This is a genomic window from Streptomyces sp. NPDC007896 (assembly GCF_042959425.1).
Taxonomy (GTDB): Bacteria; Actinomycetota; Actinomycetes; order Streptomycetales; family Streptomycetaceae; genus Streptomyces.
This window is the reverse complement of sequence record NZ_JBIBKX010000001.1, coordinates 55,442-97,912: the sequence shown is the minus strand read 5'-3', so window position 1 is coordinate 97,912 and position 42,471 is coordinate 55,442. Positions and strand designations below refer to the sequence as shown.

Below are 42,471 nucleotides of genomic sequence, written 5' to 3'. Positions count from 1 at the left end.
CGCGCGGGGGGGGGGGCGGGGGGCCCGGGGGGCGGGGGGGGGGGCGGCGGCCGGGGGGGGGGGGCCCCCCCCCCCCCCCCGGGGGGGGGGGGGGGGCTGCGCCCCGGCGCCCCATCGGCCTGACGGCCTCGTCCTCACGCGCCGGACGAGCTGGGGGCTTTCAGGGGCGCGGGGAACTGCGCGCCAAGCCCCCACCCGCCCGCAGCCGACACGCCCGCCCGTGGGGTACGGCTAGGACCATGCCTCCGTCGCCGCGCGGCGTGCCGCTTCCAGGTCGACCGTGAGGTCGGACTCGGCCATCGCCGCCCCCAGCGCCGCGAGGCAGGAGTGCACGACCCCCGGCGTCGCGTCGGGACCATAGTGGTTCACCCGGATCATCTCCTTCGCCAGCGCACCCCCGCCCGCGACCAACGGCAACACCGGATCCGCGGCCAACGCCTTCGCGACCAACGCCCCCGCATCGACCCCGGACGGCGCCCGCAACGTCGTGGCGACCGGCGCCGCGTCCCTCGCCTCGTACACATACGGCTCCAGCCCGCCCCCCAGAGCGACCGCCCCCGCCCGCGTGGCCGCCGCCGCCAGGGCATGGCGGCGCATCACCGCGTCGAGCCCCTCCGCCTCGATCCGCTCGGCACACGCCTCCAGCGCCAGCATCTCCAGCTGCGCCGGCGCGTGCAGCAGCGCCTTGCGCCCGCCGTCGACCCACCGCTCCTTCCAGTCCAGGAGGGAGAGGTAGGACCGACGCGGCGCCCCGGGATTGGCGGCCATCCGCGCCCACGCCCGCTCGCTCACGGACACCGCCGACACCCCGGCAGGACCGCCCATCGCCTTCTGCGCCCCGATCACGCACAGGTCGACTCCCCACGCGTCCGGCAGCACCGGCTCCGCGCCGATCGAGGCGACGGCGTCCAGGTAGAACAGCGCGCCGTGAGCGCGCACCACCTCGCCGATCTCCGCGACGGGGTTCGTGTTGCCCGTCGCCGCCTCCGCGTGCACCAGCGAGACGAAGTCGATCGCCGGATGCTCGGCAAAGGCGTCACGCACCTGCGCGGCCGTCACCGCCGTGTGGAACGGCACCGCGAGATCGATCACCGTCGCCCCGCAGTCCCGCAGCCAGTCCCCGAAGGTCTGCCCGTAGGGCCCGGTGATCACGTTGAGCGCGGTGGTGCCGGGCCCGGCCGTGGCGCGAATGGCACCCTCCAGGGGCAGCAGCGCCTCGCCCTGCATGATCACGACGTCCTGCTCGGTGGAGAGCAGCCGCGCCACGCGGTCCTCGATCGCCGCGAAGTGTGCGGCGCTCAGCGGGGCGAGGTCCAGGAAGGGATGGGTCACGACGGTGCTCTCTTCGCTCACGGGTTCCAATGCGCAGCCCCGAGCGTATCCGGCGGCCTTGTCACGCCAAGGGGATCCTCGGTCGTACGGGCGGACACCCCCAGGTCATACGGTCGGGCGGCCCCGCGAGGCATGACTTCTGAGGCCGAACGGCGCAACAACCATCGGATTGGTTTGAGAGAGTCAAACCTTTCCTTATAATCGGAATCCTCAGTTCCCTCACAGGAGGTTCCCGTGAACTCGGTCCTTGGACGCCGGACGCGCATTCTGGCCGCCACCACCGCCACGGCCGGGCTGCTGCTCGTGGCCGGCTGTTCCTCGGGCGGCGGAGGGGGCCAGAGCAGTGCCAAGGGCGTTCCCCTGGTCAAGGCGGGCCAGGTCACGACCTGCACCCACCTCCCGTACCCGCCGTTCCAGTCGGAGATCAACGGCAAGGTGCAGGGCTTCGACGTCGCGCTGATCGACCTGGTCGCGGGGAACCTCGGCGTGAAGCAGGCCATCGTCGACACGCCCTTCGAGAACTTCAAGACGGGCGCGTTCCTCAACTCCGGCCAGTGCGACCTCGCCGCGGCCGGCATGACGATCACGCCGGAGCGCAAGAAGAACGTCGACTTCTCCGACCCGTACTTCGACGCCACCCAGGCCGTCCTGGTCGACAAGAAGAGCGGCGTCGACTCCCTCGCCGACGTGAAGGCCAAGGGCAAGAAGCTCGGCGCCCAGGCGCAGACGACGGGCGAGGACTACGTGCGCAAGCACGGCTACGACCCGGTCTCCTTCGAGTCCTCCGACGCGGTCCTCAACGGCCTGCGCACCGGCCAGGTCCAGGCCGTCATCATCGACTACCCGGTTGTCCAGGGCTGGCTGAAGGACAAGGCGAACGCCGACGCCTTCAAGGTGGTCGACAACCTCAACACCGGTGAGCAGTACGGCTTCACGGTCAAGAAGGGCAACACCAAGCTCCTCGCCGAGATCAACAAGGCGATCAAGCAGGCCAAGGCCGACGGCACGTACAAGAAGCTCTACGAGAAGTGGATCGGCCCGTACCCCGCGTCCGCGGCCACCGCCTCCCCGTCCGCCTCATGAGCGATGCCGACGCACGACTCCAACCCCGCAGGTCCGGCCTGACCCGGCGCCAGAAGCGCGCCCTGTCGCGCGGCGCGCAGTACGTCGTCTTCGTCGCCGCCGTGATCGCCTTCGCGGTCACGGCGGACTGGGGACGTCTGAAGAACCAGTTCGCGCAGTGGGACCTGGTCAAGCAGATGTTCCCGGACGTCATCACGCTGGCGCTGAAGAACACCGTGCTCTACACGATGTCCGGTTTCGTCGTCGGGCTCGTGCTCGGCCTGGTCATCGCCCTGATGCGACTGTCCTCGGTGGGCCCCTACCGCTGGGTCGCCGGCATCTACATCGAGATCTTCCGGGGCCTGCCCGCCCTGCTGATCTTCGTCTTCGTGGGCGTCGCCGTACCGCTCGCGTTCCCGGGCACGCAGATCCCCGGCGGCACCTACGGCAAGGTGGCGCTCGCGCTCGGTCTGGTCTCGGCCGCGTACATGGCCGAGACGATCCGCGCGGGCATCCAGGCGGTGCCCAAGGGACAGATGGAGGCGGCCCGTTCGCTGGGCTTCTCGCACGCCCGGGCCATGGTCTCGATCATCATCCCGCAGGCGTTCCGCATCGTGATCCCCCCGCTCACCAACGAGCTCGTCCTCCTCTTCAAGGACTCCTCGCTGGTGCTGTTCCTCGGGGTCACCCTGGAGGAGCGCGAACTCACCAAGTTCGGGCGCGACCTGGCGAGCCAGACCGCCAACTCCACACCGATCCTGGTCGCGGGCCTGTGCTACCTGCTCGTCACCGTGCCGCTCGGATTCGTCGTACGCCGCCTGGAGGCCAAGGCCGGGGAGGCCACCAAGTGACCAGCACCAGCAGTACCGGCAGTACCGGCACCGGCACTCCGGAGATCGACGTCCGGGACCTGCACAAGTCCTTCGGCGACAACGACGTCCTGCGCGGTATCGACCTGGAGATCGGACAGGGCGAGGTCGTCTGCGTCATCGGACCCTCCGGCTCCGGCAAGTCCACCCTGCTCCGCTGCGTGAACCTCCTGGAGGAACCCACCAAGGGGCAGGTCTTCGTCGGCGGTACCGAGGTCACGCACCCCGACGTCGACATCGACGCCGTACGCCGCCGGATCGGCATGGTCTTCCAGCAGTTCAACCTCTTCCCGCACCTGTCGGTGACCGAGAACCTCACGCTCCCGCAGCGCCGGGTGCTGAAGCGGGACAAGGAGGAGGCGGCCGAGGTCGCCGCCGAGAACCTGGCGCGGGTGGGCCTGTCCGAGAAGGCCGACGCCTACCCCTCCTCCCTCTCCGGCGGCCAGCAGCAGCGCGTCGCGATCGCCCGCGCGCTCGCCATGGGCCCCGAGGTGATGCTCTTCGACGAGCCGACCTCGGCGCTCGACCCGGAGCTCGTCGGCGACGTACTCGCCGTCATGCGCAGGCTCGCCCAGGAGGGCATGACGATGATGGTCGTCACCCACGAGATGAGCTTCGCGCGCGAGGTCGCCGACCGGGTCGTCTTCATGGACGGCGGCGTGATCGTCGAGGACGGCGTCCCCGCGCAGGTCATCGGCAACCCGAGCCACGAGCGCACCCGCCACTTCCTGTCCCGGCTGCTGGACCCGGCGATGGCGGACGTGGAGGAAGACGTCGAAAAGGGCCCGTAGGGTCTCGCCGTTCGGCACGAATTAAGGTGCGGTGCATGAGCGATCGCGCGGTGCTGCACGTGAAGGGGCGGGTGCTCGTCGGGCCCGACGACGTCCGGGACGAACTGTGGGTCGTCGGCGGGAGGATCTCCTACGAGCGTCCCGCCGGCGCCCGTGACATCCGTACCGTCGAGGGCTGGGCCCTGCCCGGTCTCGTCGACGCGCACTGCCATGTCGGCCTCGACGCGCACGGGCCCGTCCCCGACGACGTCTCCGAGAAGCAGGCGCTCACCGACCGCGAGGCCGGCACCCTCCTCATCCGGGACGCGGGCTCGCCCTCCGACACCCGCTGGATCGACGACCGCGCCGACCTCCCGAAGATCATCCGAGCGGGTCGGCACATCGCCCGCACCCGCCGCTACATCCGCAACTACGCGCACGAGATCGAGCCGGACGACCTGGTCGCGTACGTCGCCCAGGAGGCCCGGCGCGGCGACGGCTGGGTGAAACTGGTCGGCGACTGGATCGACCGCGAGACGGGCGACCTCAGCGCCTGCTGGCCGCGCGAGGCCGCTGCGGCGGCGATCGCCGAGGCACACCGCCTCGGCGCACGGGTGACCGCGCACTGCTTCGCGGAGGACTCGCTCAGGGACCTGGTCGAGGCGGGCATCGACTGCGTCGAGCACGCGACCGGTCTGACCGAGGAGACGATCCCCCTCTTCGCCGCCCGCGGGGTCGCGATCGTCCCCACGCTCGTCAACATCGCCACCTTCCCGCAGCTCGCCGCCGGGGGAGAGACGAAGTTCCCGCGCTGGTCGGCGCACATGCGGGCACTGCACGAACGCCGCTACGACACCGTGCGCGCCGCCTACGACGCCGGAGTCCCGGTCTACGTCGGCACCGACGCGGGTGGTTCGCTGGCCCACGGTCTGGTGGCCGGCGAGGTCGCCGAACTCGTCACCGCGGGCATCCCGCCGGTCGAGGCGCTGTCCGCGACGGCCTGGGGTGCCCGGCGGTGGCTCGGGCGGCCGGGACTGGACGAGGGCGCGCCCGCCGACCTCGTGGTGTACGAGGGAGATCCACGCGCGGACGTACGGGTGCTGGCGGCTCCGCGCCGGGTGGTGCTGAACGGGCGGGTCGTGGGCTAGGGCCTGTCCGGCGGAGCAGGTCGTGGGAAACGGGCGGTGCCTCATCGACGCCGGTGGGCGTGTCAAGCCCCGCGTCTGCGGCATGATCCGCCGGACAGGCCCTAGCTACGGAGAGGCAGTCGAGCGTCCGGGCGTCCGGTTGACGGAGCGTTACGCGTCCGCCGGTCGACTCGTTACGCACCACCGTGCGCGCTCCGGAGCGTCGACCGGCGTGTTCGGGGCGGGGCAGTTGAGTGGGTGACGGTGGGGAACATCCGTGCCCAGCTGTGCCGTGAGATTCGAACGAACTCCCGGAAACCCCACGTTGGAGTGAAGTCACGTCAGGTTGCTGACTGCTCACTCTCGGTGCGTAATTCTTGCCGGGTCCCAAGCTGTTCTCTCCTGGGGGTCCCACCCTTGAACGCCAACACCAACTTCCGCATGCCCGTACGCCGTTTCACCGCCGGCGCGGCGGCCACCGTCCTCGCCGCCGGTCCGGTGGTGCTGGCCGGTGCGGGTTCCGCGCACGCGAGCGCCGACCACGGTCGCGCGAGCGCCGTCGTGCTGCGCACCGGGCTCGACGTGTCCCTGCTCAACAAGACCGTGAACGTCCCGCTCGCGGTCTCCCTCAACGAGGTGCGGGCGCCGCGGAGCGCCGAGCGGACCGCGCTGACGGCGAGGCTGGACGGGGTCGACGGTGGACAGCCGTTCAGTGTGCTGCGGGCGGATGTCGCCTCCGCGAAGGCGACGGTGTCCGCGTCGGGGGCCGAGGCGTCCACGAACCTCACCCATGCGCGGATCCATGTCCCCGGGCTGCCGTTGCTGTCCCTCGTCGAGGTCGGGCAGGTGACCTCGAAGGCGACCTGCGAGACGGGTCGCAAGCCCGTGGCGTCCGCCACGCTTCTGGGCGGGGTGACCGTTCTCGGCAAGAAGGTGACACTGACGGTGGGCGGTCCGACGGAGGTGAAGGTGCCGGGGGTCGGTGAGGTCCGGCTCGACTTCTCCAGGACGCGGACCACGACCCGTACGGCGGCCGCGTCCGCGCTCGAACTCAAGATCTCCGTCAACCCGTTGAAGCTGAACGTCGCGGATGTGGAAGGCACCCTGACCCTGGGGTCCGTCACCTGCGAGACCCCGGCCGCGCCCGCTGCCTCCGTGTCTGCCCCCGCCTCCGCCCCCGACATCAAGCCCCAGGGGGCACCGGCGGAGTCGGGCCTCGCGGAGACCGGCGGCACGTCGACGACTCCGTTCGTGGTGGGTGGGGCGGTCGTGCTCCTGGCGGCGGGCGGGGCGGCCGTCGCCCTGGGGCGCCGCCACCGCTCCTGACCCCGACCTGTTCTCGCCCCCGCCGCCCCTACCCGTCCCATCCTCAACCTGGGGGCTCCGCCCCCAGACTCCCGGGCGGATTCTTCGGCTGCGGGTGGGTGGGGGCTGGTCGCGCAGTTCCCCGCGCCCCTAAAAGCTTTCAGCCCGTCCGGCGTTTGAGGACGAGGCCGTTCAGGCCGATCGGGGGTTTGGGGGCGGAGCCCCCAAGCAGGGATGGGACGGGTAGGGGCGGCGGGGGCGAGAAAGGCCATTGCCGCACCTGCCCCTCACCGCCCAGCCACCACCACCGCCCGGTCCAACGCCTGGAGGAACCCATTGACGGTGGCCCGGTCACGTACGGCCAGGCGGAGCCAGTCGTCCCCCAGCCCCGGAAACGTGTCCCCACGTCGCACCGCGAACCCGAGCCCCCGCAGCTGACGCCGCACCACCGTCGCCCGAGGCAGCCGAATCAGCACGAACGGCCCCTCGGCGGGTTCGACGACCCGCAACCCGTCGGGCTCGAACTCCCTGAGCCCCGCGACGAGATGGGCCCGGTCGGAGCCGACCCGCCGAGCCGCGTGGGCGGCCTCCGCGAGCGCCCGGGGCGACACGCACACCTCGGCCGCCGCGAGGGCGGGCGTGGAGACGGGCCAGAGCGGCTGCGCACGGGACAGCTCACGGATCGTGTCGGGCGCGGCCAGGACGTACCCGATCCGCAACCCCGCCAGCCCCCACGTCTTCGTGAGACTGCGCAGCACGACAAGCCCGGGAATGTCCGTCCGCCCGGCCAGCGCCTCCCGCTCACCCGGCACCGCGTCCATGAACGCCTCATCGACCACCAACGTCCGCCCGGGCCGCACGAGCGCCGCGATCGCGACTGCCGGGTGCAGCACGGACGTCGGATTGGTCGGGTTGCCGATCACGACGAGGTCCGCGTCCTCGGGTACGGCCGCGGGATCCAGCCGGAAGCCGTCCGACTCACGCAACAGCACCCGGTCGACCGTGTGGCCGGCATCCCGCAGCGCCGCCTCCGGTTCGGTGAACTGCGGGTGGATCACCACCGGCTGACGGACCTTCAGCGCGCGGGCCAGCAGCACGAACGCCTCCGCCGCCCCCGCCGTCAGCAGCACCCGCTCCACGGGCACCCCGTGCCGCGCCGCCACCGCGGCCCGCGCGGCCCGCCCGTCCGGGTAGGCCGCGAGCCCGTTCAGCGACGCGGCGACGTGCTCGCGCAACCACGCCGGAGGCGTGTCCGCACGGACGTTCACGGCGAGATCGGTGAGTGCCGAGCCGTCGTCCCGCACCTCGGCGTCCCCGTGGTGCCGCAGATCGTGCGCGTCGCCCCCGTGCACCCCCTCAGTGCGCATGCGCGTGCCCGCCGTGGTGGTGCCCGTGGTGGTGTCCGTCGTGGTGGTGCCCGTCGTCGTCCGGGTGGAAGTGTGGCTGCTGGGGGAGGCCCACCTTGTCCTCGAAGCCGGGCAGCGCGATGCGGTAGACACAGGAGTCGCAGTTCATCCGCAGGTCTCCCTTGACGGCCTCCCGGTACCGCTCCATGACCAGGTCGAGCAGCTCCGGCTCGGGGCCGATGACCTCGGCCGACCGCACCTCGACGTCCGGGTGCGCGGCCGCCCAGCCCTCGGTCTGCTGCCGCACCCGGTCGGGGAGGATGCCGGTGAACAGGAAGTACGGCAGCACCACAACCCTCCGCGCGCCCAGCTTCACACAGCGGTCCAGGCCCGACGGGACGTCCGGCGCCGCCAGCGACACGAACGCCGTCTCGACGCCCGCGTACCCGCGCCCCTCCCACAGCAGCCGCGCCGCCTTGTGCACCTCCGCGTTGGCGTCCGGGTCGGTGGAGCCGCGCCCGACGAGCAGCACGGTGACGTCGGACCGGTCCTGCGGCGTACGGGCCGCGGAGCCGAGCGCCTCGTCCAGTCGGCGTTCGAGCACCGCCAGCAGCGACGGGTGCGGGCCCAGCGGGCGCCCGTACGTGTACGAGATCCCGGGGTGCCGCTCCTTCTCGCGGGCCAGCGCCGCCGGGATGTCCCCCTTGGCGTGCCCGGCGGACACCAGCATCAGCGGCACGGCGGCGAACCGGCGTACCCCCTGCTCGACCAGTTCGGTCACGGCGTCACCCAGCGGCGGCGGCGACAGTTCGATGAACCCTCCGGCGACGGGCAGTTCGGGGTGGCGGCGCCCCAACTGCCGTACGAAGTCGCGGAAGGCCTCGGCTCCGGCCTCGTCCCGGGTGCCGTGTCCGGCGATGAGCAGGGCGGGGGGCGGGGTGGTCACGAAAACTCCTTGGTTGCGGGGTGGTACAACAGGGCGTTGAGCGCGGCGGCGGCGACCGCCGAGCCGCCCTTCTCGGACACGTTGCTGACGGCGGGCAGTCCGCTCTCGCGCAGCGCGGCCTTGGACTCGGCAGCGCCGACGAAGCCAACGGGCAGCCCGATGACGAGCGCCGGGTCGGCGTCGAGGGTCAGCAGCTCCTCCAGCGCGGTCGGCGCACAGCCGATCACCCAGAGCGCGCCGGGCCCGACGTCCTCGTAGGCGAGCCGGATCGCGTGGGCCGAACGGGTCAGCCCCGGGCCGGACTTGGCGTCCCTGAGGCGGCAGACGGTGTCGCGGCGCGTGATGCCCGCCGCGACCATCTCCACGTCCACCACGACCGGCGCCCCGGCGTGCAGCGCCGCGTGCGCCTTCGCCAGGGCGCCCTCGTCGGTGACGAGGTCGTCCGCGTAGTCGAGGTCGGCCGCGGAGTGGATGACCCGCTCCACGACCGCCCGCGTCAGCGGCGGGAAGTGCGAGGTGTCCAGGCGGGCACGCAGCCGCCGGAAGGACTCCTGCTCGATGGGGTGCACGATCCGGTTCTCCGGGAACACCTGGCTCACTCGGCTCACTTGGGCTCCTCCTGCCAGCGGTAGCCGCGCGGTGTCACCATGCGCCCGGCGATCTCACGCGTCGCCGTGTTGCCCACGGTCACGACGGTCATCATGTCGACGATCGCCGGATCCAGGGACCCCAGCGACGTCACCCGGCTCGACTCGTCCGGCCGGGAGGCGTTGCGGACGACCCCGACCGGCGTAGTCGGTTCCCGGTGCTCGGCGAGGATCGCGAGCGCCTTCGGGAGCTGCCAGTCGCGGCCCCGGCTGCGTGGGTTGTAGAACGTCACCACGATGTCCGCCTCGGCCGCCGCCCGCACCCGGCGCTCGATGACCTCCCACGGTGTGTGCAGGTCGGAGAGGCTGATCGACACATGGTCGTGGCCCAGCGGCGCGCCCAGGATCGCCCCGGCCGCGAGCGCGGCGGTCACGCCCGGCACCCCGACCACGTCGATGTCGTCGGACGCCTCGGCCAGCGCCGGTGACGCCATCGCGTACACGCCCGCGTCACCGCTGCCGATCAGCGCGACGGCCTGCCCGCGCCGCGCCTCGGCCACCGCCGTGCGCGCCCGCTCCTCCTCGGCGCCGAGCCCGGACTCCAGGATCCGGGTGCCGGGGCGCAGCAGATCGCGGATCTGGTCGACGTACTGGTCGAGCCCGACGAGCACGGACGCCCGCCGCAGCTCCTCCCTCGCCCGCGGGGTGAGCAGGTCACGGGCGCCGGGCCCGAGCCCGACCACCGCGAGCCGCCCGCGTGCCACGCGGCGCACGACGGCACAGGTGGCCATCGCGGGCTGCCCGTCCGCACGCGTCGACTTCCGCTTGGGTACGAGGAGTTCACCACCGCGTACGAGGGCGGCGGCCTCCGCCACGGACGGGGTGCCGACGGCGGTGAGCGGCGCGTCCGAGGGGTTCGGCACGTCCACCGTCGCCAACTCCTCGGCGGTGTACGTCACCACGGGCACCCCGAGCCGTTCGGCGGCCTCGACGATGCCGGGCTCCTCGGCCTTGGCGTCGACGGTGGCCAGCTCCGCGACGGACCTCGGGGACAGCCCGGCGTCCCGGAGTACGTCCTCGACGAGACCGAGGACCTCCGCCACCGGGGCGCCCTTGGACGCGCCGACCCCCACCACCAGGGAGGGCGGCCGCAGCAGCACTTCGCGCTCGCCGGGCGCCACGGCCCGGTCGGTGACACGAATGCCGTACGCGCCCTCCGCCGCGACCGGAAGGGGCGGCAGCGGCCACGCCAACTCGGCCCGCAGGGCGACGGGTTCGCCGTCCAGCAGCGCCCGGGTGACCGCGGCGACCTCCCCCTCCGCGGGGAAGCCGAGCGTGTCGAGACCCGGCACTCCGACCGCGTCCGTCGCGGTCGTCACCACCGGCTCGGCTCCGAGCAACTCGCCCACCTCGCGGGCGAGTTCATTGGCGCCGCCGCCGTGACCGCCGACGAGCGAAACGGCGAACCGGCCGCCCTCGTCCACGCACACGACCCCAGGGTCGGACGTCTTGTCGCCCAGCAGCGGCGCGATCAGCCGCACCACCGCGCCCGTGGCGAGGAAGCACACCAACTGGTCGCACTCCGCGAAGGCCCGCCTGACGGCGTCCCCGACGGACCCGTCGTACACCCGCGTACGGGTGGGCCAGGCCGCGGCCAGCCGGTCACGGGCCGCCGCGCCCGCCGCCGTGGCGGAAATCAGGCCGATCACTGGAGGACTCCTTCGGTACGCGCCGGAGGCCGGACGCCCCACAGCAGAAAAACGGGGTTGGTGGCCGCGAGCCGGGTGACGTTCCCGGGCAACGGCGCGAGCCGGGAGGACTGCAGCAGTACGCCGTCGCAGTCGAAACCGGCGGCGGTGAGCGCCTCCCGGGCCGCCGGCACCCGGTCGAGCGCGGCCATGGCGACGACGACGGCCCGCCGGGCCCGCCGTGCGCAGACGGTCACGATGGCGGGCAGCTCGCGCCCCCCGCCGCCGATGAACACGGCGTCCGGATCGTCCAGGTCGGACAGCACCGTCGGCGCGGCCCCGTGCACCACCCGGACGTCGACGCCGTGCGCCTCGGCGTTGGCGAGGATCCGGTCGCAGCCGTCCCGTGTCTTCTCGATCGCGGTGACGGCGGCCCCGAACCGCGCGCACTCGACGGCGACGGACCCGGAGCCCGCGCCGACGTCCCAGACCAGTTCGCCCAGGCGCGGCCCGAGCCGGGCCAGCGCCAGCGCCCGCACCTCGAACTTGCTGATCATCGAGTCTCGGTGGGCGAACTCGCGCTCGTCCAGGGCCCACCGGTCGGGTCCGGCCGGGGGACCGGCGACCGTCCGCACGGGGGCGAGGGCCCGCGACTCGTCGAGGCACAGGACGACACTCACCGCCGTACCCCAGTCGCGGCCCGCGGCCTCCGCCGGGGTGACCCGCTCGACACGCTCGTGTGCGGGGTCGCCGAGGGCGCTCGCCACGACGAGGACGCGCCCGGCGCAGTGGTGGGCGAGGGCGGCGCCCAGTTCGGCGGGCCCGGAGCCGGGCCCGGTCAGCACCGCCACCTTCGGGTGGGAGCGGCAGACCTGGACGGCCGTGCGCAGCGCGCGTCCGTGGGCGCTCACCACCACCGCGTCGTCCCAGGGCAGCCCGAGCCGCGCGAAAGCGGTCGCGACGGACGAGACACCGGGGCGCACGTCCAGCCGCTCGGCCCCGAACCGCTCGGCCAGCGCCCGCACGATCCCGAAGAACCCGGGGTCACCGGAGGCGAGCACGACGACGCGCCGCTCCTTTTCCAGGCAACCCTCGATCGCGTCGAGGGCGGGCGCGAGCGGCCCCAGGACGATCCGCTCCACCGCGTCGGGCAGCCGCGCCGTCGCAAGGTGCCGTCGGGCGCCCACGACGAGCCCGGCGTCGGCCAGCGCGTCCGAGGCGTCCGGGGAAAGCGGTGCCCCCGTCCCCGTACCGAAGACGGTGATCACGACGGACTGCCCTTGCGGGCCGCGCGCAGCTCCGCGCGCGCCTGCGGATCGGCCCTGCGGAAGCCGTGGAAGTGACCGGGGTGGTAGAGGTGCGAGCGGGTGCCGGTCGCGTCGAGGGCGGGGCCGACCAGGAAGAGGGTGTGCTTCCAGAGCTTGTGCTCCTTGACGGTCTCCTCCAGCGTCTCGATCGTGCACTTCACGACCAGTTCCTCCGGCCAGGTCGCCTGGTAGGCGACCACGACCGGCGTGGACGTCGGATAGCCGCCCTCCAGCAGTTCCCGTACGAGCTGTCCGCTGCGGGCGGCCGACAGGAACAGCGCCATGGTCGTGCCGTGCCGTGCGAACTCCCGCACCTCCTCGCCGGGCGGCATGGGCGTCTTGCCGCCGCCGAGCCGGGTGAGGATCACGGACTGCGCGACCTCGGGGATCGTCAGCTCGCGCTGGGCGAGCGCGGCCACGGCGGAGAAGGAGGAGACGCCGGGAATGATCTCGGTCTCGACGTCGAGGTCCGCACACCGGTCCAGCTGCTCCTGCGTACCGCCCCACAGGGCCGGGTCGCCGGAGTGGATGCGGGCCACCTTCAGCCCCTCGGCCGCCGCCCGCTCGTACACGGCCACGACGTCCTCCAGGGACATCGTCGCCGAGTCCAGGATCTCCGCCCCCTCGCGCGCGTGTTCGAGGACCTCGGCCTGCACCAGGCTGGCCGCCCAGATCACGACGTCGGCCTCGGCGATGGCGCGCGCGGCGCGGAACGTCAGCAGGTCGGCGGCGCCGGGCCCTGCCCCGACGATGGTCACCTTGCCGGTGGGGGCATCGGCCATGGGAATCGGTCCTCTCCTACGGATGAATCGGGTGCTGCGAGAAGTCGGTGGTCGGGTCAGTGGGCGCGAGGTCGTCGCCGGACGTGCGCGAACGGGGTGCGATCGGATACGAAGGGCTCATGGCGGTCTTCGTCGCGCTCGGCGCGTTCCTGATGACGCTGGCCGGCGGCTGGACGGCACAGCGGGTCACCGACCGCCGCCACCTGGTGCTGGGCCTGGCGGGCGGGCTGATGCTCGGCGTGGTCGGCCTGGATCTGCTCCCGGAGGCGCTGAAGGCGGCGGGCGAGGAGGTGTTCGGCGTACCGGCGGCCCTGCTGCTGTTCGTCGCCGGGTTCCTGCTGGCCCATTTGGTGGAACGGCTGCTGGCCGCCCGGCAGGCCGCGCACGGCGGCGAGGAGCACGACGGACGCGCGCCCGAGGTGGGCCTGACGGCCGCCGCGGCGATGGTCGGGCACAGCGCCATGGACGGCGTCGCGATCGGCGCCGCCTTCCAGGTCGGCGGCGGCATGGGCCTGGCGGTCGCGCTCGCGGTGATCGCCCACGACTTCGCGGACGGCTTCAACACGTACACGATCACGAGCCTGTACGGGAACGCGCGCCGCAAGGCGATCACGATGCTGTTCGCGGACGCGGTGGCCCCGGTGATCGGCGCCGCCTCGACCCTGTTCTTCACCATCCCGGAGCAAGCGCTCGGCGGCTATCTCGGCCTCTTCGGCGGCGTACTCCTGTACCTGGCCGCCGCCGAGATCCTCCCCGAGGCGCACCACGAGCACCCGGCCCGCTCGACCCTGCTGTGCACGATCGCGGGAGCGGGGTTCATCTGGCTGGTGGTGGGTCTCGCCGGAAGCGGGTGACTTTCCGGGGCTCACAGTTTCCCGCCGCGTTTGCCGTCCCGCCGGGCGGGTGCGATGAGGGTGGAGAGGTACGGCAGCGGCTCGCCGTCGAGGTCGGCGGCGGGCCGGATGGACTCGCCCTCCAGCCCGAGCGCGGACCCCCACACGGCGTCGTCGAGCCGCCCCGTCACCCGCAGCGCCTCAGCGACCTCGTGCGCCTGCCGCCCGAACTTGTACGCGACGACGGTCCCGGGCCCGTTGAGGGCGTCCTTGAGCACGGCGGCCCCGGCGGTCACCGGCACGAGGGTGAGCGGCTCTGTCCCTTCCGTGAGCACGGCCCCGGAGCGTGCCGCCAGATCCTGCATGGCGGTGATACCGGGCACGGTCTCCACGACCGTGCCGGGCACCAGTTCCTCGATGGTCTGCGCGAGATAGGTGAAGGTCGAGTACACGTTCGGATCGCCGATGGTCGCGAAGGCGACGGACGCGTGCCGCCGGAGCAGCTCCGCGACCCGCGCGCCGGCGGCGTCCCAGGCGGCCTCGCGCCGCCCCCGATCGGTCCGCTCGTTGAGCGCGAACACGACGCGGACGACCTTCTCCTCGGGCACGTAGTGCAGGACAGTGGCCTCCGCGCGTCCCCGCTCTCCTCCGTCCTTTCCATCAGGTGCGGCCATCACCGGCACGACCACGACCTCGGCGGCACGCAGCGCGTTGACGCCCTTGACGGTCACCAGCTCCGGGTCACCGGGGCCGACCCCGATTCCGATCAGCTTGCTGCTCATGACGTCCGGCACCTCTCCACGAACCGACGGGCGACACCGGGCCGTGACGCCCAGTGCGTGTGCACATAACTCGCGTGCACACCTTGTTGTACGAAACCTTCGACGCGCCGCTGAGGGGCGCGCACCCCCCAGGCGGGAGCCGCCCCGGCGCCCGGCTCGACGAGGGTCCGGTGGAACTCGTGCCCCCGCATCCGCGTCCCGGCGACGGCGAGCACGCTGTCGCTCACGGCCACGGCGTCCCGATAGCCCAGGGTGAGCCGCTCACTCATCCCGGCCGAGACGTCGAGCACCCCGCACATGGGCTGCCCGTCGAGCTCGCGAGAGAGATACAGCAGCCCGGCACACTCGGCGGCGACGGGCGCCCCGCCGAACGCCAGCTCGGCCACGGCCTTGCGCAACGGCTCGTTGGCGGACAGCTCGGGCGCGTACACCTCGGGAAACCCGCCACCGATGACCAACCCGCCGGTACCGTCCGGCAGTTGTTCGTCCCGCAGAGGGTCGAAGGTGACGACTTCGGCTCCCGCGGCGGTCAGCAACTCGGCATGCTCGGCGTAGGAGAAGGTGAAGGCGGCCCCACCGGCGACGGCGATTCGGGGCGCCACACGCAGCCCGGTCCCGCGATCTCTCAGCCCGTCCGGCGTTTGAGGACGGGGCCGTTCAGGCCGATGGCGGGGGTCTGGGGGCGCAGCCCCCAGGGTCGGGACGGGAAGGGGCGGCGGGGGCGAAGAAGCAACCACCTCAGCCGCATCCCACGCCGCCCCCGCCAACGCGGGCGCGCTCCGCGCCAACGCGAGCAGCCCGTCGAGATCGCACCCCTCCCGCACCTGCGAGGCCATGGCGGCAACCGAATCGACCGCTGCCGCGTGCCGCTCGGCAACGGGCACCAGCCCAAGATGCCGCGACGGCGTCCCCACCTGCGCGGCGCGCCGCAGCACTCCGAGCACCGGCACCCCGGATTCGTCCAGAGCCTCCCGCAGCATCTCCTCATGCCGCGACGACCCCACCTTGTTGAGGATCACCCCCGCGACCCGCACCTCGGGATCCCAGGAAGCGAACCCGTGCACCAGCGCGGCCACGGACCGGGACTGCGACGACGCGTCGACGACCAGCACCACCGGCGCCCGCAGCAACTTCGCCACCTGTGCCGTGGACGCGAGTTCACCCTCCCCGGCGGCCCCGTCGTACAGCCCCATCACACCTTCGACGATCGCGAGATCGCATCCGCGCGCGCCGTGCGCGAGCAACGGCGCGATCAGCTCCGTACCGCACAGATACGCGTCGAGATTCCGCCCCACGCGCCCGGTGGCGAGCGCGTGGTACCCGGGGTCGATGTAGTCGGGCCCCACCTTGTGCGGGGACACGGCGAGCCCCCGTGAGGCGAAGGCCGCCATCAGCCCCGTGGCAACGGTGGTCTTGCCGCTCCCGGACGAGGGCGCGGCGATGACCAGCCGAGGGACGGAAATCACCACTCGATGCCCCTCTGGCCCTTCTGGCCGGCGTCCATCGGATGCTTGACCTTGGACATGTCCGTCACGAGATCCGCGAACTCGACGAGCTTCTCGGGAGCGTTGCGCCCGGTGATCACGACATGCTGGGTCCCGGGCCGGTCCCGCAGCACGGCGACGACCTCGTCGACGTCCACCCATCCCCAGTGCATGGGGTAGGCGAACTCGTCCAGCACATACAGCTTGTACGTCTCGGCGGCGAGGTCCCGCTTGACCTGCTCCCAGCCCTCGCGGGCCTTCTCCTCGTTGTCCATCTGGGAGTCGCGCTGCACCCACGACCACCCTTCGCCCATCTTGTGCCAGTCGACGGACCCGCCCTCGCCACAGGCGCCGAGCACGCGCAGCGCGTTCTCCTCCCCGACCTTCCACTTCGCCGACTTGACGAACTGGAACACCCCGATGGGCCACCCCTGGTTCCAGGCGCGCAACGCCAGCCCGAAGGCGGCGGTGGACTTGCCCTTCCCGATCCCCGTGTGCACCACGACCAGCGGCCGGTTGCGGCGCTGACGCGTCGTCAGTCCGTCCTCCGGTACGACACTCGGCTGCCCCTGCGGCATTACGCGGCCCTCCTCGAAGTCCCCTGCACATCGCGCACGAGCCCGGCGATCGCGTCGGCCCGCAGCTCGTCCAGCGTCACCGCCGTGCCGCCCAGTTCACCCGCGAGCCGCCCCGCGAGTCCGAGCCGCACGGGCCCCGCCTCGCAGTCGACGACCACGGAGGCGACCTGGTCGGCCGCGAACAGCCGCGCCGCCCGTTCGGCGAGCGCGACGGGCTCAAGACCGCCGGTGGCCCGCCCGTCGGTCACCACGACGACCAGCGGCCGCCGGGCGGCATCCCGCAGCCGCTCGACCCGCAGCACGTCGTGCGCGCGCAGCAGCCCCGCCGCGAGCGGCGTCCGCCCGCCCGTGGGCAGCGACTCGAGGCGGGCGGCGGCCGCGTCCACGGACGAGGTGGGCGGCAGCGCCACGTCGGCCGCGGACCCCCGGAAGGTCACGAGCCCCACCTTGTCCCGCCGCTGGTACGCGTCGAGCAGCAGCGACAGCACCGCGCCCTTGACGGCACTCATCCGCTGCCGCGCCGCCATCGACCCGGAGGCGTCCACCACGAACAGCACGAGGTTGCCCTCACGCCCCTCCCGGGTGGCCTGGCGCAGATCGTCCCGCCGTACGACGAGACCGCGCCCCGACCGCCCGCGCGCCCGCTGATGGGGCGCTGCCGCCTGCACGGTCGCCGCCAGGTGCAGCTTGGTGAGCGTCCCCCGGGGCCGCCGCGACCCGGTGGTCCGCCCGTGCTCGGTCCGCGCCCGCGAACGCCGCCCGGCCGCGCCCTCGCCGAGCCCCGGCACGCTCAGCACCTTCGTGCGAAAGGGTTCGGCGGCCCGTACGGGGGACTGCTCGCCGGCGCCCTGTGCGGCCGGCGCCCGCCCGTCGTCCGAGGGCTCGCCCTGCGCCGGGACGTCACCGGCGGGGGAGTCTGTGTCCGGCCCGTCCTGAGGCGGCTGCCCACCGCCGCCGGGCCCGTCCGGGTCCGGGTCCGGGTCCGCGTCCGGATCGTCGTCGGAAGAACCTTCGCCGGAAGAACCCTCGTCCGATCCCCCGAACTCCTCCAGCGTCTCGTCGAGCTTGTCCTCGTCGAGCCCCGGCGCGTCGAAGGGGTTGCGCCGCCGCCGGTGCGGCAGCGCGAGCAGCGCGGCCTGACGTACGTCCTCCGCCAGTACTTCGGTCCGTCCCGCCCACGCGGCGAGCGCGGTCGCGGTCCGTGCCATGACGATGTCGGCCCGCATGCCGTCCACCTCGAAGGCCGCGCAGGTCGCCGCGATCTGCCGCAGCGCCGGGTCCCCGAGCCGCACGGACGGCAACAGCTGCCGCGCCGCCACGATCCGGGCCCGTACGGCGGACTCCTCGTCGGACCAGCGCTCCGCGAAGCCCGTCGGGTCGTCGTCGTAGGCGAGCCTGCGCCGCACGACCTCGACCCGCTGGTCGGGCTCCCGCGAGGCGGCCACCTCGACGGTCAGCCCGAACCGGTCGAGCAACTGCGGCCGCAGCTCGCCCTCTTCGGGGTTCATGGTCCCCACGAGCAGGAAGCGTGCCGCGTGTCGTACGGAGACGCCCTCGCGCTCGACGTACGAGGCGCCCATGGCGGCGGCGTCCAGCAGCAGGTCGACCAGGTGGTCGTGGAGGAGGTTGACCTCGTCGACGTACAGGATCCCGCGGTGCGCGTCGGCCAGCAGCCCCGGCTCGAAGGCCTTCACGCCCTCCGCGAGCGCCCGCTCGATGTCGAGCGCGCCCACGAGCCGGTCCTCGGAGGCGCCGACGGGCAGCTCGACCATGCGGGCCGGCCGGGTCTCGAAGGCGCCCGGCTCGTGCGGACCGTCGGGACACGCCGGGTCGGGCCCGGCCGGGTCGCACGAGAACCGGCACCCGGCGACGACGTCCACCCCCGGCATGAGCGCCGACAGGGCGCGTACGGCCGTGGACTTGGCCGTGCCCTTCTCACCGCGGACGAGGACACCGCCCACGGCGGGCGACACGGCGTTCAGCAGCAGCGCGAGCCGCAGGTCGTCCTGGCCGACCACGGCCGTGAACGGGAACGGGGTACTCACTGGTCGTCGCCCTCCAAGTCGCCTTCGAGCTCCAGATAGGTGGCGCGCAGCCGCTCCAGCGTGTCCGCGTCCGGCTCGGCCCACAGCCCCCGGTCGGCGGCCTCGAGGAGCCGTTCCGTGATGCCCCGCAGCGCCCATGGGTTGGACTTCTTCATGAAGTCCCGGTTCTCCGCGTCGAAGACGTACTCCGCGCTGAGCTTCTCGTACATCCAGTCGTCCACGACCCCGGCCGTGGCGTCGTACCCGAAGAGGTAGTCGACGGTCGCCGCCATCTCGAAGGCGCCCTTGTAGCCGTGCCGTCGCATGGCGGCCATCCAGCGCGGGTTGACGACCCGGGCGCGGAAGACGCGGTGGGTCTCCTCGCCCAGCGTGCGGGTCTTCACCTGGTCGGGTACGGCCGAGTCGCCGACGTACGCCTCCGGGCTCGCGCCCGTCAGGTGCCGGACCATCGCGACCATGCCGCCGTGGTACTGGAAGTAGTCGTCGGCGTCGACGAGGTCGTGCTCGCGGGTGTCGACGTTCTTCGCGGCGACGGCGATGCGCCGGAACGCGATCTCCATGTCCCCGCGCGCCGCCCGCCCGTCGAGCCCGCGCCCGTAGGCGTAGCCGCCCCACACCGCGTACACCTCGGCGAGGTCGGCGTCGGAGCGCCAGTTGCGGGCGTCGATCAGGGGGAGGAGACCGGCGCCGTACGCGCCCGGCTTGGAGCCGAAGATACGGGAGGTGGCGCGGCGCCGGTCGCCGTGCTCGGCGGTGTCCTCGTCGGCGTGCGCGCGGACGTAGTTGCGGTCGGCGGGCTCGTCGAGCTCGGCCACCGCGCGCACCGCGTCGTCGATCAGGCCCACGACGTGCGGGAACGCGTCCCGGAAGAAGCCGGAGATGCGGACCGTGACGTCGATGCGCGGCCGGCCCAGCTCCTCCAGGGCCACCACGTCGAAACCGGTCACGCGGCGCGAGGCGTCGTCCCAGACCGGGCGGCAGCCGAGCAGCGCGAGGATCTCGGCGATGTCGTCGCCCTGGGTGCGCATCGCGGACGTGCCCCAGACCGTCAGACCGACGGACTTCGGGTACTCGCCCGTGTCCTGCAGATACCGCTGCACCAGGGAGTCGGCGAGCGACTGCCCGACCTCCCAGCTCAGCCTGGACGGGATCGCCTTGGGGTCGACCGAGTAGAAGTTGCGGCCGGTCGGCAGGACGTTCACCAGCCCGCGGGTCGGTGAGCCCGACGGGCCCGCGGGAACGTAACCGCCGTCCAGGGCGCGCAGGATGTGGGTGATCTCGTCCGTCGTCCGGGCCAGGCGCGGTACGACCTCACGGCAGGCGAACTCCAGCACCGCGACGGCGTCGGGGAGTTCGACTCGCAGGACCTCCCGCACGAGAGCGGTGCTCTCGGACGTCACCCAGCCGCGCTCCTCCATGCCCTCCGCCATCCGGCGGCACAGCTGCTCCAGCAGGTCGATCGCGTCGGCCCCGGTCCGCGCGGGACCCTCGACGAGGTCCGTCAGCTCCACCGGCACCTTCACCGGCGCGCCCGGCTCGGCGAGCAGCTCCTTCTCGACCAGCCCGAAGTACTCGGCGAGGCAGGCCCGCAGACCCGGCAGCGCGTTCGCGGTGCCGCCCCACACCTGGGAGGCGCGCAGCACGGCCAGCACGAGGTTGACGCGCGGTTCGGCCTCCGGACCGCCGCCGAGGATGTGCAGACCGTCGCGGATCTGCACGTCCTTGATCTCGCACAGATAGCCGTCGATGTGCATGACGAACTCGTCGAACGCCGCGTCGTCCGGCTGGTCCTCCACATGCAGGTCGTGGTGGAGTTCGGCCGCCTTGACCAGCGTCCAGATCTGCGCGCGGACCGCCGGTGCCTTCGTCGGGTCCAGGTCGGACACCAGCGCGTACTCGTCGAGGAGCTGCTCCAGCTTCGCGAGGTCGCCGTAGGTGTCCGCGCGGGCCATCGGCGGTACGAGGTGGTCGACGACCGTGGCGTGGCCGCGCCGCTTGGCCTGGGTGCCCTCGCCGGGGTCGTTGACGATGAAGGGGTAGATGAGCGGGAGTTCGCCGAGGACGGCGTCCGGCGCGCAGCCGCCGCTGAGCCCGAGGCCCTTGCCCGGCAGCCACTCCATCGTGCCGTGCTTGCCCATGTGCACGACGGCGTCGGCGCCGAAGCTGTTTTCGAGCCAGCGGTACGCGGCCATGTAGTGGTGCGACGGAGGCATGTCCGGGTCGTGGTAGATCGCGATCGGGTTCTCGCCGAAGCCGCGCGGCGGCTGGATCATCACGACGACGTTCCCGAACTGGAGGGACGCGAGCACGATGTCGTCGCCGTCGACGTAGAGGGAGCCTGGCGGCTCGCCCCACGCGTCCAGCATGCCTCGCTTGAGTTCCGGGTCCAGCTTGTCGAACCAGGCCCGGTAGTCGGCCAGCGGCACCCGTGCGGGCGCGGCGGCCAGCTGCTCCTCCGTGAGCCACTCGACGTCGTGGCCACCGGCGTTGATGAGCCGGTGGATCAACTCGTCGCCGTTGTCGGGGTGCCCTTCGACGACGTACCCGGCGTCCCGCAGCGCGTCGAGCACCCGTACGGCCGAGGCGGGCGTGTCCAGGCCCACCGCGTTGCCGACCCGGGAGTGCTTGGTCGGGTAGGCGGTGAAGACGAGCGCGAGCTTCTTGTCCGCGTTCGGCTTGTGCTTCAGCCGGGCGTGCCGTACGGCGATTCCGGCGACCCGCGCGGCCCGCTCGGGGTCGGCGACGTAGACCGGCACCTCGTCGGGACCCTGCTCCTTGAAGGAGAAGGGGACGGTGATCAGACGGCCGTCGAACTCGGGGATCGCGACCTGCATCGCCGCGTCCATGGGGGAGAGGGCGGCGTCCGACGCGTCCCAGGCACCTTTGGACGAGGTCAGGCAGAGCCCTTGCAGCGCGGGGACGTTCAGGTCGGCGAGCGCGCCGATGTCCCAGGCCTCCTCGTCGCCGCCCGCGGACGCCTCCGAGGCGTGCGTGCCGCCCGCCGCGAGCACGGTGGCGACCAGTGTGTCCGCCGTGCCGAGGATCTCGTACAGGCCCGCGTCCGCGCCGCGCAGCGAACCGCAGTACACGGCCAGCGCGTTGGCGCCGCGCGCCTCGATCGCGTCGCACAGCGTGTCCACGAACGCGGTGTTGCCGGACAGCTGGTGGGCCCGGTAGAAGAGCACGCCGACGGTCGGGCGGCCCTCGACGAACGCGCGCTCACCGTGGACGCCGTACTCCGGCATCTTCCGCGGCTCCTCGAAGCCCTCGCCCGTCAGCAGCACGGTGTCGGAGAGGAACCGGGCCAGTTCGGTGAGGTTGTCCGGGCCGCCCTCGACCAGGTAGCGCAGCGCCTCGGCGACGACACCGGCGGGCACCGACGACTCCGCCATCAGTTCGGCGTCGGGCACGGACTCCCCGCCGAGCAGCACGGTGGGGATGCCCGAGGCCTTCAGCTTCCGCAGGCCCTCCTCCCAGGCGCGCTTGCCGCCGAGGAGTCGTACGACGGCGATGTCCGCGCCCTCGACGAGAGAGGGAAGTTCGCCCTCGACGTCCACCCGGGTCGGGTTGCCGATCCGGTACGGGGCGCCGGAGGCACGCGCCGCCAGCAGATCGGTGTCGGCGGTCGACAACAACAACACTGTGCTCATGCGGGCGCTCCCGGTGGAATGAAAGGCAGTCCTTGCGGCGCGCCCGACTCGATGAGCCGCCACAGCGCGTCCGTGTCCGCGTGTTCCTCGATCAGATCGCCGAGCCGGTCCAGCTGCTCCTCGCGCAGCGCGGCGAACGACGTGTCGGCGGCCGGCACGAAACGACGGCCCGCGGCGGCCGCCACCTCGCGCAGGAAGGCACGCCGGAAGCCGTCCGACTCCAGCGAGCCGTGCCAGTGCGTGCCCCAGACGGCGCCGACCCGGCACCCGTCCAGGAACGGTTCACCGCCCGTCACATCGGCGACACCGTGATGGATCTCGTAGCCCTCGACGTGCTCGCCGAGGGCCTCCCCGACGGGCCGGGTCAGGGTCTTCTCGCGTGCGAACCGCACCCGGACGGGCAGGAGTCCGAGTCCGTCGACATGACCGGCGCGCGATTCGACCTCGTCCTCGATGTGCTCGCCGAGGACCTGGAATCCGCCGCAGATGCCCAGTACGGGCCGCCCCTCGGCGGCTCTTCGCAGGATGGCGTCCGCGAGTCCGCGCTCGCGCAGCCACTCCAGCGCCTTCACCGTCCCCCGAGTCCCGGGGACGACGACGAGGTCGGCGTCGGCCAGTTCCTCGGCCCGGTCCACGAACCGCACCACGACACCCGGCTCGGCGGCCAGCGCGTCCACGTCCGTGAAGTTGGACATCAGCGGGATCGCGCAGACGGCGACGCGCAGCACGTCCTCGCCGACGGGGGAGGTCACTTGGGACTCCCGGACCGCTCCCCGCAGCGACACCCGCAGCCCGTCCTCCTCGTCGATGCCGAGGCCGTGCCGGAACGGCAGGACGCCGTACGTACGCCGCCCGGTGAGGCCGTGGAGCATGTCGAGCCCCGGCTCCAGCAGGGAGACGTCCCCTCTGAACTTGTTGACGAGGAACCCGGCGACGAACTCCTGGTCCTCGCGCGACAGCAGCGCGACCGTCCCGAAGAACGAGGCGAACACACCCCCTCGGTCGATGTCGCCGACGACGAGCACGGGCAGCCGCGCATTGCGGGCGATCCCCATGTTCACGATGTCGGTCCGCCGCAGATTGATCTCGGCAGGACTGCCGGCTCCCTCACAGATCACCGCGTCATACGTGCCCCGCAACTCGGCGAGGCAGTCCAGCACGGTGGTGAGGAGGGCTTCCTGCCGCCCGCCGTGGTAGCCACGGGCGGTCATCTCGCCCACGGGCCTGCCCATGAGGACGACCTGACTGCTCCGGTCGCTGCCCGGCTTGAGCAGCACGGGGTTCATGAGCGCGGTCGGCTCCACCCGGGCGGCCTGCGCCTGCATGGCCTGGGCGCGCCCGATCTCGGCGCCCTCGCGCGTCACGAACGAGTTCAGGGACATGTTCTGCGCCTTGAAGGGCGCGACCTTGACGCCGTGGCGCACCAGCCACCGGCAGATCCCGGCGGTCACGACGCTCTTGCCCGCGTCGGAGGTGGTTCCGGCGACGAGCAGCCCGCCGCTCATGACGTACGCCCCTTCCTGAGAAGCCTCTGTACGAGCAGCCGCCCGCCGGCACTCACGCCGAGGGCGAGCCAGCCGACACGCCGTGACAGCCGTACGGCCCGTTCGATGTCGTCGACCTGCACGGCGCGCCCGGCGCCGTTGAGTTCGGGCCGGTGCTCGACGCGGCCGCCGTAGGAGAGGGTGCCGCCCAGACGCACCCCGAGCGCCCCCGCGAACGAGGCCTCCACGGGCCCGGCGTTGGGGCTCGGATGCTTGACGGCGTCGGCGCGCCAGGCTCGCAGGGCCCCTCGGGGACTGTCACCCGCGAGGGCTGCGAGCACGGCGGTGAGACGAGCCCCCGGCCACCCGGCGACGTCGTCGAGCCGAGCCGAGGCCCACCCGTACCGCCGGTACCTGGGCGACCTGTGACCGACCATCGCGTCAAGGGTGTTGACGGCCCGAAAGCCCACGAGCCCCGGGACTCCGCCCACGGCCCCCCACACCAGGGCGCCCACCACGGCGTCGGAGGTGTTCTCGGCGACGGACTCGACGACGGCGCGCGCGATGCCGTCGGCGCCGAGGGCCTGGGGATCGCGCCCGCACAGATGCGGCAGCCGCTCCCGGGCCGTCTCGATCTCCCCGTCCGCGAGGGCGTCACCGATCGCCCGGGCCTCCCGCCCGAGCGTGGTGCCCCCGACGACGGCCCAGGTGGCGGCGGCCGTCAGCGCGAGGGACGCGGCACGTGAGGGGCGTGCGGCACGGGAAGCGACGGCGGCGAGTCCGGCGGCACCGCCCACACACACGGCGGTCTGCAGCGCGCCCCACCCGCGGTGGTCCCGCCACAGCACCCGCTCCACGGCGCCCGCGCTCCGCCCGAACGCGGCGACCGGATGCCCCCGGCGGGGATCGCCGAGCAGCAGGTCACCGAGGAGTCCGGCGGCGGCGCCGTACGCGAAGACGCGATCGGCACGCACGGGGTCAGCCGACCGTCAGGTCGGGTGGAACCGTCGCTCGCAGGGCACTTGGGCAGCCGCGCATGGCGTTATGTCCTCACTCAGGGTGTCCACGCCCTGGTTCGACGAGACCGGCGGGGAGAGTTCCTGGCTCCCGGGGAGTTCCTTCCCCGGTCACAGTGGCGGGACCGCGCCGGATTCACACCGGCTTCCTCTTCTGTCGCCGTACTTGGCTCCGGCAGTCCACCACGGGTTGGAAGACCCGTCAACTTGCTGTTGACCTGCGCGGGGAGAGTGTGCGAAGGCCCACATACAGGTGGGGTGCGGGACGGTGATCCGTCCCGCACCCCACGCGAAGTGGTGCCCGTTTTGCGCTACTTGCCGACGATCAGGAAGATGCCGTACGCCACCGCCGCGGCGCACGCCGCGAAGCAGACGTACGCGCCGGTGACCGCGAGGGTCGCGGAGCCGCCCTGGGCGGACGCGGACTCGCGCTTGGAGAGGCCGACGATGCCGAGGGTGAAGAGGCCGACAAGGCCGACGGTGGTCACGAGGCTGACTCCGAAGACGGAGCCGAGGGCTGCCCAGTCGATGTGCATGCTGTTCTGTCCTTACACCGTGGCCGGGCGGGTGGGCTCCGCGTCCGGGGACGGGATGGTGGTCTTCAGGTCGCCGGACAGGTCGCCGGTGACGGGGCCCGCGGGCGGCGGGGTGACGGCGGCGATCGCGGCGGTGACGACGCCCGCGGGCTCGGCGTCGACGTCGTTGACGTTGTCGACGGTGACCGGCTGGCGGCGGGAGAGCTTCCAGATGGTGCCGGCGCCGGCGACGAGCAGCGCGCCGGTGAGGACGATGCCCCAGGTGCCCTGCTTGGTCAGGAACTCGGCGGAGGCGCCGGCCAGACCGGCGGCCGGCAGGGTCAGGCCCCAGGCGACGAACATCCGGGTCGCGGTCGACCAGCGGACCACGCCGCCCTTGCGGCCGATGCCCGAGCCCATCACGGCGCCGGAGCAGACCTGGGTGGTGGAGAGGGAGAAGCCGATGTGCGAGGAGGCCAGGATGGCCGTCGCGGCGCTGGTCTGGGCGGCGAAGCCCTGCGGCGGCGCGAGGTCCGTGAGGCCCTTGCCCATGGTGCGGATGATGCGCCAGCCGCCCAGGTAGGTGCCGAGCGCGATGGCCGTACCGGCCGAGACGATGACCCACAGCGGGGGGTTCGAGCCCGGGGCGATGACGCCGCCGGTGACCAGCGCGAGGGTGATGATGCCCATCGTCTTCTGGGCGTCGTTCGTGCCGTGCGCCAGGGAGACCAGGCCGGCGGAGGCGATCTGGCCGGCGCGGTAGCCCTTGGCGGTCGCCTTCTCGTCGGCGCGGTTGCCGATCCGGTACGTCAGCCGGGTGGCCAGCATCGCGGCGAGTCCGGCCACGATGGGCGCGGCGACCGCGGGGATCAGCACCTTGGTGACGACGGTCGAGCCGTTCACCGACGACCAGCCGGCCGACATGACCGCGGCGCCGATCAGGCCGCCGAACAGTGCGTGGGAGGAACTGGAGGGCAGACCCAGAAGCCAGGTCAGCAGATTCCAGAGGATGGCGCCGACGAGCGCCGCGAAGATCACTTGGACGCGTATGCCCTCTTCGTTGATGATCCCGCCGGAGATCGTCTTGGCGACCTCCACGGAGAGGAACGCGCCGACCAGGTTCAGCACGGCGGACATGGCCACCGCCGTCTTGGGCTTCAGAGCGCCGGTCGAGATGGTGGTCGCCATCGCGTTGGCAGTGTCGTGGAAACCGTTCGTGAAATCGAACACGAGAGCGGTGACGATCACGATTCCGAGGAGGAGCGTGATGTGTTCCATTTACCCAGGCTTCTGTTTGGCGTCAGTGGCAGGTGGACCGTAGGCAACCTGAGTGAACGGAAGATGAACTGGGGCGGGCGCTGGGGTGTCTCAAACGGTGGACCGCCCCTCCGCTTGTGATGACCAGTGTGCGGGAGTGGCGGCCCGATGACTTACCAGATGTTCGAACGGAGGCGGAATTTCGGGTTCCGGCGGGGGGTGTTCGAGGGCTTCTAGCCGGTGGCGAACTGCTTGAGCCGGGTCATGGATCCGTTGAAGAGATTCTGGTCACCCGGGAGCGTGCCGCTGTTGTCGTACTGCCAGAACGTCCACGTCGACCAGCCGGCCGGCAACGCGCCCGTGTCCGCGGAGTCGTAGCGGGCGAGCCACAGGGCGTGGTTCTCGGCGAAGGCGCCGCTGCCGCCGGTGCAGGTGTTCCACCAGTGGGTGGTCGTGTAGATGACCGGACGGCGGCCGGTCTCCCGTTCGAGTTCGTCGCTGAACGCCTGGATCCAGCTCACGATCCTGGCCTTGCTCAGGCCGTAGCACTTGTGCTTCTTGTCGTACGGGTTGTACTCCATGTCGAGTGCGGGCGGCAGTGTCCAGCCGTCCGCGCGCCAGGCACCGCCGTTGCGAACGAAGTACGCGGCCTGGGTGGCGCCGGACGACTTGTCCGGCACCGCGAAGTGGTAGGCGCCGCGCAGGATCCCCGCGTCGCGCGCCCCGTCGTACTGCCGGGCGAAGTACGGATTGCGGTACGTGTGGGACTCGGTCGCCTTCACATAGACGAACCGGGCGCCCTTCGCCTTCGCGCTCTGCCAGTCGACGTTCTTCTGGTGCGAGGAGACGTCGTGGCCCTTGGGTTTGGCCGCCGCGGCGACTTGGGCCCCGGCGAGGACGGTCCCCGCGGCGGTGAGCGCCGCCACGGCGGCCGCCGCCGCGAGGACGCGGGCACGACGAAGGAGTGGTTTGTGGTCACGAGCCATGTTTCCCCCCGGAATGGCGACGTGCGTGACAAATCCTCCAGAGGCTATTGGAAGATCGTTGAAAGCCCGTCGATCGCCAGCCAATCACCCCAGCAGGGTGATATGTCCCGCTATGCAGCCTTACGGACGCTTGTCTTCCGCCCTAAAGTGCCCTCGCCGACAGCGGGTTGACGTCCCTGCCTGGCAGGATCACCGCATGGCTGAGCAGCGGCGGGACGCACGGGAAGTGCGGGACGTGGGGGAGAGCGCGCCGGGCGCGCGCGAGCGGGAAGTGGCGGCCGCGTGGGACGAGCTCGTCGCGACGGCCCGCCGGACGGTGGCCGACGGTCTGGTCGTCGGTACGTCGGGCAACCTCTCCGTCCGGGTCGGCGACACGGTCCTGGTCACACCGACGGGAGTGCCCTACGACCGGCTGAGGCCCGAAGACGCCGTCGGTGTGGACCTCGAGGGCCGGCAGGTCCTCGGTTCGCTCGCTGCGACGAGCGAACTGCCGATGCACCTCGCGATCCACCGCGCCACGGACGCGCGGGCCGTCGTCCACACCCACGCCGCGCACGCGACGGCCGTCTCGGCCCTCGTCCCCGAGCTCCCCCTGATCCACTACATGGCGGGCGCCCTCGGCGGACCGGTCCGAGTTGCCCCCTATGCGACCTATGGCACCCCGGAGTTGGCCGAGAACATGCTCCAGGCCCTCACCGGCCGAACGGCCTGCCTCCTCCAGAACCACGGCACCATCGCCTACGGGGCCTCGCTGTCCCAGGCGTTCGACCGCACCGCCCAACTGGAATGGATGTCCCGCGTCTGGCTCCTGGCGTCGTCCGTGCCCGGCCTGTCCCCGACGCTGCTCTCGCCGGAACAGGTGGCCGAGGCAGGGGAGCGGCTGGGGCGCTACGGGCAGAGCGGCGGGGCCGGTCCCCGCTGATCCGGCGCGGTGCGGCGACCCGGTGGTGCGGGTTGTACCGACCTGGTGGTGCCGGTGCGCGCGCCGCGCCGGAGAACGAGCCCGCGCACCCCAGGGCGGGAGCCCACCGCCCGCTCCCGCTGGCCGACCGGGGGCCGCGCCGGGAGACTGAACCCGTGCGTACTGTCAAAGCGACGGCCGCGGCCGTCTCCGTAGCCCTGGCCGCGGGCGCAGCCTCCGTGGCGGCGGGCCGGTTCGCCAGCGACGCAGCACTGAAGGCGCCGCCCGGCAGGCCACTGCCCACCGAGCCCCGGCTCACCGTGCACTCCACGGCCGCGGGCCGGATCACGCTCACCCGCGACCTGGCCTCCCTGCGCCCGGGAAGGTACGGCCTCACGGGCGACGGCTCCCACGCGGTCGTCGGTCCCGTCCTGGACTCCCCACCCCCCACCGCCGACACGGTCGTACGCCGCCTCGAACGCGTCACCCACGGCACCCTGGAGACCGGTGACAAGGCGTGGCTCACCCCCAACCTGTACATCGGCAACCCCGGCAGCGCCCTCGGTCTCGACCACGCCGACGTGGACGTCCCTGGCGAGCTCGGCCCGCTGCCCGCCTGGTTCGTGCCCGGCACCCGCACCACCTGGGTGATCACGGTGCACGGGCTCGGCACCACCCGCGAGCACCCCATGAACGTGATGGAGTTCCTGCACCGCAACCGGCTCCCCGTGCTCGACCTCGCCTACCGCGGCGACCTCGGCGCACCCCGCTCCCCGGACGGCCTCAGCCACCTCGGCGAGACCGAGTGGCGCGACCTGGACGCCGCCGTGCGCTACGCCGTGCGCTACGGCGCCGACCAGGTCGTCCTCTACGGCTGGTCCGTCGGCGCCACCATGGCCCTGCGCGCCGCCGCGCACTCCGCCCTGCGCGAGCGGATCTCCGGGCTGATCCTGGACTCGCCCGTCCTCGACTGGGGAGCCACGCTGCGCGCCCTCGCCTCGGCCCGCCACACGCCCAGCGTCCTGCTGCCCCTCGCGGTCCGTGCCGCGCAGGGCCGCACCGGTCTGCACGGCGACCGGATCCGGGAGGCCGCCGACCCCGGCCAGCTCAAGGTTCCGACCCTGATCGTGCACGGCCCGGACGACACCATCGCCCCCTGGGGCCCCTCACGCCGCCTCGCCGAGAGCCGTCCGGACCTGGTCACCCTGCACACGGTCCCGAACGCCTCCCACGGCGCCATGTGGAACGCCGCCCCGAACTACGAAGAGGCTCTGCGCCGCTTCCTGACCCCCCTGATGTAGCCACCCCGCCCCCGGACGCCCTCCGGGCAGAGTCCCCACAGAGACCGCACAGCCATTCCCCGCACGCCCTCGCGGCGGAGCCGCCCCCCCAAGGCTTCCGGTTGGACCCCGGTCAACTCGTGCAAGGCCTCGCTCACACGTGTCGAGCCCCCTGGGAACCCTGTCCATTGGCCACCCCTGTCGCCTGCTGTGACATTCCGTTTGGGTTTTCGGACCGTCAACCGGAAGACTGCACCCGTGACGTCCCGTAACCCGCGCGACTCCAGGCTCCGACTCGTCCGCTCGCGCCCCCTGGCTTCCGCCCCCCGAGCGGTGACCCAGCGCAGCTCGCGCCGACCCGCACCCCGGCCCCCCGAGGGCACCCCGCCGCCCGCGGAACTGGCCCGTATGGCCCGCACCGGCCTCGCCGCCGCGGCCCGTGTCGCCCGCTGGGCCGACGCCTCGCTCGGCCCGGGGAGCGACGGCGCGACCCCCGACGGCAAGGGCACCCTCGCCGATGCGACCGCCGAACGGGCCGCCGAGGAATTGGGCCTGACCCCGGCTCAGGTCCGCGCGGACTGGGACACCGCACGCCTCGCCGGCCTCGTCGAGGTGCACGGCGACATCGCCCGCCCCGGCTGGCGACTGCGCGCCTGGAACCGCGACGACAGCGCCGTCCTGCGCGGCTGGGTCGCCCTCTTCGACGCCTGGTCGCTCGCCCACCCCGAGCCGGCCGACCGCGAGGCGTCCGCCGTCGCCGAGGTCGTCTCCGCGATGCCCCAGGTGCTCTCCTTCCTCCAGCTCTCCGCCGGGCCCGTCCCCATGGAGCAGCTCCTCGACCTCCTCGAACAGCGCGTCACCGAACTGCGCACCGAGCGCTGCGAAATCCCCTACGGCCCCCAGCCGGAGCCCGCCCCGGAGGCCGCCGAGATCGCGGACGCCCCCCTCGCGCCCCTCCTCGACTGGGCCCTGCACGCGCTCGCCTCGGTCGGCGCGCTCACCTGCGCCGCCGGGCAGGCCACGCTCACCCCGCTCGGCAGCTGGGCGGTCTGGGTCAAGCTGGAGCAGATCTGCGTCGCCGCGCAGAGCCCCGCCGGGAACATCGAACAGCCCGCCTCGGACATGCTCCGCGGCTGCGCCCAGCTGCGCCCGAACGCGGCCCGCGCCGAGTACCGCGCCTGGCTCGCCGCCCGCCCCGTCGGCAGCGCCGTCACCGAACTCCTCGAAGCCGCCCGCGGCGAGGACGCCCTCACCCGCGGACTCGCCTTCGAGGCGCTGCGCGTGGTCGGTGCCCCCGCCGAGCCCGACGTACGCGCCGTGGCCGACGAGTCCTGGCTGCGCCCCTACGCCCTGCTGTGGCTGGCCGAGCACGACGGCCACGACCCGGAGGACGCCCACGAGGTCCTCACCCGCGAAGAGTCCACCTGGCTCTGGGTCGACACCGCCGCCGCCGTCGCCGACCACGGTGAGGCGCCGCTCCTCGTGCGCCATCTGGAGTCCGCGGTGCAGCCCACCGTGCCCGCGCTCCTCGACGAGGTGCGCGCCGTCGGCCATCCCCGCACCGTCCAGGTCCTGGTCGCGCTCGCCGCCGCCCACCCGGACCCGGCCCTCGCCAAGGCCGTACGCCGCGCCGCCTTCCAGGTCCACACCGGAGGCAGCTAGGCCCTGTCCTTCGGATCGCCCCGCGCTCCCGGGTCAGTCCCGTATCTCCGGGGCGTACGTCCCGAAGCTCCAGATGTTGCCCTCGGCGTCCCGGGCCAGGTAGTCCCGCGAGCCGTAGTCCTGGTCGGTCGGGGGCATGACGATCTCCGCGCCGTGGTCCACGGCGCGCTGGTGGTGTGCGTCGACGTCGTCCACGACCACGTACACCCCCGCGGGGCCCGCGTCCTTCATCGCGCCGTCGAAGGCGCCACCGCGGCCCTTGGAGCCGAGCATCACCGCGCCGTTGCCCTGGACCAGCTCGGCGTGCATCACCGTGCCGTCCTCACTCTCGTACACGGAGACCTCCGAGAAGCCGAAGGCCTCCGTGAGCTGCCTGATCGCCGCGTTCGCGTCCGCGTACAGCAGTGTCGGGTAGATGCTCGGGCGCCCGCCGTCCGTACCTGCCATGCCGATCACTCCCACCGGAACTCGTCCTGCTGGGCCGGAATGTCACCCGCTGCCCAGTCTCGCACCGGCCACTGACAACGCCCCGGAGAGCGGAGGCCGCCCGGCACGCGCCGCGTCCGCGGTCCTCCCTTCGCCGCGTCCGCGCTCTCAGCGGAAGGTGTTGCACTGCGCCATGTCGCCGGTGCGATAGCCCTGGTAGAACCACTGCTGCCGCTGCGCGGACGAGCCGTGCGTCCACGTCTCCGGGGTCACCCGGCCCTGGAACTCCTGCTGGATCCGGTCGTCGCCGACGGCGGCCGCCGCGTCCAGCCCGTCCCGGATGTCGGCCGGAGTGAGGTTCGTGATCAACGGCCTGCCCGTCGACGGGTCCTTCGTCGTCGTCGCGTGGTGCGCCCACACCCCGGCGTAGCAGTCCGCCTGCAACTCCACCTTCACCGAGTTGCTGTTCGCGCCCGCGACACCGCTCTGGGCCCTGCCCAGCGTCCCCATCAGGTCCTGCACGTGATGCCCGTACTCGTGCGCCACCACGTACGCCTGCGCGAACGGCCCGCCGCTGGAGCCGAACTTGGTCCGCAGGTCGTCGAAGAAGCCCAGGTCCAGATAGACCTTGCGGTCACCGGGACAGTAGAAGGGCCCGACCGCCGAGGTCGCGGTGCCGCACGCGGTGTTCACCCGCCCGCTGAAGAAGACGGTCGGCGAGCGCGTGTACGTACCGCCGCGCCGCGCGAACTCCTGCGCCCAGAAGTCCTGCACGCTGTTGACCACCGCCACCATCCGGCAGTCCTCCCTGGCGTTCGCGTCCCGCCCCTTCCGGCAGGTCTGCTTGATCTGGTCGAGCGAGGAAGTGGTCACCGCGGGCTGGTCGTTGCCGGAGGACAGCCCGAGCTGATCGGGCCCGACGCCGAAGAACAGCCCGAGGATCAGGGCGATCAGACCCGCGATGCCACCCCCGACGGTCGCCCTGCCACCAGGGATACGACTGCCGCGCGCATCCTGCACATCGGAGGTGTCCAGGTCGGCGTCGTCGTCGAACTGCATGGGCACACCACCCTCCGCGTACGGCTTCGCACCTCGGCGTACGTCGCTCCGTGGCGCCATCCTCGTACGCCCTCACGGGTCCGGCGCCGGGCGGAAGGCCGAACGGGCGACACGCCCCCGCCGCCCGCCGTGTCCCGACGGGCGTTCCCACCGCCCGCGCCTAGGCTCTCCGCCTGATTCATGCGCCTGATCCGTGCGCCTGAACGGCCGGACAGGTTCCAGGCGCGGCGAGTGGTGCAGATGGGGGCGAGATGATCGCTGTGCTGGTCGAGGCGGCGGAGGCGGAACGGTCCGCACCGGCGACCACGGACCCCCCGGCCCCCCGGCTCCTTCCCCCCACCGTCGCCCGCCGCCGCGCCGCCCGCGCCCTGCTCCCCGTCGCCGTCGCCCTGCTGCTCACCGCGGCCCACGAAGCGCGCCCCGCGCCCTACGGAGACCGCCTCACCGCCCACACGCGCGTAGTGCACGGGCACGGGCCACGACAGCCCCCGCTGCGCACCACGAAGGCCGCCGTCGAGGCCTACGACGGGGCGACCGGCCACCCCCGCTGGACCTACGCGCGCGAGGGCCGCCGTCCGGTGGCCGTGCTCCCCGCGCGCGGGCACGCGATCGCGCTGTGGGACGACGGACTGGTCACCGACACCGCGCGCGGCGACGGCAGCGCCGTGCGCTGGCACCGAGCCCTTCCCGGGGCCGCCGGGTGGCTCGCGGACCACGGGGCGAGCGGAGTGCTGCGGTCCCTGGGCGCCCGCATGCTCGCCGTCATCACCCCGCGGCGCGTCGCCGCCTACCGCATCGCCGACGGCGACCTGCGCTGGACCCTGCCCGCCCGGTACGGCTGCTCCTTCGCCCCCGAACGTGCGTTGCGTCACGGCGAGGCACTCCTGATCGCGCAGCCCTGCGCCACCGGCGACAGCTGGACCACCGAGCTCGTCGCCGTCGACGACCTGGGCAGAATCACCCCGCACCGCACGCCGCTGGGCAACGCGTGGCAGGGCGAGCGTCACAGTGCCGGACACGCTCACCCAGGAAAAGTGGTTGCACGGCCCCGTTAGACTTGGCCCATGGCCATTCTCCTCGCGCATTAGACGGCGGGAACGTCCTCAGCCGTCCACCCCGCCAACGACCCTGCCCTGGAGTCTGTCCGTGATCTCCGCCTCCGGTATCGAGCTGCGCGCCGGCGCCCGCATCCTCATCGAGTCCGCCACCTTCCGCATCACCAAGGGCGACCGCATCGGCCTGGTCGGCCGCAACGGCGCGGGCAAGACGACCCTGACCAAGGTGCTGGCGGGCGAGGGCATCCCGGCCTCCGGCACCGTCGCCCGCTCCGGCGAGGTCGGCTATCTGCCCCAGGACCCCCGCACCGGCGACCTCGACGTCCTCGCCACCGACCGCATCCTCTCCGCGCGCGGCCTGGACACCCTGATCCGCAAGATGCGGGAGAACGAACAGCGCATCGCCAACGGCTCGGGCGCCACCCGTGAGAAGGCCATGCGGCAGTACGAGCGCCAGGAGACCGAGTTCCTCACCAAGGGCGGGTACTCCGCCGAGGCCGAGGCCGCCACCATCGCCGCCGCGCTCAACCTGCCCGACCGCGTGCTCGGCCAGCCCCTGCACACGCTCTCCGGCGGTCAGCGCCGCCGTGTCGAGCTGGCCCGCATCCTGTTCTCGGACGCCGACACGCTCCTGCTCGACGAGCCGACCAACCACCTCGACGCCGACTCGATCGTCTGGCTGCGCGACTACCTGAAGACCTACCGCGGCGGCTTCATCGTGATCTCCCACGACGTCGACCTCGTCGAGACGGTCGTCAACAAGGTCTTCTACCTGGACGCCAACCGCGCCCAGATCGACGTCTACAACATGGGCTGGAAGCTGTACCAGCAGCAGCGCGAGGCCGACGAGAAGCGCCGCAAGCGCGAACGGCAGAACGCGGAGAAGAAGGCCGCCGCACTGAACTCGCAGGCGGACAAGATGCGCGCCAAGGCCACCAAGACGGTGGCCGCGCAGAACATGGCCAAGCGCGCCGACAAGCTGCTTGCCGGCCTCGAGGCGGTCCGCGTCTCCGACAAGGTCGCCAAGCTGCGCTTCCCGGAGCCCGCACCCTGCGGCAAGACCCCGCTGATGGCCGAGGGCCTGTCGAAGTCGTACGGCTCGCTGGAGATCTTCACCGATGTCGACCTGGCCATCGACAAGGGCTCGCGCGTGGTCATCCTGGGCCTCAACGGCGCCGGCAAGACGACCCTGCTGAAGCTGCTCGGCGGCGCCGAGCAGCCCGACACCGGCCAGGTCATAGAGGGCCACGGCCTCAAGCTCGGGTACTACGCGCAGGAGCACGAGACCCTCGACCCCGAGCGCACGGTCCTGGAGAACATGCGCTCCGCCGCCCCCGACCTCGACCTGGTCGAGGTCCGCAAGACGCTCGGCTCGTTCCTGTTCTCCGGCGACGACGTCGACAAGCCGGCCGGGGTCCTCTCCGGCGGCGAGAAGACCCGTCTCGCGCTGGCGACCCTCGTGGTCTCCTCCGCGAACGTCCTCCTCCTCGACGAGCCGACGAACAACCTCGACCCGGCCAGCCGCGAGGAGATCCTCGGCGCGCTGCGCACCTACAAGGGCGCCGTCGTCCTCGTCACCCACGACGAGGGCGCCGTCGAGGCGCTCCAGCCCGAGCGGATCATTCTGCTGCCGGACGGTGTCGAGGACCTGTGGGGCTCCGACTACGCGGACCTCGTCGCCCTCGCCTGAGCCCTCGTACGGCCTCCCGGACCGCCCCGGGGCTGCCGTCAGCACGACGTGATCGAATGACTGATCCACTGCGTATGGATCATTCGGCCGATCCGTGATCCATCATCTGTGTGAGATCTCCTCGTACCGAGGTGTGTCCTACATCCATTTCGCGGCCGAGTCCTTTGTTCCCAAGGGCTCGGCCGTCTTGCGTCGCTGACCTGGCACTTCGCGGAAGAACCCGTTCGGTCGTACGGACAGAGCGGCGCGGACCCTGTGATTCCGTTTGTGAGGACGGACTCCTGTCGTCAAAACCGTGTCTCACGGACCTTGCCGAATGGGTGGCCATGAAGCCCTTGAGGGGTGATCATGAGAAGTCCAGAGCGCACTTCCCATGAGGAGGCACGGGTGGCCGAGACTCTGAAGAAGGGCAGCCGGGTGACCGGCGCCGCGCGCGACAAGCTCGCGGCAGACCTGAAGAAGAAGTACGACTCCGGTGCGAGCATTCGAGCGCTGGCCGAAGAAACCGGCCGTTCGTATGGCTTCGTGCACCGGATGCTCAGCGAGTCGGGCGTCACGCTGCGAGGGCGTGGCGGAGCGACGCGGGGCAAGAAGGCCGCCTCGGCCTGAGGCCGGGCGTCCCCATCGGCTTCGGTGGTGGCCACCCGGTCGGTCGGGTGATCGACCGGGTGGTTACTGTGCAGTCACTTAGGTGTGTTCCTCGTGTCCTTCACGAGGTACGCGTCTGATCCGACCGCACCCATCGGAGGCAGCCCATGGCTTCGCTCGACAAGGATCTTGACCCCGTACTCGACAAGGACGGCGTACGGCTCACCGTCGACGACGCGATCGCCACGGTGACGCTGACCAATCCGGCCAAGCGCAACGCCCAAAGTCCCGCTCTGTGGCGGGCGTTGACGGAGGCCGGCCGGTCGTTGCCGGGCACTGTCCGTGTGGTCGTGCTGCGTGCCGAGGGCCAGTCGTTCTCGGCCGGGCTCGACCGGCAGGCGTTCACGCCCGAGGGGTTCGACGGCGAGCCGTCGTTCATCGACCTCGCGCGCGGGGCCGACGCCGAGCTCGACGCGACCATCGCCGAGTACCAGGAGGCGTTCACCTGGTGGCGGCGCAGCGACGTCGTGTCCATCGCCGCCGTGCAGGGGCACGCCATCGGTGCGGGTTTCCAGCTGGCGCTCGCCTGTGACCTGCGCGTCGTCGCGGACGACGTGCAGTTCGCCATGCGCGAGACCAGCCTCGGGCTCGTTCCCGATCTGACGGGAACGCATCCGCTGGTGAGCCTGGTCGGATACGCCCGTGCGCTGGAAATCTGCGCCACGGGTCGCTTCGTGTCGGCCGAGGAGGCCGAGCGCACGGGGCTCGCCAATCTCGCGGTGCCTTTCGACCAGCTCGAGGATGCCGTGCGGGACCTCGCCGGCGCGGTGTTGGCCGCGCCTCGGGACGCGGTCGTCGAGACCAAGGCGTTGCTGCGGGGGGCGCAGGAGCGGACGTACGAGGAGCAGCGGGTCGCCGAGCGCGCGGCTCAGGCCCGGCGACTGCGGGACCTTGCCGGTCTGGGGGAGTGAGGCCGTCCTCCCTACTCGACGGACGTCACCAGTGCCGTCACTGACGGAGTGTCCGGCAAGGCGTCCGCGACCGCCGCTCTGACGGCTCTTGCCACGTCCGCCGTTCGCCCCGTCGCGGCGACCGCCAGTTCGACGCGGACGTGGCGGCGGGCGAGGGCGGGGTCCGTGCCGGGGACGTTCTCGATGTGCACCGGATGGCCCAGGACGTCCGTCAGGTGAAGTACCCCCGGCACGGACAGGGCGGCGGTGGCCGCCCGACCCTCGTCGGGGGTCGTCGGTACGGCGGTCGTACGCGGGGCCGTGTGGCGTACGGCGGTCGGCGGCGCGGAGACATCCCCCAACCCCGTCACCTTCAGGTCGACCTCCGTGACCGTCAGGCCGAGGGATACGGCCGCCTCGGCCAGAGTCGCGCGCAGGCGGGCCGCGGTCGTGGGAAGCGGCTCGACCCCGGGGGCCGTCGGGTCCGCCCCGGCCGTGAACTCCGCGACGATACGCAGTGGACCGGGCGGCAGCGCGCTGGGCGGCGGCGGTACGACGGGGTCGTGGACCAGGTCCGGGTCCTCGAGGGCGATCCGGAGCGTACCGAGGCGGACACCGGACACGCCGGCCGCCCCGCGCCGCAGAAACGCCTCGGCCGCCTCCTCGGCGATCCAGGCGCCGTCGCGCGGATGCCCGAGCGGGAGCAGGCGCCCGAGCCCGAGCTGCCGCCGTACTGCCTGCGTCCATCGATCCGCGGTCATTGCTCCAGCCTGCCGCATCCCTGGCGCGCGAGCCCGCGTCCGGACCTACTGTGGGCAAAGAGGACGACCGAAAGGGACGTACGGCGATGACCGACATGACGGAGCAGAACCGGACGGACAGCCCCGGGAGCGAGAAGGAAGCCCCGCAGAGCCGCAAGCCCGGGGTCACCAAGCGCGGCGGCGGTGATCCCGCCATGCGGGGGCGGACCACGATCGCCGACGGTGTCGTGGAGAAGATCGCCGGACTCGCCGCCCGGGACGTGCTCGGTGTCCATGCGATGGGCAGTGGGCTGAGCCGGACCTTCGGGGCCGTGCGCGACCGAGTGCCAGGGGGGTCCAAGTCCGTCTCGCGAGGCGTCAAGGCCGAGGTCGGGGAGCTCCAGACCGCGCTCGACCTGGAGATCGTCGTCGAGTACGGCGTGTCGATCGGGGACGTCGCCCGCGCCGTCCGCGAGAACGTCATCGCGGCCGTGGAGCGCATGACGGGACTCGAGGTCGTCGAGGTCAACATCGCGGTGAGTGATGTGAAGCTTCCCGAGGAAGAAGATGAAGAGCCGGAGGCGCGGCTCCAGTGACCGGCCCGGCCGCGGGGCGGCCCACGACATCCCGGCAGTCGAACCGCTGAGGAGCGCACCATGAGCTTGGCCGTGATCGGCATGATCGCCGGAATGGCGCTGGGCTTCGCCGGGTACTTCGGGGGCTTCGGGGCCTTTCTGCTCGTGGCCGCCCTGGGTGCCGTCGGGTTCGTCGTCGGACGGTTCCTCGAAGGGGACCTGGACCTCGGTGACTTCTTCCGTCCCCGCGACGACCGGCGGCGGTGACGCCCGTGACCGGCCCGCTCGGTGACACCCGACGGCCCCCGACGGCCGTCGAGCCGGCCGAGCGCGGCGCGACCCGGATCGCCGACCGGGTCGTGGCGAAGATCGCCGCGCAGGCCGCCCGCGAGGCCCTGGACACGCTGCCCCCGGACGCCGTGCCCCCGCACGCGACGGTCGTCGTCCACCGCGAAATCGCCCGCGTCCGCGTCCACCTCGAACTCGGCTACCCCTGCGACATCGGCGGCCGCTGCAACGCGGTGCGTCGACATGTCGCCGAGCGGGTAGACGCGTTGACGGGAATGGAAGTGCCGGAGGTGACGGTCCAGGTCGAGCGGCTGCACCTGGTACCGCCGGCCGCCGCGGTACAGGGGAGGACGCGATGAGCGAGCCCCAGGGCTCCGAGAACACCACCCGACGCATGCCCGTCCTGGAGAAGACGGACGCGGGCCCACCGGCCGAGGGCGAACTCGGCCAGTCCGCCTCCGCGGCCGACTACGACCCGCCGCCCGCCATCGACGACGCGGACGGCGGGCAGGGCCGGTTCTGGTCGCTGCGCCGCGTCCCCGCGGGGATCGTCGCGCTGCTGGTCCTCGCGAGTGCGGGCGTCCTGCTGTACGACGTCGCGGCCGTACGTGCCCACCGGCCCGCCTCGCACTGGCGCAGGTCCCTCGCCCGGCAGCTCGCCGAACGGCCCCTCGACGACACCTGGGTGCTCGTCGGCGCCTGCCTCGCCGCGGCCCTCGGACTCTGGCTGATCGTCCTCGCGGTGACGCCGGGGCTGCGCGACGTCCTGCCGATGCGGCGCACTCATCCCGACGTACGGGCCGGGCTGCACCGGGACGCCGCCGCGACGGCGCTGCGCGACCGGGCCATGGAGGTCTCCGGCGTTCGGTCGGTCCGGGTACGGATGGGGCGCAGGAAGGTCGACGTGCGGGCGGTCTCGCACTTCCGCGCACTCGACGACGTACGGGCCGACCTGGACGCCACGCTCGCCGACGGCATCCGGGGACTCGGGCTCGTCCGGCCGCCCGCCCTGTCGGTGCATGTCGCGCGCCCGGGCCGGAAGGGGTGAGGGCGGTGCTCAGGATCGTCAACCGTGTCCTGCTGGGAGTCGTCGGGCTCGCGCTGCTGGTCCTCGGCGGCTCCGTGCTCGCCGTCGGACTGGGCGCCCGGCCGCCCTCCTGGTGGATCCACGACGGGCGGCACGACGTGCTGCTGAGCGCCGCCGAGCGGACCCGGTGGCGGGACCAGGGCTGGTGGTGGCCGACCGTCATCGCCACTCTCGCGGTCGTCGTCCTGCTCAGCCTGTGGTGGCTGTCGGCCGTACTGCGGCGGCACCGGCTCGCGGAGGTGCTCGTCGACACCGGCGACGGCGAGGGGGCGCTGCTGCGCGGGCGGGCCCTGGAGGGCGTACTGGGCGACGAGGCGGGGCGGTTGGACGGTGTCGAACGAGCCCAGGTCCAACTGACGGGGCGACGCGGCGCTCCCGGGACCCGGGTCCAGCTCCTGCTGGAGCCGCATGTCGACCCCGGGCACGCGCTGCATCTGCTGACGACGCAGGCCCTGGCGCACGCCCGGGACTCCGCGGGCCTCGCCGCGCTCCCCGCGGAGGTACGCCTCCGCGGGGTCAAGCACCCGGCCGAAAGGGTGAGTTAGTCCCTCAGGCGCCCGCGCGGTCTCAGAACCCGCTCCGCATACCGCCGTCCACCGGCACCATGATGCCCGTCAGATACGACGCGGCGGGCGAGAGCAGGAACGCCGCCGTGCGGCCGAACTCCTCCGGGACGCCGTAGCGGCGCAGCGGAATCAGCGACTCGTTGGCCGCACGGGTGGCCTCCGGGTCGGCGGAGAGGCCGTCGAGCTCGCGCAGGCGGTCCGTGTCGATGCGGGCCGGGAGCAGGCCCAGGACACGGATGCCGCGCGGGCCCAGTTCGTCGGCGAGGGACTTGGCGAAGCCCGCGAGACCGGGGCGCAGACCGTTGGAGATGGTCAGGCCCGGGATCGGCTCGTAGACCGAGCCGGAGAGCACGAAGCCGATGACGCCGCCCTCGCCGAGCTCCGCGGCGGCGGCGCGGGCCAGCCGGACCGCGCCCAGGAAGACGGACTCGAAGGCGGCCGTCCACTGCTCGTCCGTGTTGTCCGCGACGAACCCGGGCGGCGGGCCGCCGACGCTGATCAGGATGCCGTCGAAACCGCCGAAGTGCGCGCGGGCCGCCGCGATCAGCCGGTCCGGGGCCCCCGGGTCGGAGTTGTCGGCGGCCACCCCCACCGCGTTCGGGCCGAGCGCGGACGCCGCGTCGGCGGCGGTCTTCTCGTCGCGCCCCGTGACGATCACCTTCGCGCCGTCGGCGGTGAGCTCGCGCGCGCTGGCGTTGCCCAGGCCACGGGTGGCTCCCGTGACGACGTACACACGGTCCTTCAGTCCAAGATCCATGGCCCCCATCCTCCCCTATCCGGTCTTCTCGCCTCCTCCCGGATGTGCATCACCGAACAGGTTGAAGGCGGACCCCACCAGGCCGAGGTGGCTGAACGCCTGCGGGAAGTTGCCGAGCTGGCGGCGCGCGACGGGGTCGTACTCCTCGGACAGCAGCCCCACGTCGTTGGCCAGGCCGAGCAGCCGTTCGAACAGTTCGCGGGCCTCCTTCGTACGGCCTGTCATGTGCAGCGCGTCCGCGAGCCAGAACGAGCAGACGAGGAAGGTGCCCTCGCCGCCCGGCAGTCCGTCGACGTCGACGCCCTCGTCGCTGTAGCGGCGCAGCAGGAAGCCGTCGCGTTCGAGCTCGGCGCGTACCGCGTCGATGGTGCCGACGACCCTGGGATCGTCGGGCGGCAGGAAACCGACGCGGGGGATGAGCAGCAGTGAGGCGTCCAGTTCGCGTGACCCGTAGGACTGCGTGAAGGTGTTGCGTTCGATGTCGAAGCCGCGCTCGCACACCTCCTTGTGCACCTCTTCGCGCATCGTGCGCCAGCCCTCCAGGTCGCCGACGAGCGCCGGGTCGCTCTCCAGCGCCCGGACGGCGCGGTCGGCCGCCACCCACGCCATCACCTTCGAGTACACGAAGTGCCGGCGCGGGCCGCGCACCTCCCAGATTCCCTCGTCCGGCTGCCGCCAGGTGGTCCGCAGGAACTCCATCAGGGCGCACTGCAGGCGCCACATGTGCGGCTTGGACGGCAGGCCCGAACGCCGGGCCAGCGAGAGCGAGTCGATGACCTCGCCGTACACGTCCAGTTGGAGCTGCTTGACGGCCTCGTTGCCGATCCGGACCGGGTACGAGCCCGCGAAGCCGGGCAGCCACGACAGTTCGAACTCGGGCAGCCGGCGCTCACCGGAGAGGCCGTACATGATCTGCAGGTCCGCGGGGTCGCCCGCGACCGCGCGCAGCAGCCAGTCGCGCCAGGCCTCGGCCTCCTCGTGGTACCCGGCCGACAGGAGCGCGCCCAGGGTGAGGGTCGAGTCGCGCAGCCAGCAGTAGCGGTAGTCCCAGTTGCGGACGCCGCCGAGTTCCTCCGGGAGCGAGGTGGTGGGGGCG

40 protein-coding genes and 1 riboswitch (1 of these 41 running past the window's edge) are annotated in these 42,471 nt (G+C 72.5%); of the genes, 18 read left to right on the top strand and 22 right to left on the bottom strand.

The genetic code is table 11. The features are described 5' to 3' along the window. Positions 1 to 231: 231 nt before the first annotated feature. The gene (locus tag ACFZDJ_RS00470; RefSeq protein ID WP_391056784.1) at positions 232 to 1,332 is read right to left on the bottom strand and encodes an aminotransferase class V-fold PLP-dependent enzyme; all 1,101 of its coding nucleotides are present in this window, start codon (positions 1,330 to 1,332) and stop codon (positions 232 to 234) included. A 234-nt stretch (positions 1,333 to 1,566) separates the two neighbouring features. On the opposite strand from ACFZDJ_RS00470, the gene ACFZDJ_RS00465 reads away from it, so the two are divergent. The 5 genes from ACFZDJ_RS00465 (at position 1,567) to ACFZDJ_RS00445 (ending at position 6,486) form a co-directional block, all read left to right on the top strand. Continuing rightward, positions 1,567 to 2,415, top strand: coding sequence for a transporter substrate-binding domain-containing protein (locus ACFZDJ_RS00465; protein WP_391055052.1), 849 nt, complete (start codon positions 1,567 to 1,569; stop codon positions 2,413 to 2,415). Continuing rightward, positions 2,412 to 3,245: an amino acid ABC transporter permease gene (locus ACFZDJ_RS00460; RefSeq protein WP_384906095.1), complete on the top strand. Its 834-nt coding sequence runs from the start codon at positions 2,412 to 2,414 to the stop codon at positions 3,243 to 3,245. Before ACFZDJ_RS00465 ends, ACFZDJ_RS00460 begins: the two co-directional genes overlap by 4 nt. Then, on the top strand, positions 3,242 to 4,054 hold the full coding sequence (locus tag ACFZDJ_RS00455; RefSeq protein WP_390928497.1) for an ATP-binding cassette domain-containing protein: 813 nt from the start codon (positions 3,242 to 3,244) through the stop codon (positions 4,052 to 4,054). Before ACFZDJ_RS00460 ends, ACFZDJ_RS00455 begins: the two co-directional genes overlap by 4 nt. A gap of 35 nt (positions 4,055 to 4,089) precedes the next feature. Beyond that, positions 4,090 to 5,181 (top strand): amidohydrolase family protein, encoded by a 1,092-nt coding sequence (locus ACFZDJ_RS00450; protein ID WP_390928499.1) that lies wholly within the window; start codon positions 4,090 to 4,092, stop codon positions 5,179 to 5,181. Between the two features lie 396 nt (positions 5,182 to 5,577). Continuing rightward, the gene (locus ACFZDJ_RS00445) at positions 5,578 to 6,486 is read left to right on the top strand and encodes an SCO1860 family LAETG-anchored protein (RefSeq protein WP_391055048.1); all 909 of its coding nucleotides are present in this window, start codon (positions 5,578 to 5,580) and stop codon (positions 6,484 to 6,486) included. A gap of 266 nt (positions 6,487 to 6,752) precedes the next feature. Here ACFZDJ_RS00445 and cobC read toward each other — a convergent pair whose 3' ends face one another. Genes cobC through cobM form a run of 6 tightly spaced genes read right to left on the bottom strand, consistent with a single transcriptional unit; the run spans position 6,753 to position 13,121 of the window. Then, complete coding sequence (gene cobC, locus ACFZDJ_RS00440; RefSeq protein ID WP_391055045.1) at positions 6,753 to 7,832, bottom strand: Rv2231c family pyridoxal phosphate-dependent protein CobC; 1,080 nt, start codon at positions 7,830 to 7,832, stop codon at positions 6,753 to 6,755. Further along, positions 7,822 to 8,757: a CbiX/SirB N-terminal domain-containing protein gene (locus ACFZDJ_RS00435; protein ID WP_391055043.1), complete on the bottom strand. Its 936-nt coding sequence runs from the start codon at positions 8,755 to 8,757 to the stop codon at positions 7,822 to 7,824. Before ACFZDJ_RS00435 ends, cobC begins: the two co-directional genes overlap by 11 nt. Then, the gene (locus tag ACFZDJ_RS00430; RefSeq protein WP_391056781.1) at positions 8,754 to 9,356 is read right to left on the bottom strand and encodes a precorrin-8X methylmutase; all 603 of its coding nucleotides are present in this window, start codon (positions 9,354 to 9,356) and stop codon (positions 8,754 to 8,756) included. Before ACFZDJ_RS00430 ends, ACFZDJ_RS00435 begins: the two co-directional genes overlap by 4 nt. 5 nt (positions 9,357 to 9,361) lie before the next feature. Then, positions 9,362 to 11,053 (bottom strand): precorrin-3B C(17)-methyltransferase, encoded by a 1,692-nt coding sequence (gene cobJ / locus ACFZDJ_RS00425; RefSeq protein WP_391055041.1) that lies wholly within the window; start codon positions 11,051 to 11,053, stop codon positions 9,362 to 9,364. Further along, entirely contained in the window at positions 11,050 to 12,300 is a 1,251-nt protein-coding gene (gene cbiE / locus ACFZDJ_RS00420) for a precorrin-6y C5,15-methyltransferase (decarboxylating) subunit CbiE (protein WP_391055038.1), read from the bottom strand. Before cbiE ends, cobJ begins: the two co-directional genes overlap by 4 nt. Continuing rightward, entirely contained in the window at positions 12,297 to 13,121 is an 825-nt protein-coding gene (cobM, locus tag ACFZDJ_RS00415; protein ID WP_390928509.1) for a precorrin-4 C(11)-methyltransferase, read from the bottom strand. Before cobM ends, cbiE begins: the two co-directional genes overlap by 4 nt. Positions 13,122 to 13,240: 119 nt before the next feature. On the opposite strand from cobM, the gene ACFZDJ_RS00410 reads away from it, so the two are divergent. After that, on the top strand, positions 13,241 to 13,975 hold the full coding sequence (locus tag ACFZDJ_RS00410) for a ZIP family metal transporter (protein WP_168507910.1): 735 nt from the start codon (positions 13,241 to 13,243) through the stop codon (positions 13,973 to 13,975). Between the two features lie 11 nt (positions 13,976 to 13,986). Here ACFZDJ_RS00410 and cobI read toward each other — a convergent pair whose 3' ends face one another. The 10 genes from cobI to ACFZDJ_RS00360 form a co-directional block, all read right to left on the bottom strand. Beyond that, positions 13,987 to 14,736, bottom strand: a complete 750-nt coding sequence (gene cobI / locus ACFZDJ_RS00405; RefSeq protein ID WP_168507908.1) for a precorrin-2 C(20)-methyltransferase — start codon at positions 14,734 to 14,736, stop codon at positions 13,987 to 13,989. Then, positions 14,733 to 16,205 carry a cobyrinate a,c-diamide synthase gene (locus ACFZDJ_RS00400; protein ID WP_391055036.1) on the bottom strand — a complete coding sequence of 491 codons (1,473 nt, stop codon included), beginning with the start codon at positions 16,203 to 16,205 and terminating at the stop codon, positions 14,733 to 14,735. Before ACFZDJ_RS00400 ends, cobI begins: the two co-directional genes overlap by 4 nt. Beyond that, on the bottom strand, positions 16,199 to 16,798 hold the full coding sequence (gene cobO / locus ACFZDJ_RS00395) for a cob(I)yrinic acid a,c-diamide adenosyltransferase (RefSeq protein ID WP_099940688.1): 600 nt from the start codon (positions 16,796 to 16,798) through the stop codon (positions 16,199 to 16,201). Before cobO ends, ACFZDJ_RS00400 begins: the two co-directional genes overlap by 7 nt. Beyond that, the gene (locus ACFZDJ_RS00390) at positions 16,798 to 18,843 is read right to left on the bottom strand and encodes a putative cobaltochelatase (protein WP_384906105.1); all 2,046 of its coding nucleotides are present in this window, start codon (positions 18,841 to 18,843) and stop codon (positions 16,798 to 16,800) included. Before ACFZDJ_RS00390 ends, cobO begins: the two co-directional genes overlap by 1 nt. After that, the gene (gene cobN, locus ACFZDJ_RS00385) at positions 18,840 to 22,493 is read right to left on the bottom strand and encodes a cobaltochelatase subunit CobN (RefSeq protein WP_391055033.1); all 3,654 of its coding nucleotides are present in this window, start codon (positions 22,491 to 22,493) and stop codon (positions 18,840 to 18,842) included. The genes ACFZDJ_RS00390 and cobN overlap by 4 nt, the downstream gene beginning before the upstream one ends. After that, positions 22,490 to 23,998, bottom strand: coding sequence for a cobyric acid synthase (locus ACFZDJ_RS00380; protein WP_384906107.1), 1,509 nt, complete (start codon positions 23,996 to 23,998; stop codon positions 22,490 to 22,492). The genes cobN and ACFZDJ_RS00380 overlap by 4 nt, the downstream gene beginning before the upstream one ends. Beyond that, entirely contained in the window at positions 23,995 to 24,951 is a 957-nt protein-coding gene (locus ACFZDJ_RS00375; protein ID WP_391055029.1) for a cobalamin biosynthesis protein, read from the bottom strand. Before ACFZDJ_RS00375 ends, ACFZDJ_RS00380 begins: the two co-directional genes overlap by 4 nt. Before the next feature lie 99 nt (positions 24,952 to 25,050). Further along, positions 25,051 to 25,193, bottom strand: a riboswitch (cobalamin riboswitch). Between the two features lie 111 nt (positions 25,194 to 25,304). Further along, positions 25,305 to 25,529, bottom strand: coding sequence for a hypothetical protein (locus ACFZDJ_RS00370; RefSeq protein ID WP_054232266.1), 225 nt, complete (start codon positions 25,527 to 25,529; stop codon positions 25,305 to 25,307). Positions 25,530 to 25,541: 12 nt separating this feature from the next. Next, positions 25,542 to 26,786, bottom strand: a complete 1,245-nt coding sequence (locus ACFZDJ_RS00365) for an inorganic phosphate transporter (protein ID WP_101405904.1) — start codon at positions 26,784 to 26,786, stop codon at positions 25,542 to 25,544. Between the two features lie 212 nt (positions 26,787 to 26,998). Next, positions 26,999 to 27,751, bottom strand: a complete 753-nt coding sequence (locus tag ACFZDJ_RS00360; RefSeq protein ID WP_391055027.1) for a GH25 family lysozyme — start codon at positions 27,749 to 27,751, stop codon at positions 26,999 to 27,001. A gap of 196 nt (positions 27,752 to 27,947) precedes the next feature. On the opposite strand from ACFZDJ_RS00360, the gene ACFZDJ_RS00355 reads away from it, so the two are divergent. The 3 genes from ACFZDJ_RS00355 to ACFZDJ_RS00345 all read left to right on the top strand — a co-directional run bounded on the left by ACFZDJ_RS00355 (position 27,948) and on the right by ACFZDJ_RS00345 (position 31,594). Beyond that, positions 27,948 to 28,673 carry a class II aldolase/adducin family protein gene (locus ACFZDJ_RS00355; RefSeq protein WP_390928524.1) on the top strand — a complete coding sequence of 242 codons (726 nt, stop codon included), beginning with the start codon at positions 27,948 to 27,950 and terminating at the stop codon, positions 28,671 to 28,673. A gap of 155 nt (positions 28,674 to 28,828) precedes the next feature. Beyond that, positions 28,829 to 29,953 (top strand): alpha/beta hydrolase family protein, encoded by a 1,125-nt coding sequence (locus ACFZDJ_RS00350; protein ID WP_384906113.1) that lies wholly within the window; start codon positions 28,829 to 28,831, stop codon positions 29,951 to 29,953. 237 nt (positions 29,954 to 30,190) lie between these two features. Beyond that, complete coding sequence (locus tag ACFZDJ_RS00345; RefSeq protein ID WP_180362570.1) at positions 30,191 to 31,594, top strand: hypothetical protein; 1,404 nt, start codon at positions 30,191 to 30,193, stop codon at positions 31,592 to 31,594. Positions 31,595 to 31,627: 33 nt separating this feature from the next. Here the strand turns inward: ACFZDJ_RS00345 and ACFZDJ_RS00340 are convergent, their stop codons facing one another. Together ACFZDJ_RS00340 and ACFZDJ_RS00335 are read right to left on the bottom strand one after the other, a co-directional pair. After that, positions 31,628 to 32,041, bottom strand: coding sequence for a VOC family protein (locus tag ACFZDJ_RS00340; protein ID WP_391055024.1), 414 nt, complete (start codon positions 32,039 to 32,041; stop codon positions 31,628 to 31,630). A gap of 147 nt (positions 32,042 to 32,188) precedes the next feature. Further along, a complete protein-coding gene (locus ACFZDJ_RS00335; protein ID WP_390928720.1) occupies positions 32,189 to 33,079 on the bottom strand; it encodes a neutral zinc metallopeptidase in 891 nt (296 codons plus the stop codon). Positions 33,080 to 33,330: 251 nt separating this feature from the next. Here ACFZDJ_RS00335 and ACFZDJ_RS00330 point away from each other — a divergent pair, with 251 nt between their 5' ends. The 4 genes from ACFZDJ_RS00330 (at position 33,331) to ACFZDJ_RS00315 (ending at position 37,383) form a co-directional block, all read left to right on the top strand. Beyond that, on the top strand, positions 33,331 to 34,134 hold the full coding sequence (locus tag ACFZDJ_RS00330; protein WP_390928525.1) for a hypothetical protein: 804 nt from the start codon (positions 33,331 to 33,333) through the stop codon (positions 34,132 to 34,134). Positions 34,135 to 34,225: 91 nt separating this feature from the next. Then, a complete protein-coding gene (locus ACFZDJ_RS00325) occupies positions 34,226 to 35,824 on the top strand; it encodes an ABC-F family ATP-binding cassette domain-containing protein (RefSeq protein WP_054232258.1) in 1,599 nt (532 codons plus the stop codon). 387 nt (positions 35,825 to 36,211) lie between these two features. Further along, a complete protein-coding gene (locus ACFZDJ_RS00320; protein WP_006123601.1) occupies positions 36,212 to 36,433 on the top strand; it encodes a helix-turn-helix domain-containing protein in 222 nt (73 codons plus the stop codon). 146 nt (positions 36,434 to 36,579) lie between these two features. Beyond that, positions 36,580 to 37,383 carry an enoyl-CoA hydratase-related protein gene (locus tag ACFZDJ_RS00315; RefSeq protein WP_391055021.1) on the top strand — a complete coding sequence of 268 codons (804 nt, stop codon included), beginning with the start codon at positions 36,580 to 36,582 and terminating at the stop codon, positions 37,381 to 37,383. Positions 37,384 to 37,394: 11 nt separating this feature from the next. Here the strand turns inward: ACFZDJ_RS00315 and ACFZDJ_RS00310 are convergent, their stop codons facing one another. Next, positions 37,395 to 38,123, bottom strand: coding sequence for a nucleopolyhedrovirus P10 family protein (locus tag ACFZDJ_RS00310; protein ID WP_391055018.1), 729 nt, complete (start codon positions 38,121 to 38,123; stop codon positions 37,395 to 37,397). Positions 38,124 to 38,209: 86 nt separating this feature from the next. Here ACFZDJ_RS00310 and ACFZDJ_RS00305 point away from each other — a divergent pair, with 86 nt between their 5' ends. From ACFZDJ_RS00305 to amaP, 5 genes are read left to right on the top strand one after another with little or no spacing between them, the layout of a single operon-like run. Beyond that, complete coding sequence (locus tag ACFZDJ_RS00305) at positions 38,210 to 38,698, top strand: Asp23/Gls24 family envelope stress response protein (RefSeq protein ID WP_101405911.1); 489 nt, start codon at positions 38,210 to 38,212, stop codon at positions 38,696 to 38,698. A gap of 60 nt (positions 38,699 to 38,758) precedes the next feature. Then, positions 38,759 to 38,944, top strand: a complete 186-nt coding sequence (locus ACFZDJ_RS00300) for a hypothetical protein (RefSeq protein WP_054232254.1) — start codon at positions 38,759 to 38,761, stop codon at positions 38,942 to 38,944. Then, positions 38,941 to 39,324 carry an Asp23/Gls24 family envelope stress response protein gene (locus ACFZDJ_RS00295; RefSeq protein WP_391055015.1) on the top strand — a complete coding sequence of 128 codons (384 nt, stop codon included), beginning with the start codon at positions 38,941 to 38,943 and terminating at the stop codon, positions 39,322 to 39,324. Before ACFZDJ_RS00300 ends, ACFZDJ_RS00295 begins: the two co-directional genes overlap by 4 nt. Beyond that, positions 39,321 to 40,013 (top strand): DUF6286 domain-containing protein, encoded by a 693-nt coding sequence (locus tag ACFZDJ_RS00290; RefSeq protein WP_391055012.1) that lies wholly within the window; start codon positions 39,321 to 39,323, stop codon positions 40,011 to 40,013. The genes ACFZDJ_RS00295 and ACFZDJ_RS00290 overlap by 4 nt, the downstream gene beginning before the upstream one ends. After that, on the top strand, positions 40,010 to 40,597 hold the full coding sequence (amaP, locus tag ACFZDJ_RS00285) for an alkaline shock response membrane anchor protein AmaP (protein WP_391055009.1): 588 nt from the start codon (positions 40,010 to 40,012) through the stop codon (positions 40,595 to 40,597). Before ACFZDJ_RS00290 ends, amaP begins: the two co-directional genes overlap by 4 nt. Before the next feature lie 22 nt (positions 40,598 to 40,619). On the opposite strand, the gene ACFZDJ_RS00280 is transcribed toward amaP, so the two are convergent. Continuing rightward, positions 40,620 to 41,375, bottom strand: coding sequence for an SDR family oxidoreductase (locus ACFZDJ_RS00280; RefSeq protein WP_390928534.1), 756 nt, complete (start codon positions 41,373 to 41,375; stop codon positions 40,620 to 40,622). 15 nt (positions 41,376 to 41,390) lie between these two features. Further along, positions 41,391 to 42,471: the 3' portion of a glycoside hydrolase family 15 protein gene (locus tag ACFZDJ_RS00275; RefSeq protein ID WP_391055006.1), read on the bottom strand. 725 nt of this gene lie beyond the right edge of the window; 1,081 of the gene's 1,806 nt are visible here — the last part of the coding sequence; the start codon falls outside the window, past its right edge — the gene reads right to left on this strand; the stop codon is at positions 41,391 to 41,393.

Coding starts and splice junctions, on each gene's coding strand:
- ACFZDJ_RS00300 (WP_054232254.1), top strand. CDS start 38,759: ATGAGCTTGGCCGTGATCGGCATGATCGCCGGAATGGCGCTGGGCTTC.
- ACFZDJ_RS00410 (WP_168507910.1), top strand. CDS start 13,241: ATGGCGGTCTTCGTCGCGCTCGGCGCGTTCCTGATGACGCTGGCCGGC.
- cobI (WP_168507908.1), bottom strand. CDS start 14,736: ATGAGCAGCAAGCTGATCGGAATCGGGGTCGGCCCCGGTGACCCGGAG.
- cobC (WP_391055045.1), bottom strand. CDS start 7,832: ATGCGCACTGAGGGGGTGCACGGGGGCGACGCGCACGATCTGCGGCAC.
- ACFZDJ_RS00290 (WP_391055012.1), top strand. CDS start 39,321: ATGAGCGAGCCCCAGGGCTCCGAGAACACCACCCGACGCATGCCCGTC.
- ACFZDJ_RS00370 (WP_054232266.1), bottom strand. CDS start 25,529: ATGCACATCGACTGGGCAGCCCTCGGCTCCGTCTTCGGAGTCAGCCTC.
- cobN (WP_391055033.1), bottom strand. CDS start 22,493: ATGAGCACAGTGTTGTTGTTGTCGACCGCCGACACCGATCTGCTGGCG.
- ACFZDJ_RS00335 (WP_390928720.1), bottom strand. CDS start 33,079: ATGCAGTTCGACGACGACGCCGACCTGGACACCTCCGATGTGCAGGAT.
- ACFZDJ_RS00450 (WP_390928499.1), top strand. CDS start 4,090: ATGAGCGATCGCGCGGTGCTGCACGTGAAGGGGCGGGTGCTCGTCGGG.
- ACFZDJ_RS00360 (WP_391055027.1), bottom strand. CDS start 27,751: ATGGCTCGTGACCACAAACCACTCCTTCGTCGTGCCCGCGTCCTCGCG.
- ACFZDJ_RS00365 (WP_101405904.1), bottom strand. CDS start 26,786: ATGGAACACATCACGCTCCTCCTCGGAATCGTGATCGTCACCGCTCTC.
- ACFZDJ_RS00315 (WP_391055021.1), top strand. CDS start 36,580: ATGGCTTCGCTCGACAAGGATCTTGACCCCGTACTCGACAAGGACGGC.
- ACFZDJ_RS00330 (WP_390928525.1), top strand. CDS start 33,331: ATGATCGCTGTGCTGGTCGAGGCGGCGGAGGCGGAACGGTCCGCACCG.
- ACFZDJ_RS00340 (WP_391055024.1), bottom strand. CDS start 32,041: ATGGCAGGTACGGACGGCGGGCGCCCGAGCATCTACCCGACACTGCTG.
- ACFZDJ_RS00310 (WP_391055018.1), bottom strand. CDS start 38,123: ATGACCGCGGATCGATGGACGCAGGCAGTACGGCGGCAGCTCGGGCTC.
- ACFZDJ_RS00460 (WP_384906095.1), top strand. CDS start 2,412: ATGAGCGATGCCGACGCACGACTCCAACCCCGCAGGTCCGGCCTGACC.
- cobO (WP_099940688.1), bottom strand. CDS start 16,798: ATGCCGCAGGGGCAGCCGAGTGTCGTACCGGAGGACGGACTGACGACG.
- cobM (WP_390928509.1), bottom strand. CDS start 13,121: ATGGCCGATGCCCCCACCGGCAAGGTGACCATCGTCGGGGCAGGGCCC.
- ACFZDJ_RS00380 (WP_384906107.1), bottom strand. CDS start 23,998: ATGAGCGGCGGGCTGCTCGTCGCCGGAACCACCTCCGACGCGGGCAAG.
- ACFZDJ_RS00355 (WP_390928524.1), top strand. CDS start 27,948: ATGGCTGAGCAGCGGCGGGACGCACGGGAAGTGCGGGACGTGGGGGAG.
- ACFZDJ_RS00280 (WP_390928534.1), bottom strand. CDS start 41,375: ATGGATCTTGGACTGAAGGACCGTGTGTACGTCGTCACGGGAGCCACC.
- ACFZDJ_RS00305 (WP_101405911.1), top strand. CDS start 38,210: ATGACCGACATGACGGAGCAGAACCGGACGGACAGCCCCGGGAGCGAG.